Raw genomic sequence first — 48,977 nt, forward strand, 5'->3', positions numbered from 1 at the left:
CGCCGCCGAAGGCGTCGTCGCAGTCGGACATGAGGCTGCGGAGCAGCGCTTCGGCCTCTTCGAGGGCGCCCTCGTCGAACAGGGCGCGGGCCGTACGGACCTGCCGGTGCAGCCGCCTGCGGGTCGAGCCGTTCCCCATGGCTGCCCCCTCCCTCGCCGCGCGGGCGTGACCAACAAGCCTAACGGCCGGGCGGTTCGGTGGCACGATGGAAGCACCTGGCCACGCCGCGGAAGGAAGCCGATGATCGAATCCCTGGCGACGCTTGCGGCAGCCGCGTCCACGACGCTGGTCGCCGCGATGGCCACGGACGCCTGGCAGACGGCGCGTACGGGAATCCTGCGGGTGCTGCGTCGCGGAGGCGAGCACGAACCGGCCGCGCTGGCGGCGCAGTTGGACAGCGAGGCCGCGCTGGTGGTGGCGGCGGACGACGCGGGGGCGGCCAGGGAGAGCTTGCAGCCGGGCTGGCGGCTGCGCCTGGAGCAGTTCCTGCGGGACAACCCCGAGGCGGCCGAGGCCATTCGGGAGTTGACGGTACGGCTGGAGGCCGAGCTGCCGGGTTCCGAGCAGCAGTGGGTGCGGTACCACCAGAACGTCGAGGCCCACGACAACGCCCGCGCCTTCGGCGTCCAGAACGGCAACGTGATCATCCACGAGGCCCCGGCGGCGGGCCCCGTGACTCCGAGCGCCAGCCCCGTGGCCCCGAGCGCCGACCCCGTCACCCCGACGCCCCACGCCCCAGCGCCCCACGCCCCATCGCCCGACGCCCCATCGCCCGACGGCCAGGCACCCGGCGCCCGCCGCGACGGCGGACCCATGACGTGACCAGCCAGAATGTCACCGCGGTCGGCGGCTTCGCCTACGGCGCCATCGGCGCGGACATCCACGTCTTCGGCGACGGCACCCCCCTCTACCTCCTCAGGCAGTGGTCCCCGGCCCCGGAGCCCGCGGCGGAGTGGCTGGCCCAGCAGCCCAGCAGGATGCTCAACGCCCGTTACGCCGTGGCCCCCTTCACCGGCCGCGACACCGAACTGGCCTCCCTGCACGCCTGGTGCACGGACGGCCCCCGGCGCGCGGCCCGCTGGCTGCACGCGCCCGGCGGCCAGGGCAAGACCCGCCTCGCCCAGCAGCTCGCGGGGCAACTCGCCGATCAGGGCTGGAAAGTGGTCACCGCGGTCGAGGGACCGGGCACCGTACTGCCGCCGCAGGGCAGCCAGGATCTGCGGCTGGACGACGCGGCGGGACTGCTGCTCCTGGTCGACTACGCCGACCGCTGGGCGCTGACCAGCCTGACGTGGCTGTTCAGCAACGCGCTGCTGCACCGGCCGGACGTGCCGACCCGCGTCCTGCTCCTGGCACGGAGCACCGACCCCTGGCCCGCGCTGCGCGCCGCTCTGAGCAATGAGCAAGTCGACGTCTCCACACAGGCGTTGGGCCCGCTGGACATGGAGGAGGGCTTCCGGCGACGGGCCGGTGACCCGCGCCGCGACGACCGCGGCCCGATGTTCCGCGCGGCGCGCGACGGCTTCGCCGCCCGATACGGCATCCCCCCGCCGGACCGCCAACCCGACTTACGGCCGGCCGACTTCGGCCTGACCCTCGCCGTCCACATGGCCGCGCTCGTGGCGGTGGACGCCGAGGCCACCGGCCGCCGCGCCCCGGAGGACCTGGCCGGGCTGACCGTCTACCTCCTCGACCGCGAGCAGTTGGGCTGGACGCTGCTGCACGGGACACCGGGCCGCGTCACCGTCCCGCCCGCGGTGATGAACCAGGTGGTCTTCGCCGCCTCGCTGGGCGGCGCGCAGCCCACCGCCCGCGGCACGCTCCTGGTGGACGAGTTACGCCTCGGCCACCCGCCGCCGACCGTCCTCGCCGATCACGCGGTGTGCTACCCGCCGCCCGAGGAAGCGGCCGACACCGTACTCGAACCGCTCTATCCCGACCGCCTGGCAGAGGACTTCGTCGCCCTCACGCTGCCGGGTCACCCGGCCGACTACCCCGCGCAGCCCTGGGCCCCGGAAACGGCGGCGACCGTACTGCGCCGCTGCGGCGGTCCCGCCCGGCCGGTCACGGCGCTCGCCACGGCTGCGGGCCGCTGGCCGCACGTCGGACGCACGTGCCTCTACCCGCTGTTGGCCGCCGAGCCCGCGCTGGGCGTCGCGGCCGGGGGCGCCGCGCTCACCGCTCTGGCCGGTCTGCCGGACATCGGGCCCGACCTCCTCGAAGATGTCGCCGCCGAGCTGCCGGAACCGGTGCCTGCGGACCTGACGGTGGGTCGGGCGGCGCTGCTGGTACGGCTGTTCGAGCACCGGCTGGCGGCGGCGGACGATGTGGACGCGCGAGCCGGGCTGCACGTCAACCACGGCAACAACCTGGACGACCTGGGCCGTACGGAGGAGGCGCTGCGGGCCACGCGGCGCGGCGCGGACCTCTTCGCCGAGCTGGCCGCGACCGACCCCCGGCGGTACGAGGAGCACGTCGGCCGCGCCCTGACCAATGTCGCCAACCACCTCGTCTCGCTGGGCCGGTTGGAGGAGTCGCTGAGCACCCAGCAGCGGGTCGTGGACCTCTTCGAGCGGCTGGTCGCCGAGGACCGGCCCGACGACGCGTCCGCTCCGGTGACGGACTACGTGTCCGCGTACACCCCCCACCTGGCCACCGCGCTGGCCAATCTCAGTACGCGGCTGGAGGCGGCCGGTCGCTGGGAGGACGCGTACCGCGCCAACGAGCGGGCCACGCGCACGTATCGGACCGTCGCCGCGCGCGATCCGTCGTACCGCAGAGGGCTGGCCATCGCCCTGGTCAACGGCGCGACGCTGACCTTCCGTCCCCCGGCGGGCGCCGACGCGCTGCGCGAAGGGGTCGCCCTGAGCCGGGAGTTGGTGGCCGGGGGCGAGCAGGTCGAGGACACGCCGCTCGGCAGGTCGCTGTCCCTGCTGGGACGGCAACTGACCGCCGAGGGACGGCACGACGAGGCCGTCGAGGTGGCGGAGGAGGTGGCCGCGATCAACCGCCGCCTCGCCCGGGCCAACTCCCGGCACTACGAGGAGGCTTGTGTCACCTCGCTGAGGCTGCTGCACTCCGCCCTCCTCGACGCGCGCCGCCCCCGCGAGGCCATGGAGGTGGGCGAGGAGGCGATCGCGATCCTGCGGCGGCTCGTCGAAAAGGCGCCCGCCACGTACGAGATGGAGCTGGTGGGCGCGTTGCACGCGCAGAACGACGCGCGGCGGTCGGCGGGCCTGGCGCAGGACCCGGAGGCCGACGCCCGCTCCCGGCGCGTCGAGCTGAGGGATACGTACACGGTCCCGGGCGTTACCGTCACCGTGCACGGCTGGCAGCCGGAGTTCCTGCCCCGGCCGTCCCCGCCAGCCGCCGCATTCGGCGCGGAGGCGGCGCGGCTCGCGGACGCGCGGGACTGGCCCGCGTACTGGGAACGGATCTGCGCCGCGCCCCTGGCCGAGGCGGTACGGCTCGCGCGCCGCGTTCCCCGGCGCGGCTGGCTGCCCGCGTCCCGCTCGGACCAGGAACTGCTGGCCTGGCTGCGCGAGACCTCGCCCCGCAAGGCCGAGGCGCTGATCGCCGAGGCCGCGAAGGCCGCCACCCGCCCGCTGCCCGACGACCTGACCTTCTTCTCGCCCTCGTTCTCCGCCTTCTCCCACGGCGGCGACGTGCTGGCCCTGGTCCCGATCGACTACGTGCCGGAGCGGGGGGACGCGGAGGCGACCGAGCGGATCGAGACCCTCGACCTCGGCTCGGGACCGAAGCACCTCGGCTCGGGACTGGAGCACCTCGCCTCAGGGCCGGAGCACCTCGGCTCGGGACCGAAGCACCTCGGCTCGGGACCGGAGTCCGGCCCGGAGGCGGGACTCGACCCCGCCCGGCGGACCGTCCTGTACGAAGGCCCCGCCTGCCACAGCACCCTGGCCTGCCTGAGCGCCACCGAGGTGATCGCGGTCCGGCGGCGGGCCGGACGCGACGCGGGCACGGAACTCGTCCGCCACGGCCCGGACGGCACGACGGTCCTCGCGCAGGGCGCCCAACTCCTGGGAACGCGGCTGGCTTCCACCGCCCGCGGCTGCGTGGCCTCCCTCGCGCTCCATCCCGCGGCGCTCACGCTCGGCCCCAACGGGCGGCTCGAACAGGTCAACCTGGAGGCGTGGGGCCTCGGTTACGACAACCGGATGGCGGTGACGCCCCGCGGCGACCGCCTCGTCCTGTCCGACGGCGGCCGGATCATCGCCACCGACGCCACGCTCAGCAGGGTGCTGGCCGTGGGCGCCGTGCCCCGGTACCACGCGCCGGTGTCGGAGCTGGTCTTCGCCGACGACGACCTGCTCATGACGGCGGGCCACCAAGGCGGCCTGATGCTCTGGCAGTTGGACCGCACCGAGCTGACGCCGGTCGCCCACCGCGACACCGTACGGCTGTCCGGACTCTTCGCCGTGCCGCAGTGGGGCGTGGCCGGCGGCCAGGCGGGCTCCGAGGACCGCGTGCACTTCTTCGACCCGGCCGACGGTCTCGCACCGGTCGCCGCCCCGGCCGCCTTCGTCGGCGACCCCGGCCACCTCAAGGCCGTGATCACCTCACCCGGCGGGCGTCACGTCGTCTACTACGGCCAGCTCGACGTCACGGCCCCGGCGCGCCGCCGCTCCTTCGACTGGATCAGCAGGGTCCACGACCTCCAGCACCCCGGCGCGCTCCTCCAGCGCCCCCTCGCCGCCCCGCAGCTCGACGTCCTCGCCCGCGCGACCGCCGCCGACCCCCGCCACCGCGATCTCCTCCGCCTCGCCCACACCCTCGGCGCCCGGCCCCGCCCCGGCATGATCTAGCGCCGAATGGGCTCTGACCAGCGCAAACACCGAACGGACGGAGACGCGTCATCGCGGACAGAAGCTGACCGCAACGGCTCCTAGGGTGGTGATCAACGGGGGACCGAGCAGCACTGCGAAGGGCGTGGATCATGAGCGAGACCATGACGATGAACGCGGCGGAGAGCACGGCGGAGAGCACGGCGGCGAAGGCTACGGAGGAGGCCGCCGGGGCCGTCACCGATGAGCGGGCGGACCTGCTGGCGATGCTCGCCCAGCACCGGTACTTCCTGCGCGTCACCACGCGGGGCCTCACGGACGAGCAGGCGCGGCAGCGGACGACCGTCAGCGAGCTGTGTCTGGGCGGCCTGATCAAGCACCTGACCGGAGGCGAACGGGCCTGGACGGACTTCATCGTGGCGGGCCCGTCGGCGATCGGGGACGCGACGGCGATGACCGAGGCCGACTGGCAGCGGCGGACCGACGAATTCCGTCTGCTGCCCGGCGAGACACTGGCCGGGGTGCTGGAGGAGTACGAGGAGCAGGCCCGCATGACCGACGAACTGGTCGCGGCACTGCCCGACTTGGACGCCTCCCAACCGCTCCCGAAGGCACCCTGGTTCGAGCCGGGCGCTCTCTGGTCGGCGCGGCGGGTGCTGCTGCACCTCATCGCCGAGACCGCGCAGCACGCCGGTCACGCGGACATCATCCGCGAGTCGTTGGACGGCGCCAAGACCATGGGCTGAGCGGCGTACGCGGTACGGGACACGGGGGTACGGGGACAACGGGGGTACGGGGACAACGGGAGTACGCGGACAACGGGAGTACGGGGCCGCGCGGTACGGGGGCTCGGGCCGTGGGGGTCTGCCTCGGGGCCGGCCGCCCCGGCTTCGCGCTCGGCGCAACCGCACCGCCCCCAAATCTGTTGTCCGCCGTGCGGACCTGGGACAGCATGCCGTAGATGGGATCCCTCCTCCGTACCGAAGCCGCAGCCCGCGCCGCCCTGCTCGACGTCCGGTCGTACGCCGTGGCCCTGGACGTCACGCGCGGCGACCGTCTCTTCCGCAGTACGACCACGATCCGGTTCGGCTGCGCGGAGCCGGGCGCGTCGACCTTCGTGGAGATCCAGCCGGAGACGCTGCTGCGCGCCGAGTTGAACGGCAGGCCGCTCGACCTCGCGCGACACGTCGACAACCGGCTGGAGTTGGCGGACCTGGCGGCGGACAACGAGCTGCTGGTCGAGGCCGACATGGCGTACTCGCGTACGGCGGAAGGGCTGCACCGCTTCACCGACCCGGCGGACGGTGCCGTCTACGTGTACTCGGCGTGCGCGCCCGACCTGGCCTCGAAGCTCTTCGCCTGCTTCGACCAGCCGGACCTGAAGGCGCCGTTCACCTTCACCGTGACCGCGCCCGAGGGCTGGACGGTGGTCGGCAACGGCGCGTCGTCCCAACTCAAGGACGGCCGCTGGGAGATCGCGCCGGTCGGCCCGATCTCCTGCTACCTGGTCGCCGTGGCCGCCGGGCCGCTGTACGCGGTCCGCGCCGAACACGACGGCATCCCGCTCGGCTTGTACGCGCGCCGCTCGCTCGCCGCCGAACTCGACCGCGAGGCACCGGACTTGTTCGCGGTGACCCGGGCGAGCTTCGACCGGCTGCACGGGCTCTTCGAGGAGCGCTACCCCTTCGGCGGCTACGACCAGGTGTTCATGCCCGAGCTCAACTGGGCCGCGATGGAGAATCCGGCCTGTGTCCTCTTCCAGGACGAGATGCTGTTCCGGTCCGCGCCGACCGACACGCAGCGCGCGCTGCGGGCCGTCGTGGTGTGCCACGAGATGTCCCACATGTGGTTCGGCAACCTCGTCACCCTGGCCTGGTGGGAGGACGTATGGCTCAACGAGTCCTTCGCCGAGGTGCTCGGCTACCGCATCGCCGCGGAGTCCACCCGCTACGACAGCGCCTGGACGCTCTTCTCCCGCCGCAAGAGCTGGGGTTACGACGCCGACGAGCGCCCCACCACCCACCCGGTCGCCGCCACCGGAGCGGAGTCCGCGGCCGAGGCGCTGTCCGCGTTCGACGGCATCTCGTACGCCAAGGGCGCCTCCGCACTGCACCAACTCGTGCACTGGATGGGCGACGAGGCGTTCTTCGCCGGGCTCAACAAGTACTTCGCCGCGCACCGTTGGGGCAACGCGAACCTCCGGGACTTCCTCGCCGCGCTCGCCCTCCCCGCCGGCCCGGCGGGCGCACAGGGACCGGACGTGTCCGGCTGGGCCGACGACTGGCTGCGGACGACCGGCGTGGACACGCTGCGCATCGAGGTCGAGGTCGAGGTCGAGGCCGAGGCCGATGTCAAGGCCGAGGCCGACGTCGAGCCTGAGGCTGAGGCCGACGTGAATACGGTGCCCGGCGCGGCGCCCGGCGTCCTGACCTCCGCCGTCCTCGTCAACGACGGCACCCGCCCGCACCGCGTACGCGTCGGCGTGTACGACCGGGACGGCGCGGCGGTCGTCCCGCGCCGACAGTTGGACGTCGAGGTCGCGCCGGGCGGCCGTACGCCGCTGTCCGAACTGGCAGGCGCCCCGCGCCCCGCCCTGCTGCTGCCCAACGACGGCGACTTCACCTGGGCGCGGCTGCGCCTGGACGCGCACTCCGCGGCCACCGTCGCCGCCTCGCTGTCGGCCGTCACGGACGAACTGGCCCGCGCGGTCCTGTGGGAACACCTCCGCGACCTGACGCGCGGCGCCGAGACATCGGCCGCCGCGTATCTGGACCTGGTCGCCGCGCACCTGCCGGGCGAGACCTCGGACTGCGTCGTCGAGGCGGTGCTGGCCTTCGCCGCCGACCACGTCATCGGCCGCTATCTCGCCCCCGCCGACCGGCCCGCCGCGCTCGCCCGGCTCGGCGACACCGCCCGTGCCGTCCTGGCCCGCCCGGCCGCGGCCACGGGCAGGGGTCTGCGGCTGGCCGCCCTGCGCACCGCCGTCGCCACCGCGTCCGGTGACGCGCAACTCGTGCAGCTTGAGGGCTGGTTGGCGGGTGATGACGTGCCGGACGGCATCGCCTTCGACGCCGATCTGCGCTGGTCGGCGCTGGCCCGGCTGGCGGCGGCCGGGGCGGCCGACGAGGAGCGGATCGCGGCCGAGCTGGCGGCCGACCCCGGCAACGTCAGCGAGGTGGGCGCGGCCCGGGCCCGCGCCGCGCTCCCGGACGACGCCGCCAAGGAACGCGCCTGGCACCTGCTCTTCGCCCCGGGCGAGCTGACCATTCATCAGCTCGTCGCGACCGCCGAGGGCTTCTGGCGCTCGGGCGCGCCGGAGGTCCAACGAGTCTACGTAAAAAGGTACTTCGAGCGGCTTCCGGCGGCCGGTGAGCGCGGCGGCGCGGTGGTCCAGGCGCTGAGCCGGGCGCTGTTCCCGGTCGGTGCGGCCGACGCCGACACCGTACGCGCGGCCGAGGAATGTCTCGCCCGTACCGATCTGGTCCCGTCCATGCGCCGCCAGCTCGCCGACGGCCTGGACGACCTCCGCCGCGCCCTCGCGCACCGGGTCTGAGCGCGGCCCTGCCGAGCGCGGCCCGCCCCTGACCTGAGGGCGGCGTTCCGCTTCCCCCTTTAACGGCGCCTTTTTCTCATTTTTTCTAACGATGCAAAGAGCCGCGAGGTGCGCGGAGACGGCCTCCGGCGGGGATGGCGCCGGGCCGGAGGACCCCGGTGCGGCCCTCGTGTGCCCGCGCGCCTTCGCAGTCCACACCGCCCGTGCCTCCCCTGTGCCCCATGTGGTGAGCCGTGCCTGGTGTGATCGGGCCGCTCGATTTTTCACAAACTTTGCGCGGAGGGTGGACGGCGCTGAAGCCTGCTGGTTTCATGCTCCCGGTCCAGGTTTCTAACGTTGGAAAGTCGGCAGGGCCCCAAGGCGCTGTCGTGGAGCCGCACGTCCTCACCCGCTTCCTGGACGCCGAGTTCTCTTACGGAGAGGTGTATCCGCAGTGAGATCAGGCATATCCCGCACAACGAACAGCCGCCGAGCGGCGGGCAGCACGGGGTCGTCCCGGCTGTCCCGGACGGCCCGGCTGACCGCACTGGTGCCGCTGATACTGGGCGCGGCGCTGCTGACCCCGGCCGCGGCGGGCGCGGCCCCGGCCGCCGCACCGGCCTCGTCCACCGCCGGGGCGTCCGCCGCTCCGGCCGACACCGCTCAAGGTCTGCGCGGCGACTACTACCTGAGCACCGACGCCACCTCGCTCGACTTCGCGCAGTACAGCAGCACCGCGGTCGAGCCGTCCTTGAACGTGCCCGACCTGATCCCCACGCTGCGCGGCTACGCGGGCTCGACCGAGAACGTCGCCGTGCACTGGACGGGCCAGCTCGACGTCCCGGCCGACGGCACGTACACCTTCTACATCAAGGGTGACAACGGCTTCCGGATGTCGCTCGACGGGTCGAGCGTGATCGACCACTGGACGACCGACTGGGACGTGCAGACGACGTCCGAGCCGGTCACCTTGACCGCCGGCGCCCATCAGTTGGCGTTCGACTACAACCAGGGCAACGGCGGCGCGTACATCAAGACGGAGTGGTCGGGTCCCGGCATCGCCCGCCAGGCGATCCCGGACGCGGCGCTGCATCTGCCGGTCGGCTACGCGCCGTCCGACGTGAACGCCGTGGTCGCCCCCTCGGGGAAGACCGCCACCGTGCAGTTGGCGGGCCCGGTCACCGCGGTGCCGTCCGACATCACCAAGCACCTCGCGGTGATCGCGGGCGCGGGCCGGTGGACGCCGGGCGTCTCCGTGAACCCGGCGAACAGCTCCCAACTCCTGCTCACGGCGGGGGAGTCGGACACGCCGGCCTCCCTGCACTCCGATGTGCGGATCAGCTACGACGGCCTCGGCGGCCTGACGACGTCCGCCGGTCCCGTACCGCTCTTCTCGGGTCTGGCGACCAACAACTCCACCTGGTACTTCGCCAGCAAGTACGCCAAGGACGTCGACCCGTCCCACGTGCTCCCGGACTACCCCCGGCCGCAGTTGACGCGGGACAAGTGGCAGAACCTCAACGGGACCTGGCAGTTCCAGGGCACCTCGGAGAGCGCGCCGCTGCCCACGTCGAAGCTGAGCGGCAAGATCCTGGTGCCGTACCCGATGGAGGCGCCGCTGTCCGGCGTCGCCGAGCACCACGACTGGTCGCTGTACCAGCGCACCTTCTCCGTACCCGCCAACTGGCGGATCGGCTCGGGCCAGCGCCTGCACCTGAACTTCGGCGCGGTCGACTACGAGACGTGGGTGTACGTCAACGGCCGCCAGGTCGCCCACCACGTGGGCGGATACGAGGCGTTCACCGCCGACGTCACCGACGCGCTCACCCGCGGCGGGCAGCAGACCGTCCTGCTGAAGGTGAAGGACACCACCGACGACGGCACGCCTGTCGGCAAGCAGTCGCGCAGCCCCAGCGGCATCTGGTACACCCCGACCTCCGGAATCTGGCAGACGGTGTGGCTGGAGCCGGTGGCCGCCGCGAGCATCGACTCCCTGGTCCTGACGCCGAACGTGAAGGACGGCACGCTGTCCGTCACGGTGCGTCCCGCGGCCGGTACGTCGTCCTCCTCGCTGGTGGCCGCCGTCGCGTACGCGGGCCGCAAGCCCGTCGGCGCGGCCGTCGGCCGCGCGGGCGCCGAACTGCGGCTGCGCATACCGCACCCGGAGCTGTGGAGCCCCGACCACCCGTACCTGTACAACCTCCAGGTCACGCTCACCAACGGCCGCTCGATCGACACCGTCGGCTCCTACTTCGGCATGCGGTCGATCTCGGTCGGCAAGGTCGGCGGCGTGAACAAGATCGAGCTCAACGGGAAGCCGACGTTCGTCCTGGCCACCCTCGACCAGGGGTTCTGGCCCGACGGCATCTACACCGCGCCGACCGACGCGGCCCTCAAGTCCGACCTCGAACTGCACAAGCAGCTCGGCTTCAACGCGGTGCGCAAGCACATCAAGGTCGAACCCGCCCGCTGGTACTACTGGGCGGACAAGCTCGGCCTGATGGTCTGGCAGGACATGCCGAGCCGCAACACCGGCCCGGACTCCACCCCGGCCAGCGACGCGGCCTTCACCAGCCAGGTCCACGAGATTGTCGACCAGCACATCAGCAGCCCGTCCATCGTCATCTGGACCATGACGAACGAGGGTTGGGGCGAGAAGACCAAGGAAGCCACCGGCGCCCTCGCGGACTCGGTCAAGCAACAGGACCCGAGCCGCCTGGTCGACCCCGCCTCCGGCGTCAACTGCTGTGCTTCCAAGGGTGATTCGGGCCGAGGTGACCTGATCGACTACCACCTCTACCACGGTCCCGCCTCCCCGGCCCCCGACGCCACCCGCGCCGCCGTCGACGGCGAGCACGGCGGCTACTCCCTCACCGTCCCCGGCCACATCCTCGGTGTCTCCGGCGGCCAGAACTACGGTGACGTCCCCACCATCGAGGAGCTCACCAAGGCGTACGTCGCCAACACCGCTCTTCTCGTCCCCGACGCCTCCACCGACCTCTCCGGCTCGGTGTACACCCAGATCAGCGACGTCGAGGGCGAGTTGAACGGCCTCATCACGTACGACCGCGAAGTCCTCAAGGTCCAACCGGGCCCGGTCCGGGACATCAACCGCAGGCTCATCGCCGCCGGCGCCGCGGCAGGCACCACCGGCTGACCCCCTCCCTCCCCGAGCCCTCGCGGGCGGCCCGCACCCCGGGTCGCCCGCGAGGGCTCTTTCACAGGCGGCGGGCCGCTTCCGCGACCTCAGGCGTGGCGGCCCCACTGGCCGCGGTGGACGACCTCTCGGGGGTCGCGGCGGCGGTCGCGGGTGCGGGGGCTCTGCGGGGGAAGGTCGTCGGCGCGGTAGCCGATGGTGATGCCGCCGAGCGGCGCGTACGCGTCGGGGACGCCGAACTCGTCCCGGAACGGCTGGAGATGCTCGGGCATGATGCCGAAGAAGCAGGCGCCCAGGCCCTCGTCCACGGCGCTCAGCAGCATGAGCAGCGAGGCCATCCCCGTGTCGATGTACCAGTACGGCGCGGGCCAGCGCGCCTCGGCCCGGTCCTCCCAGCCCTTGTCCGGCTCCGCGTACCGTTCGAGGTACGTCGCCTTGTGAGCGAGGGGCACCACGACCAGGGGCGCGTCCTGCATGGTCGGCGTGTTCTCGACCCGCGTGGGCACGAAGGGCCAGAACCGCGCGCGGTCGGCCGCGTCGGTCAGCGCGAGGAACGCCCACCCCTGCGAGAAACCGGCCGAAGGCGCCCGCAGCGCCGACGCCAGAATTCGCTCGGTCACCTCGGGGGCCAACGGCTTGTCGGAGTAGTGCCGGATCATGCGTCGACGGCGGACGACCTCGGAGAATTCCATACCCCCAGATGCTGCCACGCCGCCCCCGCCCCGCGGCACCCGCGGCGCCCGTCCGCCCCCGGCCGTGGTCACCGCGAGGAGCTGGCCCGCCATTCCAGCGCCTCGGGCTCTTCGGTGAACTCCACCAGGTGCTGTCCCGCGTAGCGTCGGAGGGCGTCCCGCACCTCGGCGGGAGTGACGTAGAAGAACTCCTTGCGGCCGTTGACCTGGTTGACCCTGCGCGAGGCGAAGGTCTGGTGGAGCTGGGCCTCGAGGCCGACGGCGTCCTTGCTGAAGATCAGCGCGTGGACGTCGAAGCGGAACGGGACGGAGGCGCCGCTGAGTTCCTGTACGCGTTCGAGCGGTTCGAGCCGCCGGGTCAGGCCGATCTTGACCATGCGGTCGCCGAAGGCTCCGATGTTGGAGATCACGTAGACGTAGCCCGTGCGGATGTTGGCGGCCCGGCTCTCCACGTCGCGCAGCGCGGCCTCGATCTCGGCCAGCTTGGTCTCCATCTCGCGGACCGCCGCGTGGTCGCCGCGCTCCCGCAGCCGCTGGAGCGCGGCCTCGTAATGGCCCTGCTCCTTGCGCAGCTTCTCCCGCTCGCGGTCGAACTCCCGCTGTGCCGCGGCCTCCTCCTTCTCGCGGGCCCGCAGTTCGCGCTGGGCCTCCTTCTCCTCCTCCTTCTTCTGCAGGAAGTCCGAGGCGAGCTCCAACTCCCGTACGCGGGCGTTGTGGTAGCCGTCCGAGATGCGGATGTGCATCGTCGCGCCGAGCTTCGCGATGGTCTCGCGGCTCTTGTAGAGCCGGTCGACCAGCGAGTTCAGGCGGTGCGGACGCATGGTCCGCACGGCGTAGTCCGCCTCCGCGTTGTAGGCGCGCAGCATGAGCTTGGAGAAGTCGCGGACCATCTTCTGGCCCTCGCGCTTGGAGCCGTTGACGGTCCAGTCGGTGGCGGCGAGGACCGCCCGGTTCGTCCGCGCGAGGTTCTTGATCTCCGCCTGCAAGGAGTCGAGACGGCTGCGATACGCGACGGCGTCGTGCAACTGGTGCCGGTAGGAGTAGATCCCCACCTCCTGGAGCAGCGCCGTCTCGTCGGTGGTGACGATCCTGGCCTGCGTCGCGGCGAGGTGCGCCTGCGCCTCGTACGTCTCGCGGCGGTACCTCTCCGCGTCCTTCTGGAGACGCTGGGTCTCCTTCGCCTGCCTGCGGGCGTCGTCCAGGATCTCCTTCGCCACGTCCCGGGCGTCCCGGTGAACGCCCTCGGCCTCCGCCTCGGCGCGCGCCCTCAACTCCGCCGCTTCGGTGCGCACTTGGTGGATGAGCCCGGCCACCTGCTCCGCGTTCGCCCCCTGCGACCTGGCGATCCACGCACGTAACTCCGCGACCTCGGAGGACTCGTCACGTCGGCGGCGGCCGAACAGACCGCCGCGCTGCTGCGGCAGCCCCTCACCGCTGCGCGTGACGTCCGCGTCCGCCTGAGCCCACGACGGTCTCCTGTTCTCCGGCTGGTTGACAGATCGATCCACCACAAGCCCCTCCGACCCCGCTGCGCGCCGAGGCGCTCACCCTTGACGATCTCCACACCGCCGACACGTACCGGCACCGCCGACGCGCACCGGCACGCACCCCTGATACGTACGGTCACGCACCGCTGATACGTACCGTCACGCGACGGCTGCGGAGAGGGGTATCTTCTCGGCCGGCCACCCCCCGATACCGGAAAAGTCCCGGCATTGTGACCTTGTCGTAATTGGTGGGGATGGGCCCGCCCCGAAGCCCGGGCGCGCGCCTCGGCCGAGGGCGGAACCTCGCGGTCACGTCCGGGGCTTGGGGTGGGATGCCGGAGAAAGGGCGGGAAACGGCTACTTGTGGTGGGGGATGGGGGCGTGGTGCCCTGGGGGACTGCGGGGCAACTGGTTCTGAGGAGGTGGGTGAGTCTCATGATCACGCGAATAGTCGCTGTGGCGGCGCTGATTCCGGCCATGGTGGGCACCGCGTCCGGGGTCGCTTCGGCGCAGGCCGAACCGAAGGCGGCGACGGCGGTCGTCACCTTGACCTATGACGCCAGCCAGGCGGGGCAGTGGGCGGCGGCGATCACGCAGGGGGTGCAGAACTGGAACAGCGCGGTGCACAACGTGCGTCTGCAAGCGGCCAGTTCGGCGGGCTCGGCGAACTTCGTGTACAAGGCGACCAGCGGGTGGCCGCAGACGACGTTGGGGCCGATCGTGCCGGGAGGCAGCAGGGGACAGGTGCAGTTGGGGCAGGAGGCGGTCAACGAGGGGTACGACGTGACCCGGATCGCCGCGCACGAGACGGGGCACATCCTCGGGCTCCTCGACCACTACAGCGGCCCGTGCTCGGAGTTGATGTCGGGGCACGGCCCGGGCACGGCGTGCCTCAACGCCAAGCCGAACGCGGCGGAGGCGGCCCAGGTCGACCGCAACTACGCGGGCCGCGCGGCGGCGGTCCGCCCCGAGCGGCAGCAGATCGTGATCGACATCTGGTCCCCCTCGGCGTCCACCGCTCAGCGCTGACCCGTCACCGGACGCGCGGTACGGGCACGGGCTCCGTACCGCGCGTCAGGCATGTCCTGCCGGAAGGCATGTCCGGCGCCATGGCACGCGCGGCCGGAAGGTTGTAGGAGCCCAGGGACCGAATCGGGCACGGTACGGCCACCGCGGGGACAAGGCGCCGTGACGGATCGGCGGGCCGCCCCAATACGATGGCCCGCTGTCACAGCCGTGCCCTATCGTGCTCATGGTCAGCGCCGCGAGCAGGCCGGGTCCGCATCGGAACCCGCGCTCGGCGGCGCGCCCGCATCGTGCCGGAGGACGTCCGGCCCCGCACGTGTTCCTGGGGGGAACCCACTTTGCTCACCCGTCATGTGGCGGGCGGGACGGCTCTGTCCGTCCTGCTCGCGACCGCGTCCCTGCTCGGGGTCGCGGCCGAACCGGCCGCCGCCGACAGCGCGGCCACCCTGCCGATCACCTCGTACTCCGACATGGTGGTCGACGGCGCGCACCGGCGCGTCTTCATCAGCACGACCGACAACAAGGTCGTCGTCGCCGACTACAACGGCAAGACGGTCGCTCAGATCACCTCCGAGCCGGGTGCCGCCGGGCTCGTGCTGGCCGCGGACTCCTCGACGGTGTACGTGGCGCTCCCGAAGGCCGACGCGATCTCGGCGATCGACACGGCCACCCTGCGCGAGACGGCCCGCTACCCGCTCGGTGTCGCCCCGCGCCACCTGGCGATGACCAGGCACACGATCTGGTTCGGATACGCGGCGGACGGGTCCGCCGACCTCGGCTCCCTGGACCTCGACCCGGAGACCGACCCGACGACCCCGCCGACGACTCCACCGCCGACGACCCCGCCCACGACTCCTCCGACGGACGCCCCGACTCCGACCCCGACGGACCCCGAGTCGACGCCGACCCCCACCCCGACGGACACCACGGCCCCAAGCCCCAGCCCGTCGGACACGCCGACCGACACCCCGACCGACACGCCAACGGACTCACCCTCGGACCCGCCGGTCACCACCTCCCCGAACCCGGACGCCACCACCCGGACCACCAACGGCGCCGTCGTCACCCTCGGCCAGGGCGGCCCCCACACCTGGAGCACCGCCCCGATGCTCGCCTCCTCGCCCGGTAACCCGGACGTGGTGGCGGCCGGGACGCCCGTCCAGAGCCCGATGGAGCTCCAGGTCTACAACGTGTCGTCGGGGCACGCCGAGCCCCAGGCGTACCGGTGGAACGCCAACAACGCGGGGAACATGCAGGACATCGCGCTGTCCGCGGACGGCAAGCAGGTGCTGGTCGCCAGCGGCGCCCCGTACTTCCAACAGGCGTACCGGACGTCCGATTTGGCCGACGACGGCCGCTACACCACCGACGCGTACCCGAACGCGGTGGCGGTCGCCCCCGACGGGACGATCGCGGCGGGCATCGACGGCGCCTACGAGCCGGACGTCTACATCTTCCGCCCGCGCTCCGACCACCGCGTCCGCACCTACGACTTCGGCGTCGTCGGTAACCCCGGCACCGCCTCCGCCCTGGTGGCGGGCGGCCTCGCGTGGGCGCCCGACAGCAGCCGCCTGTTCGCGGTCACGGCCGACGTCTACGGCCAGCACCCGACCCTGCGCGTGCTGACCGACCCCACCAAGTCGGTCACCGCCGTCACGGTCAGCGCTCCGTCGACCGCCAAGCGCGCCACGAAGATCACGGTCAGCGGCAAGCTGACCGCTACCACGGCGTTCCCCGCGGGCGCCAAGGTCACGGTGACGCGTACCGACCTCACCTCCCCCAAGGGCACGTCCCTCGGCGCCAAGTCGGTCGCGGCCAACGGCACGTTCAGCTTCACCGACACCCCGACCACCGGCGGCGGCGTCACGTACACCGCCACGTACGCGGGCGACGCCACGCACACCGCCGGCTCCGGCAAGCGCGTCGTCCAGGTCTCGCGCCTGGCCACCGCGGCGAGCGTGAAGACCAACCGCGCCACGTACGCCTACGGGTCCACCGCCACCGTCACCGGGCACCTGGGCAAGACCGGCAAGAGCCGCGTGCTCTCGATCTGGGCCCAACCGGCGGGCGGGCAGAAGAAGTTGGTGAAGTCCGCGAAGGTCAACGCGGCGGGCGACCTGAAGGTGACCTACCGGCTCAGCCGCAACACCACCTTCTGGGCCTCGTTCGCCGGTGACGCCGTCTCCGCGCCGAAGTCGGTGGCCCGCTCGGTCGGCACGCAGGTCAGTGTCTCGCTGGCCGTGTCCGGCAACTACCGCAAGGGCAAGGTCGGTTCGACCTCGTACTACTGGTTCCACAAGAAGAAGTCCGCGCTGTTCACCACGCACATGACGTACGCCAACGGCCGCTCGCAGCGCCTGGACCTCCAGGTCTACTACAAGGGCCGCTGGTACTCCTCGGGCAGCGAGTACTTCCGGCTGGCGATCACCGGCACCTCGCGGGTGGGGCTCGCGGGACCCGGCGAGTCCGGCATCCGGGCCCGCGTCCGCGCGGTGTACGTCAAGGGCTCCTCGGGCGACCGCCTGAACACCACGACGTCCACGGGGTGGAAGTACCTGTACTACACCAACTGACGGCCGCCCGCGCCGTACGGACGAAGGCCCCGCTCACCGGAGACGGCGAGCGGGGCCTATTCGTCAGCGCCCCTTCGTCAGGGGGCTTCTTGATCAGCGGGCCCTCTCGTCAAGGGCTCTCGTCGAACAGGCGCGTCAGCGCTTGAAGGCGTAGTCCATCAGCTTCTTGGCGTCCGTCGCCCGCTGGTTCACCGAGCTGGACGACAGGACGGTCCCGATCACGGTGCGGTTGCCGCGGGTGGCGGCGAAGACGAGGCAGTAGCCGGCCTGCGGGCCCGAGCCCGTCTTGAGGCCGATCGCGCCGCTGTAACTGCCCAGCAGCGTATTGGTGTTGGTCCAGGTGTAGTAGCGGTAGCCGTTGCTCTTGGTGGTGGCCTTGGTCTTGATGGAGCGGGTCTTCACCACCGAGCGGAAGTCGGCGCTCTTCATGGCGGTGCTCGCGAGCTTCGTCAGGTCGCGCGGCGTCGAGTAGTTGTTCCCGTTGCCGATTCCGTCGAAGGAGTCGAAGTGGGTGTTCTTCAGGCCCAGCGCCTTGGCGGTGGAGTTCATCTGGCCGACGAACTGCTTGACCCGCGCGGCGCGCGTGGAGCCCACGCCGTACTTGTCGGCCAGCGCGTACGCCGCGTCGCAGCCGGACGGCAGCATCATCCCGTACAGGAGCTGCCGCACGGTGACCTTGTCGCCGACGATCAGGCGCGCCGAGGAGGCGTTCTTGCTGACGATGTAGTCGCTGTACGCCTTCTGGACGGTGACCTTGGCGTTCAGGTTGAGCTTCTTCTGCCGCAGCACCACCTCGAAGGTCATGATCTTCGTGGTGGAGCCGGTGGACCGCTTGGTGTCGGCGGTCTTGGTGTAGTAGGTCGTGCCCGTCGAGTTGTTCATCACGTAGCCGCCCTTGGCCACGATCGGGGGCGGCGCGGGCGTCGCCGCCTGGGCCGTGGAGCCGAGCGCTCCGACGGTCAGTACGGCGCCCGCGGTGACGGCCACCACGGACGTACGACGAATGGCCTTGCTGCCGGTTATCACGTTGATTGCTCCAAATGCCCCTGCGGCGCGGTCACACGAGAGTGTGCGGCTCGAAGGTGAGACGCGCCACCCGGCCGGATGGATGTGGTGCCCGGCCGGTTCTCACCGAGTCGTTATCCACCGGAGATGTGGCGATGACGATCAACACCTTCGGCTCGCCCGTCGGCGGCACTCGTTTGTGGTGTTTCGTCACGGGACGAGACCGCCGACTGCGCTGTCGAGAGCTTGTATCTGCCAGGGCCAGGTTGTACGGACGTGCTCCGCGAGCGTTCCCGCGTAGTGAGCAAGCAGCCTTTCTGCGTCAGTTGGGGGTTCCAACTCCAGATATTTCCACCAGACCCACTTGCCCCACGGGCGTTCGTCCGCCACTCCCCATGTGGCACGCAAGGACGCGCGCACATCCGGATCGTGCGCGTATACGCCCCAGAACGGGCACTCTTCCTGGATATCGGGATTCGGCCTGGTCCGTTGACCGAAGCCCATTCCGAACAGGGCTCTGCCGTCCGCTCCGAGCCACCGCTGTCGTGCCAGGAGTACGGCGTCCTCGGTGTATTCCTTGCCGGCCGAACCGACTACTTTGGATGGGAAGGAGCTTGCCACGAGACCGTCTCCAAGTTCGGGGGAGACGGATTCCAGCGCGGTGACTACGTACTGGGGCAAGTGGGCGAGGAGTGCTTTGGCCGCCGCCTGGGCCTGGAGAAGATTCCGACCGTGCGCGAGCCAGAAGCGCGCTGCTTCTTGATCTGCGGGATCCATGGCGAGCATCTTCTCCAAGGTGGCCAGGTAGTCGTGGGCGACGGCTCTGCCCTTGGCTGCGGTTGGTGTCCGCGGCTTTGGCGCGCTCTCGAGGCACTGTCGTAGGTCTGTCGCGAAATCGGTGAGCCCCAGCGGCTCGAAGCGCCGATCGGTGGGCTGTTGGCAACGGCGCGTGAGAAAGACCAGGACAGGATGGGGCATGTTCGCGTGATCGTCCGCCTGCCGGGTGGTCTGCCCTTCACCCTCGGGGGAGTTGATCTTGAGCTCGATCACAAGAGTGTGCTTTGGCATTGTCACCACGATGTCCGGCCGGCTGGACGCGGCGACGGCTTGAGTCCTGACCCGTGCCCCGATCAGCTCATCCGTCGACGGCGAATCGGCCGCGAGGAAGCGCTGGAGCAGCGCCCGCAGGACTGTTGGCCCCAGATAGTGCGGTGCGAGTGGGTCGAGAAGCCAGGCGATGAGACGCTCATGGTGTATCTCGACCTCGGACTGCCCAAGCACTTCAAGTGTGGTCGCGGGGCCCGGTAACCAGAGTCCCTTCACCGCCAGGACATCCAGTTCTGCCTGGAGGGCTGCCCAATAGGAAGGATCGGGTATCGCGGTGCTGTCGGGAGCCGTCGGCACGGAGTCCCCTCCGGAGAGTGATGGGTAGCGGCGCGCCCGTTCAGATGACGCCCGGGCCGGTCGATGAGTGGCGTTGGGACGGCTGGCCGCAGGGCTCTCAGGTTGCAAGAGGAACATTTCACAGCCACGGATGGCACGTCCCATGAACGGGCTTTCCCCCTGGGCGTATTGATGAGGATGAGGCAGGCAGGGGCTGAAACGGGACCTTGCTCGGCAGGAATCGGCATCGTCAGGAGCGGTGCTACGCAGGCCGCGTGAGCACCGTGTCAGCGGCGTCGAGTACAGCTGAAAGGTCGGTATACAGCTCCTGATGGAGGGTGCTCGCTCCGAGGGCGCAGGCTTGGGCCAGACCGTGGAAGTGCTGGGCTTCCCTGGCAGTGCTGAGAGAGGTGGCCAGGGGGTGCGCCAGGAGTTCGCGGGCTGCGTAGCCGTCACCGGCGTCTGTGGTTCGGCGGACCAGGCTCGCGGTGAGGCGGCGCGCCTCGGGATGATCTGCGGTGCTCATCGTGTCGAGGACGGTGAGGCCGAGGCGGATGTCGAAGACGGTCAAGCCCGGTTCCGCCTCGTGGGTCAGGTAGGCATTGACCAGGTCGGTGATGTGCTCCTCAACCGGCTGGCCATTGTCGTTGCGGCACAGAACCATGAGGCACGCCGTGACGATCTGCTCCCATGGTTCGCCGGGTGATGTGTTGGTGAGCAGTTCGGTGGCGCGGTTGGTGTTGCCTTCGACCAGGGCCGCGACGACGGCGACTTGGCGGCCGTCGAGCATGCGGGTGCCGATGCCGCGGTGTTGCTCGATGTGGGCCAGGGCTTCGGGCCAGCGGCCTGTGGTGGTGAGGGTGCGGGTGCCGTCGGCGAGGAGGACGCGCCAGAGCCAGGCGTGGACGTCGCGGCGGTCTTCGTCGGTGGGGGTGAGGTTGGCCGGGACGGTGATGCCGTCGAACGTGGCGGGGGTGGCGGTGCCGACGGCTTCGTAGAGGGCGAGGAGGCGTTGGCGGGCGTCGTAGGGGTGGCCGGCGCGGATCTGTAGGCGAGCGAGGTTGATCAGGGGTTCCAGGGCGCGGATGGCGCTCGTGGCGGGGAGTGGACAGGCGTTGAGGTACGCCTGGGCGTGGCGGTGGCACAGGGAACGGGCGAGGTCGGGGAGGCCGACGTCGGAGGCGAGGAGTGCCGCCTGGTTGAAGACGGCGGAGGCCAGCCCCTGGTCCTTCTGCGCTGCTGACCGGTCGGCGAGGTCGACCAGGGCTTGGATGCGGTTGGGCAGAGGGAGGCAGGCCGGGCGGAAGCGGGCGACGAGTGGGAAGCGTTTTGCCATGGGGCCGTGCGGGTCCATAGATCCGCCTGTCGGTGGCGATGGGGGTTGGGGGCCAGGAGGCCCGGCGGGTGCGCCCTGCGGGCCCCTGCGTGAGCTGGCGTTACCGCCAGTCGATGACGATGCGGTTCAGCGGAGTGTCGACGGCGAAGAGGCCGGAGCGCTGCTCGATCGCGGGGGCGTCGAGGGGCTGGATCCCGAAGGTAGCCTCGCGGCTCCGGTAGTCGTGATCCCAGGTACGGATCACATCGGCGACCTTCGCGGCCAGCTCGCCGCCTCCGGACCCGTGGCTGATGACACCGAACTCCCAGAGCTTGCCGCCGTCCGGCGTGGTCTTCTCCGAGAGACGGCGGGCCAGGTAGGTGACGGCCGCCTTGTCGACGGCCGCCGTTGAGGACGGGTACGGGTCGTCGGTGAGCAGCGTGCCCTTGGCCTGGGCCGGGAACAGCATTCGGATCAGACCGGAGGGCAAGGAGCAGGAGACGAACAGTTCCATCCACTCGGCGGACTCCGAAGCGGCGAACAGCGTCCCGGTCCACACTTCGGAGCGCGGCTGTTCCAGGACTCCGGCCAGGGCCTCGGCGTCGATGGGCTGTCCGGCGGGGGCCTGGAGCCGTACGGTCCCGTCCGTGCTGAGGAGGATGACGCGGCGGTCGTCGTCGGCGATGCCGCGCCGCAGGGGCATGAAGGTGTTCATCTTGCTGCTGACGCTGGTCCAGTGGCCGTCGCGCTGCTCGTAGGCGATGGAGCGCGACACACTGCCCTTGAGCCGTTGCGGGACGACGAGGCGTCCGCCGGGTGCGAGTTGCTGCATCCAGGCGTGCGGGACGCCGTGTGCGCCGACGGTGGCGATGATCCGGTCGTACGGTGCCCCCGCGGCGTGGCCGACGGCGCCGTCACGGGTCAGAACGTCGACGTTGGAGACACCGGCGGTAGCCAGGTGTGCACGGGCGCCTTCGACAAGGTCGTCGTCGACGTCGATGGTCGTGACGTAGCCGGTGTCGCCGACCAGGTGGGCGAGAAGGGCGGCGTTGTAGCCGGTACCGGCGCCCAGTTCGAGGATGCGTTCGCCGGGGCGGGCGTCCAACTGGTCCAGCATGAGGGCGACGACTCCAGGCTGGGAGGCGCAGGAGATCGATGTGCCGTCGGTGTCGTACTTGATGTTGACCGGCGCGTTGGCGTAGGCGTCTTCGAGGGACGCATCGGGTACGAACAGGTGGCGGGGAACGGTACGCAGCGCCGTCTCGACAACGGTTGTGCGGGCGTATCCGGACGCGCGGATCTGGTCGACCAGGGCGATGCGGAGCCGGGCGGCTTCGGCGTCGTGTGTGGTGGTCGTGTCGGTGGTCACCGCCTCGACGCTAGTGGTCCGGGGCGTGCCCTTGGCGGACGACGCGGTGTAGTCACTCGATCCCATGACTGCCTCTCGTGCGGTGGTGAACAGGGCGCTCTGGTCGCCCAAGGGGAGACCGGCGCGGTTGGCGTGGAAGATGACGTGGTGGGCGATGACGGCCCTTAGGCCGCGGGTGAGTCCGCCGGCGGCTGCGAGGTGCGCCACGGTCGAACCGGCCCGCTCGAAGGCGGTCACCCACTCGGCGTGCCCGTCGAGCGCACCGTTCGGGACGCACAGGCTGTGGACGTCGACTGTCATCAGGGCGCGCATCGCCGGTATCAGGGCGGCGGCCCGCTTCAGAGGGAAGTCGGTGACCGGTCGCAGTGCGGCGGCCTTCGCCCATACGTCACCCTGCTCGTACCAGTCCAGGTTGGCGGCGCGCATCATGGCACTGGCCAGAAGGACAGCGGTCTCCCGGCGGCCCAAATGCACTTGGCCGGGCCGGTAGGTGAGCAGGTGGCGGCTGTCCAGGTGGAACAGGTCGTGGGCGGCGTCCATGGCCTCCGCACCGCCGAAGGCGGTTATCTCCGGCTCGTAGACGCAGGGCAGCCACGATCGGACCGAGCCGCTGCCGACAAGATCGCTCAGCACCGATTCGACCAGAGGCGACGGCTCGTCGGCACGGTAACGCAGCGGCCAGGGCTGTTTGTTCATGAACCACCAGCCGGTGAGCTCCCCCTCTTCCTCGGCCCCGAGCAAGGCCGGACCGAGCCGTTCGACGAGGACGCGGTTGCCGGTCGTGCGATCGGTGAAGGTGATGTTGTGCTGCTGCCAACGGTCCGAGGGCATAAAGGCGGTCCTTCGATCGAGGGGCGTCAGGCGATGAGCAGGCAGGCGTCCCAGTCGGAGACGGGCGGCGCACCGGCAGCCGGGGACTGGAGTGCCAGGGCGATACCGGCCGCGCCGTCGAGGAACCCGGGGCCGACCCCTTTCACCAGGGCACCGGCGGTCTCGACAGGGTCGGTCTCCTGGGGGCAGACAGCTGTCAGGAGAGCCGGAATCGTCGCGCGGAGCCGCACCTCGGTTGTGTGGTGGGCGTCGTCAGCGGTCCTGGCGGCAACGTGAGCGAGACCGGCGAAGCCGTGGCAAAGACCGCTGTCGGTAGTGGCCTTGAGCTGTGCGGGATCGGTATGGGCGGCTACGAGAGCCGTCTCCGCCTCGATTTGGCGGTCGATGTCGCCGAGCGCGAGAGCGGCGAGTTGCTGGGCGCGGGCGAGACCCGCGGTGCCGTAACACCATGACGGTCGCCGTGGCCGGGCAGGGGTGAGACGTCCGGTCCGCAGCTCGTCGCGCGTGACCCAGTACGGCCAAGCCAGGTCGGGGCCGGTGCTCTTGGGCCAGAGGTCGAGCCAGTCCAGGATCGTACGGAGGGCTTCGCGATGGCCGCTCACGACCGTGCCGCGGCGGGCGGCGACGGCCAGCAGCGCGAGCACGCCGCCGATGCCGTGCGCCATTCCGTTGTTGGCGTGGCCGCCCCGGTAACGGTCGTCGGGCCGACCGGAGGGCCCGGTCGCAGTCCACCAGCCCGGTAGGAACTCACCGTGGTGGACGACCGGCTCGGTGAGCCGTACGCAGTAGTCGAGGACGGCTCGTGCTGTGGAGCTGGACGGGTCACGTCGCAGGAGATAGGCGCCGTAGCCGGTCAGGCCGCGCATCGCGTCGAACTCCGCCAGTTGCGGAAGGCGGCCGACGTCGATTCGCCGGTGTGCCGCGTCGAGACGGCGCTGAACGTCCGTGGCGATCCGGGCGTCGAGGGAGGCAAGGGCGCGGTGGTAAGTGGTGCCGGCCTGGTGTTCGGCGGCGCGGGCCACAACATGGGCCAGGGCGGGGGCTCCGTAGAAGGGGTGGCTGTCAGGGCCGCTGATGAACGGCTTGCTGGTCGTGACGGCCAGCCAGTCGTGGGCACGTTGCCACGGGCCGAGGTCGCGAGCGGCCCGTTCGATATGGAGCAGGGCGATACCCAGCGGACCGTAAGCGAGTTGCTGTCGTTCGCTGGTCAGTGTCCGAGGGGCCATGGGCGCGGTGCCGGGGTCGGCCAGAAGGTCGGCGATGGCGTTTGCCACTGAAGCTGCGCAGGCTGCGGTTGCGGTTGCGAAGTGCTGAGTCACCATGCCCGCCGGGACATCCAGGCCAGGGCGGCGGCGCGCGTGAGGCGGAGACAGATCTCTTCCTCCGAGAAGTCGACCGCCAGGTGGCGGACGAAGTGCACGTGCAGGAGCGAGGAGAGGACATCGTCCAAGCGGATGCCGTGGGTGTCCGGGCCTGGCAGGAGCGCCCGGTAGGCGGCGAGCGCCTGGTCCCGGTCGGCCCACGCGTCCACGACGGCCTGCCCACCGGGTACGCCTCGCAGGGCCGCCCAGCCGTCCGACGGATCTGCCAGGCGAACGACCTCCGCGTACTCCGGCCGCGACACCGGCCTGGACGGGGCGGAAGGTCTGGACGGAATGTGGTCGATCAGCCAGCGCATCCCGGCTTCGGCGCTTCCGAGGAACGAGTTGGCGATTGCGATCGTGTGCGCGGCGACCAGGACACGGTGGTGAGGACGCTGTGGCTGGCCGAGTTGGGCGACGACGGCGCGGGAGTCCGCGCGGAAGACTTTTTCGGCAGCCTTCCACGCGGTGCCGGAGCCCCAACGGCCCATCTCCCGGTAGGAGGTGGGGAAGCGCAGGTCCGACAGCAGCCGGGCGGCGCGCAGTTCGTTCGCCCAAGCGGCGACGATACGAGCGGTCTCGGCGAAGGCTTCTGGACGGGGCAGCACGATCCGTACACGCAGGTGGTGGTCGGGATCGCGGAAGCGGATGAACCACCACGGCGGGGCGCCGAGCCGGTTCAGCAGTTCTGGGATGTGCTGGCCCAGCAGCGCGTCTTGGCGGCGCGGGTCGCCGTACAGGGTGGCCAGCAACAGGCAGGAGACGCCAGGGGGTTGGATCTGCTGCCCTGAGAAGGCGCGAGCGGGGGTGGGGGTCGGCAGGAGCGGCCAGGCCGGCGGTCGTGTCGCTTTGAGCGGTACGACGACCTCGTGCGCCCGCCCGCCGCACCAGCCGTACGCGTCGGCGGCTGGGGCTTCGACGAGGACGGCCGAGGACGCGCGGAGGTGATGGTGGCGCAGCAGGCTCCGGTGCGCGGCCTGGGCGAGGTCCAGGTACAGGCGCCGATCGGACTCGGCGAGTTCGACCCGGCACGGCATCCGTCGTCCGGTCCGCCACTCTTCAAGTGCGGCGTCCCACTGGGCCTGGGCGCTGGCGCGGCCGGGCAGTTCGCAGGCGTCCAGCCGCCACCGTGCGGGGGCGAGCACCGTACGCCCGTAACGGATCCTCGGCAGGTACGGCATCGCGTTCGCGGCGCCCCAGTCGAAGGTCGTGACCTGCGCGCACTGGGCACGCGACAACTCGGCGACGAAGCGGACCAGCGGTGGGGTGTGCGTGACGAGGTTCAGCGCGTGCATGCCCACCGCTTCAACCCGGACCCCGTGTTCAGGCGCGGCGAGGTACATGCGGCGGCCGTCGCATGCCACGGCCAGGTCGTCCGGGGTGAGTACGCCGGCGCTGGTGGCGCGGTGTTCCTGGACACTGATCACGGTGGGCAGGACCTGCGGGGCACGGGTGACATGGGCGCTCGACGCGAGCAGCGGCGGGAACGACAACTGCGCGGGGACGGTACCGGCGTCGGCGGTCGGCAGATCCGCCAGTTCCGCTGACAGGTGCTCGCGGTCTTCAGTCGTCAGCACGCCGAGGAACCGCCCGGTAGTGACGCCGAAACCCCGTGACACGCTGACTACTTCGAGGCGGAATCGACCACGGGCCAGCTCCTCCGCGGTGTCCGCATGCACCCGGACGCCGATCTCCAAGTGCGGTGGGATGCGCGGGTTTTCGGGGCCGAGGCTCATCGCGTCGATCAGCTCGTCCGTGAGGACGACCTCGTCGCGGCCGTCTAGGGCGGCTGCCTGCGCAAGCCGTACAAGCGTGTCGTCGCGTACGGACAGCCGGGAACGGCGGGTGTCTGCGGCCGCGCCCGGATAGCCGTCGGGGAAGCCGGTGCCGCTGTCGGCGACCACTTCCTTGAGCGGGACCATCGTGCCGATGCCGTACCGCTCGTAGAACCGTCGCTGGTACGCCTTCCACGCCTCGGTCCCGTACGGGGCGGTGCTGACCCGGGCCAGGACGAAGGCGGCCCGCTCGACCTCCCGGGCCACTTGCTCGGGCAGTTCGGTCTCCGCGTCAAGGCGAAGGTCCAGCGCCAGGGGGTGGCCGCGAAGTTCCGGCACCAAGGCACGCATCCACGCGGCAACACCGGCGCGACCCTCGCGGGAGCCGCAGCCGCGCAGGCCGGTCCGCACAGCGTGCAGCGTCTCGACCGCCTCTGCGACTGGCGCCACCGTGGCCGCCTCCACCGCGTCGAGCTGCTCCACCGTGTAGGACAGGGCGTCCGTCTCGGTGCTCGGGGTGCGCAGGTTCGTGATCAGGACCTCGTTGCGAATCAGCTCTCGCACAAGGTGACGGGCTCGCTCCGCGTTCGCGGTGGGGAAGTCGGATACGAGCTTGTCCACGAGTACGTCGGCGCGGATCGGCTCCGAGGCCATTTCGAGCACCGCCCGCACCGGTTCGGTCAGAGCCACGGATGCCTCGACCCTGCGCGTCCGAGCGCTCGTGGTGTCGGACCGGTACGGCACGATGAGGCGATCACCACGGTGGGCAGCGGCGTTGTTGACGACCACCAGCAGGCGGTCCACCAGTTCGGGGCAGGACTCCAGCCGCTCGACCACGGCCGTCAGCCATTCGGCGCTCGCCCGGCCGATCACCGCGTGGTTCGTACCCCACCTCGCGCTCGCCCCCGACCCTGGTCCCAGCGCGGCAGTGGTCACCCCCGCGAACAGGCCGAACGGCGTGGGCCGGTGCTCGGCGCGCAGTACGTAGCGGGCCACGGACACGACCGCGCGACGCACGTCGGACGCGGCGGGGCCGTCGGAAGAACACAAGGCACGTACCTGGGAGGCGAGATCGGGGCTGGCGTGGGCCAACGCCTCGGCCATGTCCTCCTCGGACCACACGTGCCGTAACCAGGCAAGGCGGGCGGCCTCACCGCAGGCCGACGTGTCGTCGATGCCCGGGCAGGGCGGAATGGAAAGTTCGGGCCGGGCCACCGCACGTACGAGCGCGGTGCGACCGGCACGGAACGCGGTTGCGGGCATAGCGACCTCCTGGTCCCGATCTGGCGGCCGGTGCCCTCACGCGGTGAGCGGTGAAGGCACCGGACAGAACTGTCGTGCGGCTTGGATCAGGCGACGCTGGACACGCAGGCGCCACAGGTCGAGCCACAGCCGTCGTCCGTCAGGTTGACCAGACCGGCGGTGTCGCCGATCTCGACCAGGGTGACGTCCAGCTCGAAGTCGTCCTGCGCGGTCGTGCCCACGGTCGCGGGCCCCGCGCCGATGGTGTGCGTGATGTTGGCCATGCCAACTCCTCCTGGTGGGTTGTGAATACGGACACTGCTTCTGCCAACCGCCATGCGCAGCGCGGGAGAGCCCCGTCAAGGCGTGGGCGGTCGCTATGGGTTTGCGCTGGGTTGGTGTCCCGGGGCTGATGGGCCCGAACGGTTGACGCAGCCGCCTGGCTGCGCGGAGCGCAACGTTTGTGTTCCTACGAGGACATGGATGAGGGAGGTTCCGGGAACTCCGAGTTGCTGTCCGTCCGGGCGTCCTGGTCCCGCACGGGATGGTGGGCTTCCCAGTCTTTGCGGGCGGCGATCAAGGCCGGACGCACCTCGCGTATGAGGAGTTCGGCCTGGTCGAGGAGGCGCGCGGCGATCTCGGCGACTCCGTCCGGATCGAGACCGGCGATCCAGTGCTCGGGGCACACCTGGATGTTGACGACCGGGAGACGAAACCGTGGATCGGAGGCGTACGGAGCGCAGTCGATACTGCCCCCGAGAACCACCTCCTCCTCCGCGGCGTTTCCCGGCCACGTTTCCACGAGGCTCACCGTCTGGCCCTCGAAGAAGGTGCGATGCTCGATGTGCGTCAGCCGGAGGGGCAGCAAGTCGAACGGCACTCCGGACTCGCTCGGATCGTCCTCCGCCCAGTCGGGCAGGTAGCCGGAGACCTCCGGGCCGTTCGGCGTTGTGATCGTCCACCGTCCCGGCACGCTGAACGGCCTGGGCTGTTCCCCATTCGGGTGGGCATCGTCGGCCGGGCCGGGGGGATTTGCTCCGGCCTTGATGCTCGTGTGTTCACCACTCATGCGCTCACCGCCGCCAATAAGCCCGCGTCCGCGGTGAGCAGTCGCTGGAGCGTCGGTTCCATCAAGGCCACCGTCGTATCCCCATGCCCCGGCGGGCTCAGCACCGCGTAAACCAACTTCCCGTAGCCCTGCGACAGGTAGGCGTATCCCCACCTCGCACTGAGCGCGTCGACGAGTGCCAGGCCACGTCCGCCGTCCGACTCCAGTGACGACTTCTGCTGTACGGGCGGCCGACGCATCTGGTCGTAGACGGCGACGACGAGTCCGCTGTCCGCCATCCACAGGCCGACCGCGAACCGGGACCCGGTGCCGTGCCCTCCGTCGCAAGCCTCTGCGGAGTCATCGGCGGCGTGCTGCACCGCGTTGGTCGCCAACTCGGAGACGATCAGCACGGCGTTCTCCACGAGAGCCTCAGGCGCTGACCAACTGCGCAGGACACCCTCCGTATGTGCACGGACCCAGCGAACCGACGTCGGCTGGGAGTCGAGCTCCAGCCTGCTCTGGTAGCCCCTGCCGAATGTCATTGGTCACGCCTCTCGCCTGTCCGTGCCGATGCCATGGGACCGTCCGCCCCTGACGGCGGCTCAACCGCCCATGGACAGTCAACGCAGAGGCCGAGCGGCCGGAAAGGAAAGTCCGGGGGCGCCCGGCTCGGCGCCAACCGGAAAGTTCGAGGCGCGCGCACCGCACTCGCCTTCACCGAACGCTGAGGCGCGGCTACGGTGAGTGTGTGACGGGCAATATGCGACTCCGACTGCGGATGGCCGAAGTCGGCTTCACCCAGGCGGGTTTGGCCGAGGCCCTGAACGAATGGCTGCGCGCCGCAGGACACGAGGGCACGGCCACCGACCGGGTGGTCCGGTACTGGCTGACCGGAAAGACCCGCTGGCCCTATCGCCGTATGCGGCTCGCGTTGCAGGCAGTATTCGGGTGTTCCATGGAGGAACTCGGCTTTCTCCAGCCGCCACCCGCCAGCCCGTCACGCACCGCGGAGCAGCCCGTGAACCGTAGATCGTTTCTCGCTTCCACCACGGCCGGCGCAGCCGCCCCGTTACTGACCTCGCGCTCCACTGTCGGCACGACCGACGCCGAGCGCGTCCGCAACAAGCTGGACGTGTTGAACGCGCTGGACGACCAGACGGGCGGCACCACCAACTTGGAGGACAGCGCTTTGGCCGCGGCCAAGCAGGCGCTCGCCCTGCAGAACGGCGCGGCGACGCAGCGGGTGCGCAACCGCCTGTTCGGTCTGGCCGCGGATCTGACGGCCACCGCCGCGTGGGTCGCCCTGGACGCGCGGCAACTCGCACGCGCTCGGGCGCACTTGGACCAGGCGCTGAGCCTCGCCGGTATGGCGCAGGACTCCGTCACGCAGTTCCGTGTCTGGAACACACTCTCGATGCTCGGCTACAACAACCGCCACTACTCCGAGGCACTGGCCGCCGCGCAGGCAGCCCAACGGGTCGGCATTACCCGACGGGACCCCCTCTTCGCCTCCCTCGCCCATGCGCGTACGGCCATCGCTCACGCCGTCGTCGGGCAGAAACAACCGACTTTGCGCAACCTGGGCTACGCGCAGGAATCCCTCGGCAAGGCCGGGAGCGAAGCACGTCCGAGCTGGGTCGCCTTCTACGGGGCGGCGGAGCTCCACTCGCTCACCGCCATCGCGGAGGATCTGCTCGGCCGACACGAGGAATCCGAGGCGGCCTCCTTCAAGTCGTTGGCGACTCTTCCCCAGCGATTCCGCAGGAACCGGGCGCTCGTCACCGCACGCCTCGCGCTGGCGCAGGTGCACCAGGGAGACATCGAACAAGGCTGCGCCAGTGCCGAGCAGGTCTTCACCCTCATGGATGGTGGCCCTTTGCCCGGCCGTCTACGATCCGTGATCGGCGACTTCTACCGTGATCTGCTCACCGCCGCGCCGGACGCGAGGAGCGCGTACGAGTGGGGCGACCGATACCGCACCGAATGGAGCTGACTGTGCCCGACGTCATCGAGTTGCGCCCGTTCACGAGCGACGACCTCCCGACGGTCCGGCAGCTCCTGATCGACGTGCACGCCGACGCCTACGCCGACCAGATGGACGACGAATTCCACCAGCGCTTCCCCTGGTTCGTCGACCACTGGGGTGCGATGGACGGCTTCACCTGCGTCGTGGCCTACGACGGTGACGAACCCGTCGGCTTCGCGTACGGCGCACCTGCCGGTACCGGCAGGGAGTGGTGGCGCGAGTACCTCGTCCCCGCACCGGAGGACCCCTCCACCTTCTCGGTCTCCGAGTTGATGGTTCGGCCCCAGTGGCGGAAGCGGGGGATATCCGAGCGCCTGCACCACTCCCTGCTGCGAGACCGCCCCGAAGCCCTCGCCGTATTGCTGGTCGACACCACCCACCGCCGTGTCGAGGCGCTGTACGAAGCCTGGGGATACCGCCGTGTCGGCACGCAGCGCCCCTTCGCGGACTCGCCGCTCTACGCCGTGATGGTGGCTGAGCTGCCGTTGATCCAGGACTGAGACCGGTGGCCGTTGTGCCACGTGTGCGATGGACTCGACGTACAGGCATCGTCGAGCCGCTACACGCGGCGCCGGACTGCGGATGTCCGGTCACCGCGCTCACGCCCCGGCCCGTGCGCCCGGAGCGCACCTTCTGTGCGGATTCCGTTTGTCCCCCGTACGCCTTTCCCGTGTCTGATGGTGGACGTCCGTGGGCGCTTGCGGGAATACTCCGGCGTGTCCACCGCCATCTCACTCTGCACGCTCCAGTGTTGGGTTGACAACGTTGTCGTCCCGGGGTCGTGCGTGCGTTCCGCGACTCCGGAGAGGCCACATGCCCATCAGATCCCACGCCCCGACGCCGCGCGTGACGCCACCGGGAGCCGCCCGCGGGCACCACGGCCGCCTGCGCGCCACGGTCGCGGCGCTGCTCACCGGGTCGCTCGCCTTGGCCGCGCTGGCGGGCGCCGGTACGGCCGCGGCGGCACCCTCGGCCAAAGCGTCCAACACGTCGCACACGTCCGGCACGTCCGGCGCGTCGAGCGGCACCGACTACACCAAGCTCGTCGACCCCTTCGTCTCCACCGCGGGTGACGACGGCAACGACCTGCCGGGCGCCGAGGCGCCGCACAGCCTCGCCAAGGTCAACCCGCTGACCACACCGGGCCGCAACCACACCGGGTACGACTACAACGAGAGCCGCATCGCCGGGTTCACCGCGACGAATCTCGACGGCGTCGGCGGCTCGGGCGGCGGCGGTGACCTGCTGGTCGTCCCGACGTCCGTGCGCTACGACAAGCGCCCGGCGCCCAGCACGTACGCGCACCCGTACAGCCACAACGACGAGACGGCGACGCCCGGTTACTACCAGGTGGGGCTCGGGTCGGTCTCCGGGACCGCCTCGGCGGTGACGCGGGACGCCGGGACCGTCAAGGCCGAGATGACGGCGACGACGCGTACGGCCCTGGAGCGCTACAGCTTCCCCGACGGCGCCGAGCCCCAACTCGTCCTCGACCTCGCGAACAACTTCACCAGCCGCACCCGCACGACGATGAAGGCGACGACGCTCCCGAACGGGACGACCTCGATCACCGGCCTCATCGCGGGTTCGTTCAACGGCGCCTCGTACCAGCTCTATTACGCCGCCACGACCAATGTCCCGGTGACGTCGCTGAAGAGCTGGGGCAACGACGGCACGCTGGGCGACGCGACCACGCGGGACGGCTCCGACGCCGGAGCGGTCCTCGGATTCGACACGGCGGACGGGCGCGACGTCGAACTGCGCGTCACGCTCTCGCCGATCAGCGCGGACCAGGCCGTGACCGACCAGCGCAACGAGGTCGGCGGCCTCACCTTCGACCAGGCGCGCGCACGGACGAAGGCGGAGTGGAACAGCACGCTCGGCGCCGTCGCCGTCAGCGCGTCCGCGACGTCCGACCCCGGGTCGACGCTCACCAAGGAGTTCTACACGCACCTGTACCGGATGTACGGGCTGCCGGTGAACGCCACGAGCACCAGCGGGACCTACCGCGGCGCGGACGGCGCGGTGCACACCGCGAACGGCTTCACGTACTACGACGGCTGGTCCACCTGGGACGACTTCAGGAAGTACTCGGTCGAGGCGTACATCGACCCGGCCACGTACCGGGACCTGGTGCAGTCGCTCATCGTGCTCTTCGCCGACGCGCACGCCTCGGGCAAGAGCCTCGGCAGCCTCACCCACTCGGTGCCGACCGTGCGGTGGGAGCGCTCGGCGGTGGTGATCGCCGACGCGCTGTCGAAGGGCTACAAGAACTTCGACCGGCTGGACGAGGCGTATCCGGCGCTGCTGTCGTACTCGGGGTTCTACACGGGCGCGCAGTTGCGCCAGGGATACGTCACCGGTGATCCCGGTACGACGGTCCAACGCGGTTACGACCAGTGGGCGTTGTCCGTCATCGCGGGCGCGCTCGGCAAGGACGCGGACGCCGCCAAGTTGCGCACGCAGTCGACGATGGCGATCGACAACCTGGTGAAGTCCGGTGCCTGGACGGCCGGTGACGGCACCAAGGTCGGCCTGCTGACGCCGCGCGCGTCCGGCGGCGACTGGCAGAGCGCCGACTACGAGAAGTTCGAGGCGGCCGATCTCTACCAGGGCACGCTCTGGCAGTACCACTGGTACGACGCCTACGACATGGGCGGCCTCATCAAGGCCATGGGCGGCGCCAGGGCCGGAAAGGCCGCCGTCGACCACATGTTCGGCGAGGACTCCGCCCTCGACAACGGCTCGACCATGCTGCATTCCAACGCGAACGAGATCGACCTCCAGGCCCCGTACCTCTTCAACTACGTCGGCGAGCCCAGCCTGACGCAGAAGTGGGTGCGCGCCATCTACACCGGCTCGACCTGGAACCGGTACATCGCGACGGGCTCCACCAGCGAAGTCCCCAGCGGCGGCGGCGAGTTCACTCCGCCGGTCAAGACGCAGGTCTACAAGCTCGCCCCGAACGGCTTCCTGCCGACCATGGACAACGACGCGGGCACCATGTCGACCATGTTCGTCGCGGCGGCCCTCGGCCTGTTCCCGGTGACCGCGGGCTCCAGCCAGTTCCAGATCGGCAGCCCGTTCTTCGACTCCACGACGATCACGTACGCCAACGGCTCGCGCTTCACGGTGAAGGCCGGCGGGGTCTCGCCGACGAACTACTACGTGCAGAGCGCGACCCTCAACGGCAAGCGTTTCGGCGACACTTGGCTGGACTACTCGCAGATCATCGCCGGCGGGACCCTCGACTTCACCATGGGCGCCAAGCCCTCCCGGTGGGGCGTCGACACCAAGCCCGCGTATTCGCTGGACACCGACACCGGCCACGGCGGCACCGGAACGGGCAGCACAGGCACCGTCATGTCCGCCCGCCCGGACACCGTCGCCACCGCCGCCGACGGCTCCGTCCACGGCAGCGTGAAGCTCACCCTGTCGGGACCGGCGTCCTTCGCCGCCCGCAGCGGCACCAGCCTCACCAGGACCGGCGCGGCGAGCGTGACCGGCCTGCCCGGCGGCGTCACGGCCGACCTCCGGGTGACCGGCTCGCGTACGGCGACGCTGTCGCTCACCGGCACCGCGAAGGTCGACGCGCGCTACGGCATCACCTTCCGCGACGCGGCCTTCGCCCACGGCGTGCGCGCCTCCACGGTGAGCGGCACGGGCATCTCGGCGACCGACCCGCTGACCGTCTCCGCCGCCGCGGTGTACCGCGCCTCGCTCGGCGCGCTCGTCGACCAGGCGTCCCTGGTGCGCGGCGGCAACTACTCCGACGGCTCCTGGACGCTGTTCCGTTCGGCGCTGGAGCGCGCGCGGACCGTCCTCGCGGACACCGCCGCCAGGACGGGCACGCTCATGGCGGCGCAGGACGCGCTGCGTTCGGCCGCCGACGCGCTCACCCTCGACGAGGGCGGCTACGCCGTACTCCAGGCCGAGGCCCCCGACCAGATGGAGGGCCCCAGCCTCGTGAAGGAGGCGTACTACTCCGACGGCGACCTCGGCGGGGTCACCGAGGGCGCCTGGGAGCGGTACAACAAGCTGGACTTCGGCGGGGTCGCCCCGCGCAGCGTCGCGGTCCGCTACGCCAACTCGCAGGCCGCGAGCGCGAAGCCGAGCAGCGTGGACGTGCACGCGGGCGCCGCGGACGGTCCCGTCGTCGCCACCGTCTCCCTGCCCGGCACGGGCAGTTGGCAGACCTACACCACCGTGCGGGCGGCCGTCACCGACCCGGACGCGCTGCTGGCCGCGTCAGGTGCGACATTCGTCTTCCACGCGCCGTCCGGCCAGCAGTGGGTGTCGAACTTCGACTGGTACCAGTTCTCGCCCGAGGCGGTCTCCTCGTCGCCCTCGACCACGCTCGCCTCGCTCACGGCGGCCAACAGCACCACGACCGGCGGCGGTTCGCTGCCGCTCAGCCTCGGCAACGGCATCTTCGAGAACACCACGAACGGCGCGTGGGCCCAGTGGAAGGCCACCGACCTCAAGGACGGCGCCGACACCGTCACCGTCAGCTACGACAAGCCGCAGTCGCGCGCCGCGTCCGACTCGCACCTCGAACTGCACCTCGGCTCGAAGGACGGCGAGAAGGCCGTCGACATCCCGCTCGACTACACCGGCTCCGGCTGGGGAACCCTCGCCACCGCGACCGTCCAGCTCGACCCGGCGGTCTTCACCGGCGTCCAGGACGTGTACGCCGACTTCGTCTCCAGCACCCAGTCGTCCTCGCAGCCGTACGTGGCCAACGTCTACTCGCTGACCCTGACGCGCACCGCCGACGCCCCGGTGGGCTTCGACGCGACCGCGTTCGACTCCAACAGCGGCGGCGGCCTCAAGAGCGAGCCGGTCGGCTGGACCGGCTCCGGCTCCACCACCGACCTCGGCGGTACGTACAACGGCGCCTGGGCCGGCTACGGCGCCGTCGACTTCGGGTCCGCTCCGAAGAACACCGTCACCTTCACCTACGTCAACAACTCGGCGCGCTGCGGCACCGGTTCCGCCGTCCAGCTCTACCTGGACTCCTTCGACGCGGCCGATCCGGGGACGCCGTACGCGACCGTCCCGCTGCCGGTCACCGGAAGCGCGTGGTCGTCGGGAGGCACGACGAGCCTGACGCTGCCCACGCCGGTCACCGGCACCCACACCGTCCACCTGCGGCTGCTGACGACGCCGGACTCCTCGCACCCGTACGTCGCGAATCTGGGCCGGATCACCTTCAGCCACGTCGACACGCCCACCGCGACGGACAAGACCGCGCTGCGCGAGGCGATCGACCGGTACGCGGGACTGTCCGGTGACGCGGCGCGCTACGACACGATCGACTTCGGCGTGTTCCGGCGTGAACTCGGCTCCGCGCAAGCTCTGTTGGCCGCCGACGACGCGGCCCAGCTCGAAGTCGACACGCAGACCCGCAGCCTCACCCTCGCCGCCGACCAGCTGATTCCGCTGCCCCGGCTGCGACTTGAGAACCTGGTCGGCACGGCGTCGGCCCTCGACAACGTGCGCTACCCGGACGCGTCGTGGAAGGCGTTCACCACCGCGCTCACCGCGGCCAAGGCGGCCGTCGCGGACGACAAGGCGACGGACACGACGCTCACCGCGCGCTACCAGGCCCTCGACCGCGCGATGTCCGCGCTCAGGACGAAGCCCAAGACCGTTCCGGCCGCGCCCGGCGCGGTGTCGGCGACCTCGTCCGGCGCGAGTGTGACCGTCGCCTGGGCCGCGCCGCAGGACACCGGCGGCTCGCCCGTCACCGGCTACCGGATCAGCCTCGGCGACGGCCACCAGGTCGAGATCCGCGACCCGAACAGCCGCAGCACGGTGTTCACTTCGCTGCCCGCGGGCCGCTCGTACACCGCGCGCGTCCAGGCGCTGAACGCCGTCGGCGCCTCGCGGCAGAGCGCCGCCACCGCGCCCGTGGTGACCGGCGGCGGCAAGCCGCAGAAGCCGCACGTGACGGGGGTGACCACGGACGGCAGCCACGTCCGGGTGACCTGGCGGGCGGCCGGAGACGGCGGATTCCCGGTCATCGGCTACACCGTGACCCTCGACGACGGTTCCACCGCGCACCTTCCGGCCACGACCGGCACGGCGCTGCTCACGGTCTCGGGCAAGTCAGAGGGCAAGGCGGCGGGCACGACGGCGGCCAAGTCCGAGGGCAACACGGAGGGCAGGGCGGCGGGCAAGGCGGCGGCCAAGGCCAAGGCCCACTCGGTCACCGTCACCGCGGTGACGCTGGCCGGGACCTCGGACGACCCGGCCGCCGCTCAGGACGCGGCGGCCCCGGCGTACACCCCGTCCCCGTTCCCCGACGAGACGCTGAAGGCGAGCTACGCGTCGGACAAGTGGCCCGCGACCGGCGACGGTTCCGACTACTTCACCAACCTCCTCAGCGGTTTCGACCACCTCCCCTCCAGCGTCCTCGGCGCCAACTCCAAGGTCGCTAAGGGCGCCTCGCTCCCCGCGGAGAACGACGAGATCGCGGTGCGCGTCAACAACGCGGCCACGCAGAAGGAGGTCGACAGGGCCGAGGTCGACGCGACGCACAGCGCCACCGTCACCCTGGCGGACGGCCTCGGGTCCCGGCTCGGCGCGATCTACAGCGACGCGCTGAGCGGCGGCCAACTGCCCAAGACCAACGCCCTGTTCGGCCGGGTCACCCAGGGTCTCGACACCCACGACGCGGCCAAGGACCACTACGGCTACCTGCGCCCGTACGTCCGGCTCGGCTTCGTCGGCGACGGCGGGGACGTCTACGAGTCGCAGGACGGCTCGTACAGCGGCCTCGCCACCAGCGGCTCGTACCCGAGCGGTCACACGTACGGCGGTTACGAGGCCGGGACCGTACTGGCCACGCTCCTGCCGGAGTTGGCACCGTCGATCCTCGCCCGCACCTCGGAGTACGGCGACAACCGGGTCATCCTCGGCTTCCACTACCCGCTCGATGTCATGGGCGGGCGCATCACCGGACAGGCCACCGTGGCCCACCGGTGGGCCGACCCCGACTTCGCGCACCTGCTCACACAGGCCCACACCGAGATCGAGAACGTGCTGCTCGCGCAGTGCGAGAAGCGGGGATACGGAGACACGCTCGCCGCCTGCGCGGGCGACTCCTACGGCGGCCTCACCACGGCGCAGGACATCGACGTCTACACGCAGCGCCTGACCTACGGCTTCTCCCGTACGGGCAAGGCCGGTCAGCCCCTCACGGCGCCGGCCGACGCGGCGGCCCTGCTGATCACCGCGTTCCCCGACCTCACCGCCGGGCAGCGCACCCAGATCCTCCAGCAGACCGCCACCGACTCGGGCTACCCGCTCGACCTCACGGCGGACGGCGCACCGAGCTGGGAGCGGATCAATCTGGCCGCCGCGATGGCCGCGCGCGTCGTGGTCAACCACGACGGCTCGGTCACCGTCACCAACCACGCCGACGCCACGAAGGCGAGCGTCGCCGACGCGAGTGCCCTCAAGGTCGGGGGAGTCGCCGTCGACGGCTTCGACCCCGAGGTCTCCACGTATGTCGTCGACCTCCCCGCCAACGGCAAGGTCCCGGCCGTCACCGCCGTCCCGGCCCAGCCCGGCACCCGGGTCAAGGTCACCGACGGAAGCGCGGTCGTCTCCTCGACCGCGCCGCGCTCCACCACCCGCACCGTCACCCTGACCTCACCCAACGGCTCGGTGACCCGTACCTACACCGTCGCCTTCCACCGGTCCGCGCGGGGCAACGGGCACTGACCGCGCCCCGATCCGCGTAGCCCCGCGGGGCCCGACCGCATCCTGGCCGGGCCCCGCGGTGTGTTGCGCGGCTCGCGGGCGCAACACCCCTGCGCGGCCTACCGGTTCGAGGTGGCGGGACCGTCCGAGGAACGGTCCGTCGGGCGGGCCGTGGTGGGGGTCGGAGTGGGCGAGGCGGAGGCGGATTTGAAGGGCGGTCCGGTCCGCGTGGCGGCGCTCGGTGACGGGGCCTGGGCCGTGGGCCGGGTCTTCGCCGTGGCGGGGGCGTCGGTCGGCGCGGGGCGCGGCGTCGGGGTGGTGGCGGCGGGCCTGGCCGCGGGGCCGCTCGCGGGCGGCGTGCCGAGCGGGATCGCGGGCGCGGCGGGCGACTGCGGTCCCGCCATGCGCAGCGGCAGCGCGACGAGGACGGCGACGGCGCCGGACAGGCCGACCCCGACGGCGATACGGAGCAGGCGGCGGCGGGCCGCGCCCCGGCGGATCTTCTCGTACCGGCCGGGCGGCAGCCCGAGATGGTCGGGGGCGGGCCGCAGGATGACCGTCAGCGGGTCCTCGGGGTCAAAGTCCTGACCGTCGTCAGACTGTGTGATCAAGGCTTCTCCTCAAGTGGGCGCGCAGCAGTTCCCTGGCGGTGTGGAGGTCGGACATGACCGTCCCCTCCTTGCGGCCGGTGAGCAGGGCTATCTCCCGGATCGGGAGGTCGGCGTAGTAGTGCAGCAGGATCGGCACGCGCAGGCGTTCCGGCAGCGACTGCACCAGCATGCGCAGCGACGGGTCGGTCTGCTCGGCCGGCGGCCGTACCGCGGCTTCCACGGTGGCCCGGCGTACGGCCCTGCGCTCGCGCTCCAGCTTGCGCCAATGATCCCGTACGAGATTGGTCGCGGTGACGTACAGGAAGCCGCGCGGCTCGGCCACCGCCGTCCAGCGCGCCCAGAGCCGGGTGAACGCCTCCGAGGCGATCTCGTGGGCCGTCTCGTCGTCGTCGACCAGGCGGCGGCACCAGCCGGCGAGGCGCGGATAGAAGGCGGCGAACAGCTCGGACGCTGCCTTCTCGCGGGACCGTTTCAACGCTCTCCATGTCGGGGGCAGGGTGGTGCTGTCGCGGACTTCGTGCGGGTCGTGCGGGTCGTCGCCGACTCTCGCGGTCTTTTTGGTTTCTTACGGTTCCTTATGTTTTCTTACGGTTCCTCGCGGTCCTGTGCGGTCGCTCGGAGAGGGTCCCGGGCCGCCGACGTACGGGGATCGGCGGCGGCCCGGGACTCGGGGAAGGCGTCAGGAGACCGCCTTGGCTGTGGTTTGTCGTGACGCGCCCGCTACGGGATCAGCGAGGCGAAGACGATGACGTTGTCGCGGTAGCCGGTGCCTTCGCGCGGGCCGCCGCACGTGATGAGCCGCAGCTCGGGACGGTTCACGTCGCCGTAGACCGCGTCCGTCGGGAAGTCCGACTTGGCGACCGTACGGACGTCGGTGACGGCGAACCGCGCCGCCTCGCCGTTCTTCAGGCGTGCCACGATCCGGTCGCCCGCGCGCAGCCGCGCGAGGTGACGGAAGACCCCGTCCCCGTAGGCGCCGACCGTGACGTGGGCGAGGATCACCGAGGGGCCGGTCTGACCCGGTGTCGGTGAGCCCCGGTACCAGCCCGCGCGGTCGTGCGCCGTGATCGGCGGGACCTCCACGGTGCCGTCCGGGGCCAACCCCAGTTCCATGACCGGGGTGTTGACCCCGATGGCCGGGACCTCCAGCCGCACCGGGACCGAACGCGCCAGCGCGCGTACCGACTTCGCGGCGGGCCGCGAAGAGGGCGGTGCGCCGGTGGGATGTTCGGTCACGGCGGTACGGCGCGAGGTGTCACCCGAGGCGTCGCCCGCTGCGTGGCCCGCGGCGTGATGGCCGCCGCAGCCGGTGAGCAGGAGGGCGGCCGTCACCGCGGTGACGAAGGCGCGCCGGGGGCCGGTGAGTCGGAAGCCCGCGGTCCGGTCGCCCGCGGTCCGGTCGCCCGCGCCGCGGTCGCTCACGTCTCGGAATCCCTCACCGTGGTCGCCCGCGCGGCCGGAGGTCACGCCCCGGTCGCCCGCCGGCGGCGTACGAGGAGGACCGCCCCGCCGCCGAGCGCGAGCACCGCGGCCGCGCCTCCGCCGATCAGGCCGCCGTCGTTTCCGCCGTGCGAGGCCACCGGCGCCTCACCGGTGTTCGGCGCTCCCTTCGGCACCGCGGGGACCTGGCCCGACGTCGCCTTGGTCGGCGCGGGGGACGCGGAGGGCCGCGCGGACGAGGTGGCGTCCGAAGGCCCGGTCGACGGCGCGGCCGACTGCGTCTTCACGCTGGTCGGAGTGGGGGTCGGGGACGCCCCGTCGGCGAACGCGGGCACACCGCTCGCCAGCACGGCAGTGCACGCGAGTGCCACGGCGCTCAGAACAGTTCGGCGCATGAATCGCTCTCTTTCGTCGGCCCGCCCGCGCGGTCACGCGCGGGCTGAGGTGCGGATCGACTGAAAAGACGAGACGCGGGCGGAACGGATTGTAAAGAGCTGGCAAAGCCGCCGAACGGTGCTTCAGGCGCCCTGCCCGGCGTCGCGGTCGACCGCGCTCATGTCGCCGGTGCCGGGGACGCCGTCGGCGCGCGCGTACCGCAGGTGCACGGTGCCCTTCGGGCTGGCCACGGGCGGTGCGAGCAGGGTGACGTTCGTGGGGACCGCGCCGCCGTCGAACACCTTCTTCCCGACGCCCAGCATGATCGGGTGCACCCAGAGGTCCAGCCGGTCGAACAGCTTCTCGCGCAGCAGCGTCTGCACCAGGTTCAGGCTCCCGACCACCTTGATGTGCTCGTGCCGCTCCCGCACCTCGCGCACCGCCGCCACCAGGTCCGGCCCCAGGTGCGTCGACCCCGCCCACGACAGATCGGGCGTACCCCGCGAGGCCACGTACTTCGGCACGCTGTTGAAGAGCGTGGCGAACCCCCCGTTGTCCCCGTCCTTCTGATGCGGCCAGTACCCGGCGAAGATGTCGTACGTCCGCCGCCCGAGCAGCAGCGCGTCCGTCCCCTCGTACGCCGCGTCCACCTGCGCCCCGGCCACCTCGTCCAGCATCGGCACCTGCCACCCCCCGTACGAGAACCCCTCCGGATCCTCCTCCGGCCCCCCGGGCGCCTGCCCCACCAGGTCCAGCGTCGTGAACAGCTCGATGTGAATGAGACCCATGACGTACTCCCGATCGGTGTCTTTTCCCCGTCCAAGAGGTAGACCCCCACCACCCCCCGAACTCATCGCCCGGCTTCGGGCCGCTGTCGGCTGACCGGGTCCGGTCCGGGGGCCTTCTCTCGGCGTGGAGCCGCCCTGCCCGGGGGGTGTCCGCGCGGCCCCGGGCAGGGCGGGTGGGTCGGGTCGGGTTGGGTCAGGTGGCGGGGCAGGGGTCGGTGGAGGTGAGGAGGGCGGCGGTGCTCTGGGCGATCGTGACGTGGACGCCGGTGAGGAGGGTCAGGGAGAGGGCGGTGACGGTGATGCCCTTGCCTCCGGCGACGGTCGTCTGCTGATTGATGACGAGGGAGCCGACGAGCGGCAGGGCGATGGTGGTGTTGGGCGCGGCGTTGGCGGCGACGGTGACACCGGCGACGCGGAGGTTGGTCAGGACGGTCGAGCCGGTCGAGGAGACCGGTCCCGGCCCGGTGTCGGTGAGGGACTGCCGTGCCCGGGCCGAGGTGCCGACGAGGTCGGCGGTGATCAGGCCGCCGAGGAGATTGACGCCGGTGGTCTGGGCGTGGGCCGCGGCCGTACGGGTCCCGTCGCTGTCGACGGTCCCCGAGGCGTCGGTGGTCAGGACACCGAGGTTGCCGACGGTGCCGAGCCCGGCGCTCACCACGGAGTGGCTGTCGCTGCCGGGCAGCGGCGTGCAGGAGTGGGCGGACGGTGCCAGCGGCCCGATGTCGAGCAGCGGCGAGGTGAGCCGTACGCCGTGCGCGCGGGCGTCGAAGACGGGCGCGGTGAAGGTCACCGAGGCGCAGCCCGGCAGGTCGACGCCGACCGGGTCGGTGATCGACGAGCCGCAGATCTGGTACGTGCCACCGTCGTTGGAGGTGAGCTTGACGGTCGCGGTGCAGGACTGCTGACCGGCGGCGAGGTCACCGCTCACGGTCACCGTGCCGTCCGCCGCGTTCGCGGTGGCCGTTCCCGTACCGCAGTCGGTGGTCGCGCTGCTGCCGTCCAGCCGCAGCCCGTCCGGGAGTTGGGCGCCGAAGGACCAGCCGTTCTTGGCGGCCAGCTCACTGGTGTTGGTGACGGTGAAGGTCAGGGTGGTGGGCGCGCCCACGGGCAGGTGCGCCGGTGCGAAGCCCTGGTCGAGCTGCGGAGTGGCGTCCAGCAGACGGACGTTGTCGATCGCGCCGTCGTTGCCGTTGCCGCTGGCCTGCTCGTTGACCAGCCGGATACCGGCCGAGTCGCCGCTGAACAGCACCGAGCCGTTGCTGGCGTACGTACCCACCGAGGTGCCGCCGATCACCGAACCGGGGTTCTGGCACGGGTCGATGGGGGAGGTGAACGCGGCGCGCGCGGTGCCGCCGTCGAGCAGGTAGAAGGCGAGCAGGGGGTGGCTGGCGAAGCAGTTCTGGGCCGCCGCGTCCACCGAGAAGGTCAGGAACCGGTGGTTCGCGCTCAGCGGGATCGGCCGTACGGTCTCCAACTCGGTGCGCCCGGCGCCCGGATCGCCCGAGGTGTAGGCGGTGAGCGAGTGGTTGGTGGACGCGTTGCCGCCCGCCCACGTGCCCAGCGCGACGGCCATCTGCTTGTTCGCGTTCCAGAAGCCGCCGCAGTTGACGCCCGGCGGGGGACTCGCGGGGCCCTGCTGCGAGACGAGCAGACCGTTGCAGGAGGTCAGCCACGCCGGATCGGCGGTGTACGTCTCCGCCAGCGGCGCCGCGCCCGTGTAGTCCGGCAGCGTCGTCACCGCCGGGCCCTGACCGTTCTCGAAGTCCTCCGTGAACACGCTCGTCGGCGCGCTCGGCGTACCGGGCTGACCGGGCGTGTTCGCCTGCGCCGGGCCGCCCGCGACCAGCGATCCCGTGGCCAGCACGGTCACCCCTAACAGCGCCGTGGCCACCCGCCTGCGCCACCGCCGGTCCGCCCGGCCACTGGCCCCGCCGCTCCCTTCGCCGCGCCGTCTTCCGTCGATACCGGTATCTGCCAGGCCGAAGCCTCTCATCGACAATCTCCTTCGTACGGGCACGCCGGTGCGCCGTCCGATCGCTCGTCAACAGGCCCGCCGTGCCGACGCGTTGCGCGTCTGCGGTCACCCTCCCCGCCCCCCGCCCCTGCGCACATCGGCGCGCGCCGCCCCGCTTGATGCACACGAGGTCCCGTACGCCGCACAAGCCGGTGCGTACTGCCGCAAGCCCCCGGTCTGTGCCCGGCCGACCGATTCGGGAGGTTTGCCGAGCCGTTTCCCGGCGGTCACGCGGTCCGCCGGACGGGACAGGCGGGCGCAGCACCTCCGCCAATCCGCCCGACCGGCACCGCGCGTCCCGGATACCACCCGGCCGACCGCGCGACACGCTTGGTCAGGGCGGACCAACGCGGCGGGACCGGGCCGCCGCCCGGCACCGGCCGACGCCGGTCGCCCCCGTGGATCGGCCTCTCCAACGCCCGGCCCCGTGTTCCGCGAGCGGTCAGTCGCCGAAGTGCTGGGGCAGGTCTCCGGCATCCCAGAGCGCGTCGAGCTTGGCGAAGAGCGATTCCAAGTCCTTCAGGAGGATGTCGCGCGCCGCTTCGGGGAGTTGGAGGAGCGGGTCATCGAAGCTCGGCCCGGCGTCGGGGCCCGTCCATCCCTTGTGGCGCCGACAGGACGCGCACCACATGTAGGTGATGCGTACGGTGCGGTGGGGTCCCACCCGCCGGTAGACGTACGTCCGCACCGCGACGGCTCCGCATGCCGGGCAGGCGCGCTCACCGGGTTCATCGACGAATCTCGGGCCGGCCAGTAGCTGCTGGACCTGCTCCGCATCGAATTCCCGCACCGCTCGCCCCTCGTCAGCCTGTCCTGGACTTGAACAGCGACAGCATACGTTGGCCGTATTCCTCCGCCGCGTCCTCGGTGCCGCCCCAGATATGACTGGGCGCGACGGTCTCGCCCCACAGCGGCTTCGAATTGAGCGACAGCCGGAACTGCTGATGGTGGTAGATCTCGTGGAAGACGGTGGCGACGCCCTCGTCCATGCTGCGCAGACCCAGGTCGGAGATCTGGATCAACGGGAGCCCCCGGGGCCCGAGTTGGGGCGTGCCGGACACCAGGTGCGGGCTGTTGCCGAAACCGAGTCCGGTCGGCGTGTGGATCTCGGGAACGTGCACGATGTCGTAGTGGCTCACGGACATGTCCGCCTTGCCCAGCGCCATGCGCAACTGCCGGATGCTGATGGGCGCACCGAGCTGGCCGCCGGGAAGGCCCTGCGACGGGCCCCGGAACACGTTGATCAACGAGGAACAGGGTGAGAGGCCGAGCGGATCGGCCAGCACCGTGGGGTTGATGACATCGGCGTAGTCGTCGGCCCCCGGAGCCAGACCGAGCGGATCGGGGCTCAGGTAGCGTCCGGTCTCGGGGTCGAAGTAGCGGTGGTAGTTGTAGTCGAGGCCGGTCTCGGGGTCGTGGTAGCGGCCCGGACTGCGCAGCGGGCAGTCGACCGGGTCCCCGGCGGCCGTCTCCGACGCGGCAGCCGCGGTTTCGCCTTCCGCCGTCCGCGTGGTCTCCGGCAGCCACGGATGACCGCGTCGCCGCCAGGCGACGACGCCTTCAGGACCGACGAGTTCGGTGGGAGCACCGGCCAGGTCCGTGATGACGGCGAGGAACCGGCGGTCGATCTCTTCCTGCGACAGGTCCGCCACCGCCTCGGCCGTACGCCTGCTCTGCACCTGCGCGACCGCGCGCGGGCCCTCTCCCAGCAGGCACTCCCAGGTGGTGACCGCTTCCTGGGACCCGGTGACCACGGTGTCCGCCGCCGCGGCCGGGACGCGCACCTGCTCCGCGAGGACCTCTCCGTCCCAGGCGAACCGGACTTCCCCGGCCGCACTGCCGTCCGCCGTCACCAGCTTCTTGGACGTACGGCGTCCCAGCGCGTCGTAGGCGTACGCGGCGACACTGCCGTCCGGGTTGGTGACCGACCGGAGCCGGTCCTCCGCGTCCCACCCGAAGGTCCAGCGCAGCCGACCGCCGGACAGCAGCATCCGGGTCTTGACGGCGACGCGGCCCCGCTCGTCGTACGTGTAGCGGACGCGGCCGGAACGCAGCACCCGCGATCCCGACACCTCAGGAAGCGGCGGACGCCGGTCGTCCGGCCCGGCACCGCGGGGATCACCGGTGTCGACGTCAGTGATCCGCCCGGCGGCATCGAGCGTGAACCGGTGCGTGCCGCCGACGAGTTCGGCTATCTCCGTCGGATATCCGTCGGGCCGGTAGCGGTACCTGCGCTCCTGGACCGGGCGCCCGCTCGCCTCGTCCACGAGGGACTGGACCGTCAGGCGGCCGACCGGGTCCCAGCTCTGCCGCAGCCGGGCCGCCTGCCCCAACCGCCGCTCGGTCTCCCGGCCGTCGCGGTCGTAGGTGAACCGAAGCGACTGGTCGCCCATCCGCAGGCCCACCGGTCGGTTGCCCTCGTCGTAGGTCCACGCACTCTCGACGCCCGAGGGAGTCCGGCGGCCGATTCGGCGTCCCATCGCGTCGTAGCGGCTGGTCATGACCAGCCCGTCGCAGCTCTCGGCGACGAGCCGACCGCCCTCGTCGTAGGTGAACTCCACGACGGCGGAGGCGTTTTCGGCGCGCAGCATGCGACCGGTGGCCGAGTAGGCGAAGACCGCGTCGCCGTCGGGCGTGACCATCCTGGTCACTCGTCCGCCCGAGTCCCGCTCGTAGCCGGTCGTCCCCCCGTGGGCGTCGACACTGCCGATGAGCTGCCGCGCGGCGTCGTAACGGTGCGTGCGCGTACGCCCGTTGAAGTCGGTCTCACTGACCAGGTTGCCCACGGCGTCGTAGGTGTACGACCAGGTCAGACCGTCGTCGTCGCGCACCTCGGTCAGTCGCAGCTCGGTGTCGTAGGTGTAGCGCAGACGTGATCCGTCGGGTGCGGTCCGCTCGGCCGGGAGGCCGAAGTGCGTCATCGTGAAGCGGTGCACACCGCCCGCCGGATCGCGGTAGGCGACAAGGTCGCCCTCGGCGTCGTACTCCCACTCCTCCGCCGAACCGTCCGGCCGCCTCCGCCACAGCGGCCGGCCCTCGGACGACCAGCCGGTCCTGACGGACTGTCCCGTGTGGTCGGTGACCTCCGCGACACGGCCGAAGGCGTCACGGACGTACGCGGATTCCCCGCCGTCGGGGTCCACGACCGCCACGGGCAGCCCGGCCGCGTCGGTCCGTATGCGCCGGGTCGCACCGAGAGCGTCGGTGACCGACGTCAGCGCGCCGCGGTCGTCGTACGTGTACGCGGTCGTCGCACCGGCCGCGTCCGTGGTGTCCAGCAGATTCCCGTGCGCGTCGAACCGCTGGCCGACCCGCGCCCCGTCCGGATCGACGGCCCGTACGGGAAATCCGAGGCCGTCGTACTCGATCCGTGCGACGGCACCGTCCGGATAGGTGATGCCGGTGCAGTGGCCCAGGCCGTCGTACGTGTAGCGCGTCGTGCGTCCCAGCGGATCCGTACGGCTCAGCAGCCGGTCGTAGCGGTCCCACGCCGACGTCGTGCTGTGCCCGAAGTGATCGGTCTGCCGGATCAGTTGGCGAGCGACGTTGAACTCGTAGGTCGTCGTGGCGCCGACCGAATCGGTGGCCACCGTCGTCCCCGGCGCGCTGTCGTAGACATAGCTGTAGGCGAGGACGCCGTCGGTTCCCCCGGTGCGGACGCAGCGGCCCCGGTCGTCGTAGGCGTACGTGTACCAGGTGTCGTTGCGGTCCTGCCAGCGGGTGACGCGGCCCCGGTCGTCGTAGCCGAAGGTCAGGGGCACGCCGGAGGAGTCGGTGACGGCGGTGAGGTGGCCGTCGGTGTAGCCGAACGCGCACAGGGCGGGCCGGTCATCGGCGGAAGCCAGGTGGAGGGCGGTGATCCGGCCGTCCGCGGTGCTGACGGCGACGCGGTAGCCGCCGCTGTGGGTGACGTCGACGGGGGCGCCGAGGTCGTCGTACGTGATCACGATCCTGTTGGCGTTGCGGTCGGTGATCTCCGCCAGGGCCAGCCACCCGCGCGGCTGCGCCCGGAAGCGCAGGGTGCGACCGGTGTCGGGCTGGGCGACGGTCATGGTGCTGCCGGGGGTGCCGTCCCAGGTCAGGGGCCAGCGCGGGCCCTCGACGGGGAGCAGTGGGTGGCCTGGCTCAGGTACCGGGTAGTGCAGGACCATGCCGTCGGCGGTGGTGAACCGGATGCCCTGGTCGTCCAGGACCAGCCGCTGGTCCAGCGTGGAGGCCCAGGTCGGCCCGAACCACCGGCCGCCGCGGAACCCGGTGCGATGGGCGCGCTCCAGCAACAGCGGGAGGATGCCGGGCAGATGCACGTCGGTGGCGGACATGACCATCTCACCGGTGGCCATGTCGATGGGGTCGCCCGAGGTGAACAGGCCCTTGATGGTGCGGCCGGCGTCGCGTATCGCTCCCGCGCCCTTGCGGATGCTGTTGGCGATGTTCTCCAGGGCCTTGCCGGATTTGAGGAGGGCGGGGAGTTCGCGGGCCATCTTCAACAGGCCGCCGGCGGTGGTGAGGCCCTTGAACATCGGGATGCAGTCCAGGGCGGCGAACAGGACATCCCAGAGGCTGGCCTGGCCTTTGAGGTATTTCATGACGGTGTCGGCCAGGACCAGGACGGCGGCGGCCAGGACCAGCCACGCCAGGGGGCCGCCGATGATCAGGACGACGATGCCCAGGACCGCGACGATGACCTTGCAGACCGCGATGATGTCGTCCCAGTGGTCCGCGACCCAGTCGACCGCCTTCTCCCACCAGTGCTTGTTCCTGATCCCCGCATCCGACGCCTCATGCAGCGCGTGCTGGGCGGTGGAGGCGGCGTCGTCCCTGAGCTGGGCCGCGTCGGCCGCGAGCTGCTTGGCCGCGTCCAGCTTCGCCTGCGCGCTGTGGACGGCGGTGGAGGCGGTGGTGTGGGCGCTGTTAGCGTCCGTGGCATTACGGGCCGCCGCACGCACCTCCTCCGCCGACGGCGGCGGCACGTCCGGCTTCGGGTCCTCCTGATACTGCCTGGACTTGTCCTGCGCCCGCTTCACCCACGCATCGGCGTTCGTCAACTGGCTTTGCGCGGTGTCCAGTTCCTGGCGGGCGGTGCGCCCCTGCGCCAGCGCCCGGTCCGCGTCACCCTGCGCCGTCTCCAGCTTCGGCCAGTAATCGTCCAGGGCCCCGGACGCGAGGCGGTAGGAGCGCTCCAGCTTGTCCAGCTCACCGGGAAGGTCCCCGAACTGCTGCCGGTAGGCGTCCCCCGACAGCCCCGCCCACTCCTGGACGACGGTGTCACCGCTCAGGCCCCGCACCGACCGCAGCGCCGAGGCGACATCATCGGCGAAATCCCCCAGCTTCCGCGCGAGTTCCTTCACCTCGAACGGATCACCCGGCACCGGATCCCGGTCCAGATCCAGCACATCCCAATCCGTCGG

Annotated in this window: 30 protein-coding genes (1 of these 30 cut by a window edge); 10 read left to right on the top strand and 20 right to left on the bottom strand. The window is 71.2% G+C overall.

Translation table 11 applies throughout. The annotated features are described in order from the left end of the window. Nucleotides 1–139: the start of a tetratricopeptide repeat protein gene (locus ACZ4EF_RS25655; RefSeq protein ID WP_467506487.1), read on the bottom strand. Its footprint begins 443 nt before the window's first position; the window shows 139 of its 582 coding nt (coding positions 1–139); the start codon lies at nt 137–139; its stop codon lies off the left edge, out of view. 102 nt (nt 140–241) lie between these two features. Between ACZ4EF_RS25655 and ACZ4EF_RS25660 the strand changes: the two genes are divergently transcribed. The 5 genes from ACZ4EF_RS25660 to ACZ4EF_RS25680 all read left to right on the top strand — a co-directional run bounded on the left by ACZ4EF_RS25660 (nt 242) and on the right by ACZ4EF_RS25680 (nt 11,495). Continuing rightward, nucleotides 242–823, top strand: coding sequence for a hypothetical protein (locus tag ACZ4EF_RS25660; RefSeq protein ID WP_467506488.1), 582 nt, complete (start codon nt 242–244; stop codon nt 821–823). Further along, nucleotides 820–4,827, top strand: coding sequence for a hypothetical protein (locus ACZ4EF_RS25665; RefSeq protein ID WP_467506489.1), 4,008 nt, complete (start codon nt 820–822; stop codon nt 4,825–4,827). Before ACZ4EF_RS25660 ends, ACZ4EF_RS25665 begins: the two co-directional genes overlap by 4 nt. A 131-nt stretch (nt 4,828–4,958) precedes the next feature. Next, nucleotides 4,959–5,552 carry a DinB family protein gene (locus tag ACZ4EF_RS25670; protein ID WP_467506490.1) on the top strand — a complete coding sequence of 198 codons (594 nt, stop codon included), beginning with the start codon at nt 4,959–4,961 and terminating at the stop codon, nt 5,550–5,552. Between the two features lie 215 nt (nt 5,553–5,767). Continuing rightward, nucleotides 5,768–8,359 (top strand): aminopeptidase N, encoded by a 2,592-nt coding sequence (pepN, locus tag ACZ4EF_RS25675; protein ID WP_467506491.1) that lies wholly within the window; start codon nt 5,768–5,770, stop codon nt 8,357–8,359. A 433-nt stretch (nt 8,360–8,792) separates the two neighbouring features. Further along, a complete protein-coding gene (locus ACZ4EF_RS25680; protein ID WP_467506492.1) occupies nt 8,793–11,495 on the top strand; it encodes a PA14 domain-containing protein in 2,703 nt (900 codons plus the stop codon). A gap of 89 nt (nt 11,496–11,584) precedes the next feature. On the opposite strand, the gene ACZ4EF_RS25685 is transcribed toward ACZ4EF_RS25680, so the two are convergent. Together ACZ4EF_RS25685 and ACZ4EF_RS25690 are read right to left on the bottom strand one after the other, a co-directional pair. After that, nucleotides 11,585–12,187, bottom strand: coding sequence for a nitroreductase family protein (locus tag ACZ4EF_RS25685; RefSeq protein ID WP_355336458.1), 603 nt, complete (start codon nt 12,185–12,187; stop codon nt 11,585–11,587). A gap of 68 nt (nt 12,188–12,255) precedes the next feature. Further along, nucleotides 12,256–13,695 carry an SNIPE associated domain-containing protein gene (locus ACZ4EF_RS25690; protein WP_467506493.1) on the bottom strand — a complete coding sequence of 480 codons (1,440 nt, stop codon included), beginning with the start codon at nt 13,693–13,695 and terminating at the stop codon, nt 12,256–12,258. A 414-nt stretch (nt 13,696–14,109) separates the two neighbouring features. Here ACZ4EF_RS25690 and ACZ4EF_RS25695 point away from each other — a divergent pair, with 414 nt between their 5' ends. Together ACZ4EF_RS25695 and ACZ4EF_RS25700 are read left to right on the top strand one after the other, a co-directional pair. After that, a complete protein-coding gene (locus ACZ4EF_RS25695) occupies nt 14,110–14,703 on the top strand; it encodes a snapalysin family zinc-dependent metalloprotease (protein ID WP_355336457.1) in 594 nt (197 codons plus the stop codon). 335 nt (nt 14,704–15,038) lie between these two features. Further along, on the top strand, nt 15,039–17,273 hold the full coding sequence (locus ACZ4EF_RS25700) for a YncE family protein (RefSeq protein ID WP_467506494.1): 2,235 nt from the start codon (nt 15,039–15,041) through the stop codon (nt 17,271–17,273). A 135-nt stretch (nt 17,274–17,408) separates the two neighbouring features. On the opposite strand, the gene ACZ4EF_RS25705 is transcribed toward ACZ4EF_RS25700, so the two are convergent. The 9 genes from ACZ4EF_RS25705 to ACZ4EF_RS25745 form a co-directional block, all read right to left on the bottom strand. Next, nucleotides 17,409–18,299: a D-alanyl-D-alanine carboxypeptidase family protein gene (locus ACZ4EF_RS25705; RefSeq protein WP_355336455.1), complete on the bottom strand. Its 891-nt coding sequence runs from the start codon at nt 18,297–18,299 to the stop codon at nt 17,409–17,411. Nucleotides 18,300–18,488: 189 nt separating this feature from the next. Beyond that, the gene (locus tag ACZ4EF_RS25710) at nt 18,489–19,682 is read right to left on the bottom strand and encodes a PD-(D/E)XK nuclease family protein (RefSeq protein WP_402710378.1); all 1,194 of its coding nucleotides are present in this window, start codon (nt 19,680–19,682) and stop codon (nt 18,489–18,491) included. A 241-nt stretch (nt 19,683–19,923) separates the two neighbouring features. Further along, complete coding sequence (locus ACZ4EF_RS25715) at nt 19,924–21,015, bottom strand: hypothetical protein (RefSeq protein WP_467344541.1); 1,092 nt, start codon at nt 21,013–21,015, stop codon at nt 19,924–19,926. Between the two features lie 82 nt (nt 21,016–21,097). Next, a complete protein-coding gene (fxlM, locus tag ACZ4EF_RS25720; RefSeq protein WP_467506495.1) occupies nt 21,098–23,176 on the bottom strand; it encodes a methyltransferase, FxLD system in 2,079 nt (692 codons plus the stop codon). 26 nt (nt 23,177–23,202) lie between these two features. Then, nucleotides 23,203–24,498, bottom strand: a complete 1,296-nt coding sequence (locus tag ACZ4EF_RS25725; RefSeq protein ID WP_467506496.1) for a lanthionine synthetase C family protein — start codon at nt 24,496–24,498, stop codon at nt 23,203–23,205. Then, on the bottom strand, nt 24,492–27,416 hold the full coding sequence (locus ACZ4EF_RS25730) for a lantibiotic dehydratase (RefSeq protein ID WP_467506505.1): 2,925 nt from the start codon (nt 27,414–27,416) through the stop codon (nt 24,492–24,494). The genes ACZ4EF_RS25725 and ACZ4EF_RS25730 overlap by 7 nt, the downstream gene beginning before the upstream one ends. A gap of 245 nt (nt 27,417–27,661) precedes the next feature. Beyond that, complete coding sequence (locus ACZ4EF_RS25735; RefSeq protein WP_402710381.1) at nt 27,662–27,838, bottom strand: FxLD family lanthipeptide; 177 nt, start codon at nt 27,836–27,838, stop codon at nt 27,662–27,664. A 185-nt stretch (nt 27,839–28,023) separates the two neighbouring features. Then, nucleotides 28,024–28,623, bottom strand: coding sequence for a DUF6907 domain-containing protein (locus tag ACZ4EF_RS25740; RefSeq protein WP_467344538.1), 600 nt, complete (start codon nt 28,621–28,623; stop codon nt 28,024–28,026). Beyond that, nucleotides 28,620–29,147 (bottom strand): ATP-binding protein, encoded by a 528-nt coding sequence (locus ACZ4EF_RS25745; protein ID WP_467344537.1) that lies wholly within the window; start codon nt 29,145–29,147, stop codon nt 28,620–28,622. The genes ACZ4EF_RS25740 and ACZ4EF_RS25745 overlap by 4 nt, the downstream gene beginning before the upstream one ends. 206 nt (nt 29,148–29,353) lie before the next feature. Here ACZ4EF_RS25745 and ACZ4EF_RS25750 point away from each other — a divergent pair, with 206 nt between their 5' ends. From ACZ4EF_RS25750 to ACZ4EF_RS25760, 3 genes are all read left to right on the top strand, one after another. Next, nucleotides 29,354–30,598: an XRE family transcriptional regulator gene (locus ACZ4EF_RS25750; protein WP_467344535.1), complete on the top strand. Its 1,245-nt coding sequence runs from the start codon at nt 29,354–29,356 to the stop codon at nt 30,596–30,598. Beyond that, nucleotides 30,589–31,131, top strand: a complete 543-nt coding sequence (locus ACZ4EF_RS25755) for a GNAT family N-acetyltransferase (RefSeq protein WP_467344533.1) — start codon at nt 30,589–30,591, stop codon at nt 31,129–31,131. The genes ACZ4EF_RS25750 and ACZ4EF_RS25755 overlap by 10 nt, the downstream gene beginning before the upstream one ends. Nucleotides 31,132–31,444: 313 nt before the next feature. Further along, nucleotides 31,445–38,362 carry a glycoside hydrolase domain-containing protein gene (locus tag ACZ4EF_RS25760; RefSeq protein ID WP_467506497.1) on the top strand — a complete coding sequence of 2,306 codons (6,918 nt, stop codon included), beginning with the start codon at nt 31,445–31,447 and terminating at the stop codon, nt 38,360–38,362. Between the two features lie 98 nt (nt 38,363–38,460). Here ACZ4EF_RS25760 and ACZ4EF_RS25765 read toward each other — a convergent pair whose 3' ends face one another. From ACZ4EF_RS25765 to ACZ4EF_RS25800, 8 genes are all read right to left on the bottom strand, one after another. Next, nucleotides 38,461–38,952: a hypothetical protein gene (locus ACZ4EF_RS25765; RefSeq protein WP_467506498.1), complete on the bottom strand. Its 492-nt coding sequence runs from the start codon at nt 38,950–38,952 to the stop codon at nt 38,461–38,463. Further along, a complete protein-coding gene (locus ACZ4EF_RS25770) occupies nt 38,936–39,427 on the bottom strand; it encodes an RNA polymerase sigma factor (protein WP_391042400.1) in 492 nt (163 codons plus the stop codon). Before ACZ4EF_RS25770 ends, ACZ4EF_RS25765 begins: the two co-directional genes overlap by 17 nt. A gap of 245 nt (nt 39,428–39,672) precedes the next feature. Continuing rightward, complete coding sequence (locus ACZ4EF_RS25775) at nt 39,673–40,284, bottom strand: class F sortase (protein ID WP_467506506.1); 612 nt, start codon at nt 40,282–40,284, stop codon at nt 39,673–39,675. Nucleotides 40,285–40,415: 131 nt separating this feature from the next. Next, on the bottom strand, nt 40,416–40,787 hold the full coding sequence (locus tag ACZ4EF_RS25780; RefSeq protein ID WP_355336451.1) for a sortase-dependent protein: 372 nt from the start codon (nt 40,785–40,787) through the stop codon (nt 40,416–40,418). A gap of 123 nt (nt 40,788–40,910) precedes the next feature. Continuing rightward, nucleotides 40,911–41,555 (bottom strand): dihydrofolate reductase family protein, encoded by a 645-nt coding sequence (locus ACZ4EF_RS25785; RefSeq protein WP_355336450.1) that lies wholly within the window; start codon nt 41,553–41,555, stop codon nt 40,911–40,913. Between the two features lie 193 nt (nt 41,556–41,748). Next, nucleotides 41,749–43,548 carry a choice-of-anchor P family protein gene (locus tag ACZ4EF_RS25790; RefSeq protein WP_355336449.1) on the bottom strand — a complete coding sequence of 600 codons (1,800 nt, stop codon included), beginning with the start codon at nt 43,546–43,548 and terminating at the stop codon, nt 41,749–41,751. 463 nt (nt 43,549–44,011) lie between these two features. Further along, the gene (locus ACZ4EF_RS25795; RefSeq protein WP_355336448.1) at nt 44,012–44,359 is read right to left on the bottom strand and encodes a hypothetical protein; all 348 of its coding nucleotides are present in this window, start codon (nt 44,357–44,359) and stop codon (nt 44,012–44,014) included. Nucleotides 44,360–44,372: 13 nt separating this feature from the next. Then, a complete protein-coding gene (locus ACZ4EF_RS25800) occupies nt 44,373–48,962 on the bottom strand; it encodes a DUF6531 domain-containing protein (RefSeq protein WP_467506499.1) in 4,590 nt (1,529 codons plus the stop codon). Between the last annotated feature and the right edge of the window lie 15 nt (nt 48,963–48,977).

It is taken from the genome of Streptomyces sp. NPDC025721 (assembly GCF_055558595.1).

Bases quoted from the DNA above. Each gene is read 5' to 3' on its own strand.
- ACZ4EF_RS25670 (WP_467506490.1), top strand. From the start codon at position 4,959: ATGAGCGAGACCATGACGATGAACGCGGCGGAGAGCACGGCGGAGAGC.
- ACZ4EF_RS25735 (WP_402710381.1), bottom strand. From the start codon at position 27,838: ATGGCCAACATCACGCACACCATCGGCGCGGGGCCCGCGACCGTGGGC.
- ACZ4EF_RS25715 (WP_467344541.1), bottom strand. From the start codon at position 21,015: ATGGACCCGCACGGCCCCATGGCAAAACGCTTCCCACTCGTCGCCCGC.
- ACZ4EF_RS25755 (WP_467344533.1), top strand. From the start codon at position 30,589: ATGGAGCTGACTGTGCCCGACGTCATCGAGTTGCGCCCGTTCACGAGC.
- ACZ4EF_RS25790 (WP_355336449.1), bottom strand. From the start codon at position 43,548: ATGAGAGGCTTCGGCCTGGCAGATACCGGTATCGACGGAAGACGGCGC.
- ACZ4EF_RS25685 (WP_355336458.1), bottom strand. From the start codon at position 12,187: ATGGAATTCTCCGAGGTCGTCCGCCGTCGACGCATGATCCGGCACTAC.
- fxlM (WP_467506495.1), bottom strand. From the start codon at position 23,176: ATGCCCTCGGACCGTTGGCAGCAGCACAACATCACCTTCACCGATCGC.
- ACZ4EF_RS25740 (WP_467344538.1), bottom strand. From the start codon at position 28,623: ATGAGTGGTGAACACACGAGCATCAAGGCCGGAGCAAATCCCCCCGGC.
- ACZ4EF_RS25785 (WP_355336450.1), bottom strand. From the start codon at position 41,555: ATGGGTCTCATTCACATCGAGCTGTTCACGACGCTGGACCTGGTGGGG.
- ACZ4EF_RS25695 (WP_355336457.1), top strand. From the start codon at position 14,110: ATGATCACGCGAATAGTCGCTGTGGCGGCGCTGATTCCGGCCATGGTG.
- ACZ4EF_RS25725 (WP_467506496.1), bottom strand. From the start codon at position 24,498: ATGGTGACTCAGCACTTCGCAACCGCAACCGCAGCCTGCGCAGCTTCA.
- ACZ4EF_RS25780 (WP_355336451.1), bottom strand. From the start codon at position 40,787: ATGCGCCGAACTGTTCTGAGCGCCGTGGCACTCGCGTGCACTGCCGTG.
- pepN (WP_467506491.1), top strand. From the start codon at position 5,768: ATGGGATCCCTCCTCCGTACCGAAGCCGCAGCCCGCGCCGCCCTGCTC.
- ACZ4EF_RS25760 (WP_467506497.1), top strand. From the start codon at position 31,445: ATGCCCATCAGATCCCACGCCCCGACGCCGCGCGTGACGCCACCGGGA.
- ACZ4EF_RS25745 (WP_467344537.1), bottom strand. From the start codon at position 29,147: ATGACATTCGGCAGGGGCTACCAGAGCAGGCTGGAGCTCGACTCCCAG.
- ACZ4EF_RS25660 (WP_467506488.1), top strand. From the start codon at position 242: ATGATCGAATCCCTGGCGACGCTTGCGGCAGCCGCGTCCACGACGCTG.
- ACZ4EF_RS25730 (WP_467506505.1), bottom strand. From the start codon at position 27,416: ATGGCCGAGGCGTTGGCCCACGCCAGCCCCGATCTCGCCTCCCAGGTA.